Below are 56,996 nucleotides of genomic sequence, written 5' to 3'. Positions count from 1 at the left end.
CCGATCGCTGTACCGCAGGGGCTCGCGAGTCTGTGCAGCTTCCGGGCGCCGTGCTCGGCGGCTACGGAGAAGGAATCTCCCATGCAGACCTCCAGGCGCGTCTTCGCGAGACATCACCGAGGTCCGGGGTGATCTGGCACAACATCCGGCACCAGCCTACACGCACCACGAGGCGAATCCCATCCTCGGCACCCGAGGGGCATCCGGCCCCGTCGGGCGCGGATCGAAGACCACGCGCCGGCCGGACTCCCATCTGCTGGAACGAAGTCCGTTGTTCGGGTGCTGGTCCCACTCGCTGGGCGTCGTGGACTTTCCCTTCCCCGCTCCTAGGGTGAACGCGCCGACGATCGACGGAGGACACGCGGAATGTCGAAAGTGCTGCAGTTCAACGGGTTCGAGATGAACACCCCGAGTCACATCAATCACGGCCTGTGGGTGCACCCGGGAAACCGGCGGCACGAGTACACCGATCTCGGGTACTGGCTGGACACCGCCCGGCTGCTGGAGCGCGGACTGTTCGACGCGCTGTTCCTCGCCGACGTGGTCGGCACCTACCACGTCTACGAGGGCGGCCGGGCACCCGCGATCGAACGCGGGATCCAGTCGCCCAACAACGATCCGTTCCTGGTGGTCCCGGCGATGGCCGCGGTGACCGAACACCTCGGTTTCGCGGTGACCTTCACCACCACCTACGAGCCGCCGTTCGGCAACGCACGGCGGTTTTCCACTTTGGACCACCTCACCAAGGGCCGCGTCGCGTGGAACATAGTCACCGGTTACCTGCCGGACGCCGCTCGCAACTACGGGCTGTCCGAACAGGTCCGCCACGACGACCGTTACGACCTCGCCGAAGAGTTCCTCGAGGTGTCCTACAAACTGTGGGAAGGATCATGGGAGGACGACGCGGTGGTCCGCGACCGCGCGCTCCGCCGCTACAGCGATCCGGCGAAGGTGCACGAGATCTCCCACCGGGGCAAGTACTTCTCGGTCGACGGCCCGCACCTGTCGGAACCCTCCCCGCAGCGCACGCCGGTGTTGTACCAGGCCGGTTCCTCCGACCGCGGGCGGGCCTTCGCGGCCCGGCACGCCGAGGCGATCTTCCTCGGCGCCCGCACCGAGGAAGAGGCACGCACCATCATCCGCTCGGTCCGCGACCTGGCCGAGGAGAACGGCCGCGGGGCCGATGCGGTCCGGTTCTTCGCCGGGCTCAACGTGATCGTCGGCGAGACCGACGCCGACGCTCGCCGCAAGCTGGAACAGATCCTGCGCTACCGCGACACCATCGGCTACCTCGTCCACTTCGGCGGCAGCAGCGGGATCGACCTCGCCGCACTCGGCGCCGAGGAGTACATCGAGTTCAAGGCGCGCGGGCACATCGAATCGGCCGAACGGTCCTTCTCCGACCGGCGCGTCCGCGAGATCGTGGACCACTTCGACGATCCGTTCCACGACCCGTTCTTCGTCGTCGGCTCGGCCGGCCGGGTCGCCGACCGGATCGAGGAGCTCGCCGACACCACCGGCGTGGACGGGTTCAACCTGGTGCAGTACCTGTCCCCCGGCACGTTCGAGGATTTCATCGGCCTGGTCGTGCCGGAACTGCAGCGCCGCGGCCGCTACCGCACCCGGTACGGCGCCGGCGAAACGCTGCGCGAACGGCTGCACGGCGCAGGTGCCCGGCTGCCCGAGGCCCACCCGGCCGCAGTGCACCGGCACGCCGTCGCCGGGGTGCCGCGATGAGACGGCTGCTCCTGGTGGCACTGTCGGCGGTCCTGCTCACCTCGTGCGCGGCAAGGGAAACCACCACCGCGCGTGGTGCGGGCCCGGTGCGCGGCGGATCGATCACCTACGCGGCCGACCGCGAGCCGACCTGCCTCGACCCGCACAACAACGGCGACATGCCCCAGACCTACGTCGCCAGGCAGTACCTCGACTCGCTCGTGTCCGAGGAAAAGGGCGGCAAGATCGTGCCGTGGCTCGCATCCGGCTGGACCATCTCCCCGGACGGGCGCACCTACGATTTCCGGCTGAAGCCGGGCGTCCGGTTCACCGACGGCACACCACTCGACGCCGCCGCGGTGGTGGCGAACTTCGACCAGATCCTCGACCCGAAGACGCAGTCCTCCACCGACCTGCTGTACCTCAAGTCCTATTACGACAAGGCGACCGCGCTCTCGTCCGAGGTCGTGCGGATCAGTCTCAAACGGCCGTACTCGCCGTTGCTGAGCGCACTGTCGCAGGCGTTCTTCGGCATCGAGTCGCCACGGGCGATGGCCCGCGGACTGCAGCAGAACTGCGAATCCCCGGTCGGCACCGGCCCGTTCAAGGTGGTGAAGTGGCACCACGAGCGCGACGTCGAGCTGGTGCGCAACGACGCTTACCATTCGGCGCCCGCGAACGCCAAGCACCAGGGGCCGGCCTACCTGGAGCACGTGACGTGGAAGTTCCTGAAGGACAACACCACCCGCTACGGTGCGCTGGCCTCGGGTGAGGCCGACGTGATCTTCAACGTTCCCCCGGAGGACGAACAGACCGCGAAAGCGGACCCGTCGATCACGCTCCAGTCCTTTGTGCACTCGGGGTCCCCGTTCAGCCTCGACCTGAACGCGGCCAGCCCGATCTTCGCCGACCAGCGCGTCCGCCAGGCGTTCATCCACGCCTCCGACGCGAAGGAGGCGGTGCAGAGCGCCTACGCCGGGGTGTTCCCCTACGAGGGCAACAACATCAGCAGCGGAACACCGTTCTACGACCCCCGCTACCACGAGCCCTTCCCCTACGATCCGGCCGCCGCCGCGCGGCTGCTGGACGAGGCGGGCTGGACCGGTCGCGACGCGGAGGGCTACCGGACCAAGAACGGCCGCCCGCTCACCGTCCGGCTGCCCTACAAGGGCGACGGCGCCGAGACTCCCCCGGCGGACGTGACCCTGCTGGAGGACATCCAGGCGATGGAACGCAAAGCGGGCATCAAGGTCGAACTGCAGGCGCTCGACTCGGCGAGCGCAGACGCGGTCTGGGGCGACGCGAAGGCGTACGAACTCCTCGGCAACTATTGGAACAGCCCCACCCCGGCGGTGATGTACATCAAGTTCTCCAAGGCGACGCTCGACGTCGCCAACGGCCAGAACACCGCGTTCGCCTGGGATCCCGAGCTCGACGACACGCTCTTGCGCGCCGCGGCCACCACCGATCCGGCACAGCAGAAGCAGCTGTACTCGAGCGCCCAGCACCTGCTCACCGCCAAGGCGTGGAGCCTGCCGCTCTACCCGATCCAGACCCGGCTCGCGGTGTCCGACCGGCTGCACGACGTCTGGATCGAGGTCTCCGAGGGCGAACCCGTCCTGTCCGACGCCTACCTCACCTCCTGATCCGTCCCTGATCCCGCTGATACCCCACCGATCCCCGCGGAGCGTCCCGATGCACACCTCCGGCCCGGCACTGGCGCAGCGCGCCGCCCGGCGTGTCCTCGAAGCGGTCCTGTTGCTGCTTGCCGTGGGCACCATCGTGTTCTTCCTCGAACAGCTGGTGCCCGGTGACCCGGCGATCGCCATCCTCGGCGGAGCCTCCGCGCACCCGACCCCGTCCGCGGTCGAGGCGGTCACCCACCAGTACGGGTTCGACCGGCCGCTGCTCGCGCAGTACTGGTCGTTCCTGACCGGGCTGCTGCACCTGGACTTCGGCGAGTCCTACACGCTCAAACAGCCGGTGCTCGAAGCGATCGCGGGCCAGGTCGGGCCGACCCTGGCACTCACCTTCACCGCACTCGCCATCGCCTGGGTGCTGTCGATCCTGGCCACGCTCGCCACCGCGGGCAGGCGCGGGGCGTGGGGCCGGCTCGGCGCCGGGGTGGAGGCGGCCGCCGCCGCGCTGCCGCAGTTCTGGCTCGGCCTCGTGCTGCTGATCGTGTTCGCGGTGCGGCTGCACTGGTTCCCGGTCATCGGCAGCGGGGCCGCCGGGCTGGTGCTGCCTGCGCTGACCCTGGGCATCCCGCTCGGCGGGTTCCTCGCGCAGGTCACCAGGGACGAGTTCGAAACGAAGCTGCGCCAGCCCTTCGTGGTCTCGGCAAGGGCACGCGGCATGTCCGACGCCGGGGTGCGGGCCCGGCACGTGCTGCGGCACGCCGCGCTGCCCGGGATCTCGCTGTCGGGATGGGGACTGGGCTCGCTGGTCAGCGGTGCGGTGATCGCCGAGGTGGTGTTCGCCCGGCAGGGCATCGGCCAGCTGCTCGTCACCGCGGTCACCGCGCGGGACCTCCCGCTGGTCGTCGGCATCACCTTCGTGGTCGCGCTCGTCTACGTGGTCGCCAACCTGCTCACCGACCTCGCCTACGTCGCGGTGGATCCGCGGCTTCGCAGCACGATCGGAGCGACCGCATGAGTGTTCTCGAGCCCGAACTCGCCGCGCCGGTACCGGGCCCCGTCCGCACGGTCCGGCGCGAGCGCGGTGTCCTGCAGCGGCCCGGTTTCTGGCTCGCGCTGGCGTTCACCGCACTGGTGGTCGTCGCCGCGGTCGCGCCGGGGCTGCTCACCGGGCAGGACCCGCTGGAAATCCACCTGGCGCAAAGCTTCGCCGCGCCGAGCGCGGCACACCCGTTCGGCACCGACCAGTCCGGACGCGACGTGCTGTCCCGGGTGGTGCACGGTGCGGGTCAGTCCCTGCTGATCGGTATCGGCGCGACCGCGCTCGGGCTGGGCGGCGCACTCGTGCTCGGCCTGCTCGGCGGGCTGGGCGGCCGGGCGGTGGACGCCGTCACCACCAGGATCGTCGAGGTGCTCTACGCCTTCCCCGGGCTGCTGCTCGCGCTGATCCTGATCGCAGTGTTCGGCAACAGCGCCGGAACCCAGCTGCTGGCGGTCGGCGTCGCGTCGGTACCCGGTTACGCGCGGATGGTCCGCGGGCAGGTGCTGTCGGTCCGCGGTTCGCTCTACGTCCAGGCGGAACGGGTGCTGGGGCACTCCCCCGCCCGGATCCTGTTCCGCACGGTACTGCCCAACGCGTTCCGCCCGCTCGCCGTCCTGGTCACACTCGGCATCGGCCAGGCCATCGTGTGGGCCACCGCGCTGGGTTTCCTCGGGCTCGGCGTGCAGCCGCCCGCACCGGAATGGGGCGCGATGCTCAACGCCGGCCGCAACTACCTGCAGCAGGCGTGGTGGCTCGATTTCTTCCCCGGCGCCGTGATCGTGCTGTTCACCCTTTCCCTGACCGCACTGGGCCGGGCCATCCGGACCGCCGTCCAGCCAGGAGGACACCGATGACCGACACCACCGTCGAACCGGCCACCGAAGCGGCGGCCGCGGCCGCTCATCCGCTCGCCGAGGTCGACGGGCTGACCGTCGGCTTCCACCGCGACCCGGTCGTGCGGGACGTGTCGTTCACCCTGGAAGCCGGCCGCTGCGTCGCGCTGGTCGGCGAATCCGGCTCCGGCAAGAGCGTGACCGCCCGCGCGTTGCTCGGGCTCAACGGACCGGCTGCCCACACGAGCGCACGCACCCTCGTGCTCGGCGGCGAGGATCTGTCCACTGTGTCCGAACGCGGATGGCGGAGGCTGCGCGGACGGCGGGCGGGGTACGTGCTCCAGGACGCACTCGTCTCACTCGACCCGCTCCGCCGGGTCGGCGCGGAAATCGCCGAGCCGCTGCGCCTGCACCGGTTCGGCCCGCGCAGGCAGCGGGAACGGCGGGTGCTGGAGCTGCTGCGCCAAGTCGGCGTTCCCGAACCGGAACTGCGCGCGCGGCAACTGCCTTCCGAGCTGTCCGGCGGGCTCCGGCAGCGCGCGTTGATCGCCGCCGCCATCGCACTCGATCCGGAGCTGCTGATCGCCGACGAGCCGACGACCGCACTCGACACCACCGTGCAGGCGCAGATCCTCGACCTGCTCGCGGCGGCCAAGGACCGGGGCAAGGCGCTGCTGCTGATCAGCCACGATCTCGCCGTGGTGGACCGGCTCGCCGACCACGTGCTCGTCCTGCGCGCCGGTGAGGTGGTCGAATCCGCGCCCACCGAGCAAGTGCTGCGCGCGCCCCGGCACGAGTACACGCGGCGGCTCATCGCGGCCATCCCCACGGCGCACGCGAAGGGCACCCGGCTCTCGGACATCCCACCGCCGGTCCCGGACCGGCCGGCCGTCGCCGCGCCGCCGCGGGAAATCCTGCGGGTGGACGGGATCAGCAAAACCTACCGCGGTCCGGACGGCAAGGACCGCACCGTCGTGCGCGACGTCGGGTTCGAGATCCGCTCCGGCGAAACACTCGGCATCGTCGGGGAATCCGGCTCCGGCAAGTCGACCACGGCGGCACTCTGCCTGGCGCTGACCGAGCCCGACCACGGCAGCGTCCGCTTCGCCGGCGAAGCGTGGAGTGCGCTCACCGAGCGCGAACGGCGTGCCCGGCGGCACCGGATCTCGGTCGTCTACCAGGATCCGCTCAGTTCGTTCGACCCGCGCCGGTCGGTCGGCGCGATCATCGCCGGGGCCGTGCGCGATCTGTCCGCTCGCGACGCCAAGGCCCGGGTGCGGCAGCTGCTGGACGAAGTCGGGCTCCCCGCGGCCATCGCGGAACGGCACCCGTTGTCGCTGTCCGGCGGGCAGCGCCAGCGCGTCGCGATCGCCCGCGCCATCGCGACGCGGCCCGAGCTGCTCGTGCTCGACGAACCCGTCTCCGCGCTCGACGTCAGCGTGCAGGCCCAGGTGCTCGACCTGCTCGCCGACCTGCAGGCCGCACACGGCACGGCCTATCTGTTCATCTCCCACGACCTCGGCGTCGTGCACCACGTCAGCGACCGGGTGCTGGTGATGCAGGACGGGCGGATCGTCGAACACGGCACCGCCGAGGAGATCTTCACCGCACCCCGCGAGCCCTACACCCGTGCGCTGCTCGACGCGCTCCCCCGGCCCCGGCTCACCAGCTGACCCGACTTTTCGGAGGTACTGCCATGACCTACGACCCCGCTGCTGCCCGGCTCGACGGTTTCCGTCCGCTGCTGTCCGGGATCGCCGAGGGCGCGGCCCGGCGCGAGGCCGAACGGATCCAGCCGTACAAACAGGTCGGCCTGCTGCGTGACGCCGGGTTCACCGCGCTCACCGTCCCGGTCGAGCACGGCGGAGCCGGGGTGTCGGTCACCGAGCTGTTCGCGCTGCTGATCGCGCTCGCCGAAGCCGACTCCAACCTGCCGCAGTTGCTGCGCGCCCACTTCGCCTTTGTCGAAGGCCTGCTGCTCGAACCGCGTCGCCCGGACCGCGAGAAGTGGTTCGTCCGCGTCGCGGACGGCGCCATCGTCGGCAACGCCAGTCACGAACGCGGTCCGGCCACCGTCGGATCCCTTGCGACGAAGCTGACCCCGGCAGCGCAAGGATGGCTGCTCAACGGCGAAAAGTACTACAGCACCGGTTCGCTGTTCGCGGACTGGATCACCACGACAGCCGAGGATCCGGCCGGGGAGACGGTGTCGGTGTCGGTGCCCGCCGAGGCCGAAGGCGTCGAACGCCGCGACGACTGGCTCGGCTTCGGCCAGCGGCTGACCGGGAGCGGCACGACGACCTTCACCGACGTCGCCATCACCCCCGACCTGCTGCACCGGTACCAGCCGAACCGGACCCGGACACTGCTCCCCGCGTTCCTGCAGACCGTGCTGCTCGCCTCGCTCGCCGGCGTCGGCCGGGCCGCCACCCGCGACGCGGCCCGCTTCGTCCGCGAACGCACCCGGGTCTACGAGCACGGCGCCGGCACCACCGCAGCCACCGACCCGCTCGTGCAATCCGTCGTGGGACGGCTCGCCGCGGACGCAGCGGCCGCGGAAACCCTCACCCTCGACGCGGCACGGCACATCGAGCGCGCGCACGAAGCCATCGCCGCCGGCGAAGAGGCCGATGAGCTGATCGACGCCGCGGAACTGCGTACCGTCCAGGCACAGCTGACCGTCGTCGAACTGGTCCAGCGCATCACCACCAAGCTGTTCGACGTCGGCGGTGCCTCGGCCACCAGCACGCAGCACGGGTTCGACCGGCACTGGCGCAACGCCCGCACGCTGTCCTCGCACAACCCGGCGATCTACCAGGAACGTGCGATCGGCGACCACGTCGTCAACGGCACCGGCCTCACCTACTTCTGGGCGACCGGCGAAGCCTCCCGGTCGAACTGAGCCGCGGGCGGGACGCCGAGCCCGGCACGGGCCGGGGGCAGCTGCAGATGCTCGCGCAGCGTGGTGCCGGTGTACTCGGTGCGGTACAGACCTCGCTCCTGCAGCGCCGGGATCAGCGAGTCCACCACGTCGTCCAGCCCATCGGGAACCAGGTACGGCGAGAGGTTGAACCCGTCGATGGCACCCTCGCGCACGAAGCGGGCGAACTTCTCGGCCAGACCGGCCGGGGTCCCGACGTGGCTGCGGGCACGCTGTCCCAGTTCGATCACGGTCTGGCGCAGCGACCAGCCGTGTGCCGCGGCCGCGTCGCGCCACTGCGCGACCGTCGCCCGCGAATCGGGCCGCCGTGCCGCGCCGAAAGCACCACTGTTGTCCTGCTCCTGGGGCTCGACGTCGGGCAGCGGCCCGTCCGGGTCGTAGCCGGACAGGTCGACGTTCCACAGCAGCGTCGCCTGCGCCAGCGCGGTGCCGGGGGTGATCTGCTGCTCCCGCACCCAGCGGGCCTTCTCCTCGGCCTCGGACTCGGTGTCGCCGACGATGATCGAGGAACCGGGCAGGATGCGCAGCGCGTCGGCCGGGCGGCCGGCCACCGCGAGCCGGCGGCGGATGTCTTCGGCGAACGCGAGCGCGTCGTCGAACTCGTAGCCGTGCGCGGAAAAGATGACGTCGGCGTTGCGAGCGGCGAAATCCCGTCCCTCGGACGAATCGCCCGCCTGGAAGATCACCGGATGTCCCTGCCTGCTGCGTGGAAGACTGCCGGTGACCTCGATGTCGACCAGGTCACCGCGGTAGGTGACCGGTGCGATCGAGCCCTCGCGCGCCCAGGCCGCCGCGTCGGTGGACCGGGCAGCCGCGTCGTCGGCCCACGAATCCCAGATCGCGCGGGCGGCGCCCAGCACCTGCTCGGCGCGCCGGTACCGGTCGGCGTGGTCGAGGTAGCCGCCACGACGGAAGTTCTCCCCGGTCCAGGCGTTGTCGGTGGTGACGACGTTCCATCCGGCACGGCCACGGGAAAGCAGATCGAGCCCGCCGAAGCGCCGTGCCAGGTCCGCCGGCTCGTTGTAGGTGACGTTCGAGGTCGACACGAGCCCGATCCGGGTGGTCACCGCGGCGAGCGCGGACAGCTGGGTGATCGCGTCCGGGCGCCCGGCCACGTCCAGGTCGTGCACCTTCCCGTTGATCTCCCGCAGCCGCAGCCCTTCACCGAGGAAGAACGCGTCGAACAGGCCGCGTTCGGCAGTCTGCGCGACCGCGCGGTAGGACTCCGGTGCGATCTGCGAGCCGCTGCCGGGTTCGGTCCAGATGGTCCAGTGGTTGACGCCCTGGAAGAACACGCCGAAGTGCAGCTGCGCATCCGGACGCGGGACGTCGTTGCGATCGGTACGGGTCATCGGATCAGCCTTCGGTGGTGGCGAACTGGTTGACGGACGGGGCGAGGCCGAGGGTCGTGCGCAGCCATTGCCCGGACGGCGCCGCCGCCGCGAGCCGGGCGACGCGCAGGTGCGGGAGCACGGATTTCGCCAGCACCGGCAGTTCCTCGTCGAGTACCAGCGGGTGGATGCGCACGCCGTCGACGGTTCCGGCGAGTTCGGTCAGCAGGCGCACGAATCCTTCGGCGCCGCCGGTGTAGCGCAAGCGGCCGCGATCGGGCCAGTCAGCGTGCTGTGCCAGTGCCGCGACCCGCTCCGCACCAGTCTGCCCGGCGGTGTCGAGCGCGACCTCCACCTCCGCGAAGCGGCGCGGAGCGGCGTTCGGCGCGGCCGAGGCGACCGCCGCGACATCACGTCCCGAGACCAGCGCAACGTCGGCCTGTACCGGGTCGACCAGCTCCGGGGCGGCGAAGACGACCGCGTTGCCCTGCGGCGGGCGCGGTACGATCGCCGGCCCCTTCACCGAATAGGTCGCGCCCTCGAAATCGATGTAGTGCAGCCGATCGCGATCCAGGTACCGGCTGGTCGGCACATCCCGGATCACTGCGTCCTCCTCCCACGAATCCCACAGGGCACGCACCACGTGCACGCTGTCGGCGGCTTCACGGCGCAACCCGGCGGCATCGGAGACTTCCGGACGTCCCCAGGCGCGGGCGGCGGCGACGTCCGGGGTGCTGCCCACGACCCAGCCCGCTCGGCCGTGGCTGATGTGGTCCAGTGCGGCGAGTGCGGAAGAGACGTGGAACGGCTCGGTGTAGGTGGTCGGCACCACCGGCACGAGGCCGAGCACGCTGGTGACCTCGGCCAGGAACGCGGCCCGCTCCGGCGAACCGATCCGGCCCGCCGGGGCGGTCCCCGGCAGCAGATCGTCCTCCAGCGTCACCAAGGTGAACCCGGAACGTTCGGCCTCCTCGCCGAGCCTGCGCAACCGGTCCGGGTCGAAGTGCCGGTCCGGCGTGTGCGCGCTCCGCCGCCAGGCCGCCGGATGCGCCCCGGCACCGTCGATCTCCAGTGCCACCGCGAAAGGTGCCATCAGCCCGCCTCTCTCTGCCGCGTATACGGGCGTACAGCCGTGGCCGGAGCACCGGTATTCCGCGGCCCCGAGCCGAACCGCGGAAATCCCGCGATCAGGGAATTCGGCGGGTTTTGTACCGCACCGGTCCGGAAACCCGCCGAATGCCCGGACCGCGGGAATAGAGTGCGGTGCGAGGACCTTGACCCGGCTACCGGACCGGAATCGCGATCGGGAGTGACGATGGAAACGTGGGACGCCATCCGCGCGCGCCGCAATGTGCGCAGCTACACCAGCGACCCGGTGCCCGAGGAGCACCTGACCCGGATCGCCGAGGCGGCCCGCCGGGCACCGTCGGCGTCCAACCGGCAGCACTGGGACTTCGTGCTCGTCACCGACCCCGCGCAGCTGGCCGAACTGGCGACGGTGTGGCGCGGCGCGGGGCACATCGCCGGTGCCCCGGCCGCGATCGCGCTCGTCGTACCGGAGTCCGACGACGACCGCACCCGCGTGGTCGACCAGTACGACCTCGGACAGGCCACCTACGCGTGCACCCTCGCCGCCGCGGATCTGGGCCTTGGCACCGGGCATTCCTCGGTGGGCGATCAGGACAAGGCCCGCGCGATCCTCGGCGTGCCCGAGACCCACCAGGTGGCTTATCTGCTCGGCGTGGGTTATCCGGCCGACCGCCCGCTGCGCCCGCTCGTCACCCCGGATCGGCGGCCGTTCGACGAGGTCGTGCACCGCGGGCGCTGGTGAGCCGGCGGCCGGTCACGTCGTGATCAGGTCCCGCAGGTCCACCGGCGGGCGCAGGCCCAGGTTTTCGCGCAGCGTCGTGCCGGGGTACTCGGCGGGATAACTGCCGCGGTCCTGCAACGCGGGCACGAGCAGGTCCACGACGTCGTCGAACCCGGTCGGCACCGCATGGGGTGCCAGGTTCAGCCCGTCGATCGCACCGGCACGCACGTAGTGGGTGAGTTCGTCGGCCACCGAAGCCGGTGTGCCGACGAACTCCCGGGTCCGGCTCAGGTGCGCGACCAGCCCGCGGATCGAGTACCCGCGCTCGGCGGCGAGCTCGCGCCAGCCCTCCGCGGTGCGCCTCGGCCGGTCCCTGCTGTTGACCACGCCGTGCGTCTTGGTTTGTTCCGGATCCACCGGATCGAACCCGGGCAGCGGGCCGTCCACGTCGAAGGCGGACAGATCGCAGCCCCAGACCGCTTCGAGCACCGCGCGGATCCGCCGGTCGGTCCAGGTCTGCCGGTCGAACCAGGCCGCCTTCTCCCTGGCCTCGTCGAGCGTGCCGGCCAGGGTGATCTTCGCCGCGGGGATGATCCTGATGTCGTCCCGTGGCCGGCCGGCCGCGGCCAGCCGGGCGGCGATGTCGTCGGCGAAGGAGAGCGCCGCGTCGAAGTCCAGGTAACGGGAAAAGATCGCCTCGGCGTGCCGGGCCGCGAAATCGCGGCCCTCGTCGGACTCGCCGGCCTGGAACAGCACCGGACGGTGCTGCCTGCTGCGCGAGAGCGACGGCGCGGCGGTGACGTCGTAGAACTCGCCGTGGAAGTCCACCGGCTCCTGGTCCCACAGCCGGTGCACGATGCTCAGGTGCTCCCGTGCGTGCCGGTACCGCTGAGCGTGGCCGAGATAGCCGCCCTTGCGGAAATTCTCCCCGGTCCAGGCGTTGTCGGTGGTCACCAGGTTCCATCCGGTGCGGCCACCGCTCAAAGCGTCCACAGTGGAGAGCCGACGGGCCAGCTCGGCCGGATCGGAATAGGTCGTGTTGAGCGTCGCGACGAATCCGATCCGTTCGGTGAGCGCGGCCAGGTGCGCGAACAGCACGAGCTGGTCGGGCCTTCCGGTCACCGCGGTGTCGGTGATCGCGCCGAGGTGCTCGCGCAGCCGCTGGCTGTCGCCGAGGAAGATCGCGGTGAACAGCCCCCGCTCCGCGGTGCGGGCCAGCTGGGCGAAACCGGCGAACTCGTAGTAGTCCTCCGGGCGGTCCACCTCGTCCCACACATAGATCGGGCCGAACGGGAAGAACCCGTTGAGGTGCAACCGGGCTTCCGGGCGGCGGTAGTCGGTCCCGCTCATGCCTGTGCTCCCTTGCCTGCGATCGTGGCGTAGCGGCTCACCGGCCGCGGCAGCCCCAGCTGCTCGCGCAAGGTCTCGCCGGGGCGCGGCGGAAGCACCGTCCGGTCGGCGATGAGTTCCGGCAACACGCGCCGTCCGAGTTCCTCCAGTACCGCGTCGGTATCGCCGGCCCGCAACAGGACCCCGTCGGCACGGCCGGAGAGCCCGCGGAGCAACGGCCCGAAATCGGTGGCGGGCGTGACCGCCACTTCGGCGAACGTCCGGTGCGCATCATGTTCGCCGACGGCTCCTCCCGGCCACCCGTCGACCAGGACGACGTCCGCCTGCGCCAGGTGGTCCCGTGCCCGTGCGAAGACCGGCAGCTGCCCCTGCTTCGGCCGCGGCAGCAAGGCCGGCCCGCGGATCCGGAAGAACTCGTTGTGCACGTCGACGTAGTGCAGCTTCTCCTGGTCCAGGAACCGGCCCGTCGCCGAATCCGCGATCAACGCACCGTCTTCCCAGGAGTCCCACAGCCGGCGGGCGGCATCCACGACCGCACCCGCCTCGCGCGGCGCCGTGGCCGCATCCGGCGGGGATGCCGAATACGCCGCCGCGCGTGCCGTGGACGCGTCGACCGTGACCAGCCAGCCTGCCCGGCCCGAACTGCCCCAGTCCAGGCTGGAGAACCGGTTGGACAGGTGGAAGGGTTCCGCATGCGTGGCGGCGGCCGTCACGACGAGCCCGATCGCCCGCGTGGTCGCGCTCGCGAAGGAGGCCACCTCGACCGGGTCCGGATACCCGCGGCCCGCCGGTTCACCGGGCCCGTCGTCGAAGAGCAGGAAACCGAGGCCGTGCCGTTCCGCCGCTTGGACCTGGCTCCCGATCCGCCTCGGATCCGCGGTTTTCGCCGCGTCGAGGACCAGGCCCACCAGTATGCCCTGTCGTCGCGTCACCGGGAAAGTCTATCTCGCCGATAGGGATACCAGGGTCTTTCCCAGATGCGGGGACGCCCGGCGCGGTACGGTGCCGGGATGTCCACCGCCGAACCCCCGCTGCCGCCCGATCCGCACGCGTTGCCCGCGCTGGAAGCACTCACCTCCACGCCGTCCCGCCGCTACCTGTCCGACCGGCCGATCCCCGAGGACGTGCTGTGGGCGATCCTCGACGCCGCGGTGCTCGGTCCCTCCGGCGGGAACCGCCAATCGTGGGGCTGGGTGGTGGTCACCGATCCGGCGATCAAAGCACGCGTGGCCGTCTGGTACCGGGAAGGGTGGGAGCGGGCCTACGGATCCCGCCGCGAGGAGCTGCTCGGCGCGGACCCGTCCGCCACCGGGCTCAGCCCCGCCTCCTACCGCGCGGCCGAGCACCTCGCCGGTCACATCCACGAAGCACCGGTCTGGGTGCTCCCGGTGCTGCGCGACGCGGCGGATTCGACGAACCCGCGCCTCGGCGCGTCCGTCTACGGTGCCGTGCAGCAGCTCCAGCTCGCCGCCCGTGCCTACGGTATCGGCAGCACGCTCACCACGTTCCACACCACGCACGAGGCCGAACTGCGCACCCTGCTCGGATTGCCCGACGACGTGCTGAGCATGGCCCTCATCCCGCTCGGCTACCCGGCGCGCGGCCGCTGGACCCGCCCGAAACGGCAACCGGCCGAACAGGTCGTGCACTGGAACCGGTGGGGTGAGACCCGGCCGGACCGCTGAGGCTTTCCGCGGCACCGTCTTCCGGCCCGGCTGCCCGGTGCGGTGCTGCGCTTCCGGTGCCGGGGCTCAGCGGGGCAGCCAGGCGTCGTCCGTCTCGGTCAGCCGGCGTACGCCGGCCGGCAGGCGGCCGGTCAGGATGTGCTGGAGCGTGGTTTCGTCCAGCACCCGCCGCAGGCTGCAGCGCAGCGCGACCCACAGCTGCGGCAGGTGCTCGGCGGCACCGGTGTAGGACGTTTCGTGCGGCCGGACACCGCGGACCGCGGTGAGCGGACCGTCGACGGCACGGATGATCGCGCCGAGGGACACCTCCCGCGCCGGACGCGTCAACGCGTAGCCACCGGCGCTGCCCCGCTGGGTGTGCACCAGACCGGCGCGGCGCAGGTCGGACAGGATGGCTTCGACGAATTTGCGCGGCAGGTCCTGCCCGTTCACGATTTCCGTGGCGGTGACGAGTTCCGGCTCGCGCCGCGCGATCTCCAGCGCAGCCCGGATCGCGTAATCGGACTTGGCGGAAATCTGCACCCGGAGTCCTTTCCTGGTCCCGCGAAAACCTCGACCGTCCGGCCCGCTCCCCCTGCGGGCAGCATACGTGGCGCGGGTGCCGAGGCGATCACGCAGGGTGCCGCGCGCCGCCGCCCGGCGGCACGACAGTGCCCTGGTGGAACATCAACCGCCACGCACCGTCGGCGGCCCGCCGCCAGAGCGCACTTCGCAGTGTGGTCCGGTCCGCGCGCCGGGCACGGTAGGTCAGCACGATGACCCCCGGCGCCGGGCGCAGCACGGCGAGGTCTTCGACTTCGGGAGGGACATACTGTTCGGCGGCCATCATGGCGAGCACCGATGCGCGGTCCCACTCCCGTCCGGAGGCGCCGAATTCGCGGAACTGCGGGTCGAGCAGCTCGAGGCAGGCGGTCCGGGAACGCCGCACATCCGGTGTCTGCAACGCGAACTCGCGTTCGATCACCGCGGCGACATCCGGATCCTCTTCGTTCACCGGCATGTCACGACAGTGCCGGACGCCCGCAGTGCAGACAACCGAATTCGACCCGGCATCCAGGCCCTCGACCGTCCACTCCGGCCGGTGCCCGGGCACGTCGCCACCTCGGCGGGATCACCCCGATGCGGCCACCGATCCCGCGGACGAGCGGGCGGGCTGCCAGCCGAGTTCCGGAGCGATCAGATGGCGCACGTCGTGCAGGATCTGCTCGTAGTCGGCCCGGTGGAACTCATACGGCAGCTCCAGCCGGAGTTCCGAAACCGCCGAGACGACCGGGTCTGCGCTCAGCTGCTCGAGGATCTGCTCCGCGGTACCCACCACGTCGCGGGCGAACAGGGTCCGCCGCTCCCCGTGGGGCCTGCGGGTCCGCTCGTCGCGCGCAGCCGCATATGCGCGGTACCGCGCCCTGGTCGATTCGTCCGCACTGTCGAACGGCACGATCACCCGGCCCAGCGCGATCCGCGCGGGCGCGGCGGCGGTCCGCCGGTACTCGGCGAGCAGGGCCGACTGTGCCGTGGCGAAGTCGTCGGTGCCCTCACCGCTGACGATGTTGCCGGTGAGCAGGTTCAGCCCGTGCTCGGCGGTCCAGCGGATCGAGCGCAGGCTGCCCCCGCCGTACCAGATCCGGTTCACCAGCCCGGGGTTGTGCGGTTGCAGGCGGGGCCGCTGGGTGTTGCCCGGCGACTGGATCACCGTGTCCGGTCCGCCGAGGTAGTCCCCGCGCAGATGCTCGATCAGCCGGGCGACCCGGCCGTAGGACAGGTCGAAGGTGCGCCAATCCCCGTCGTGCACCAGATCGCCGAGCAGTTCCGCGTGCGGCATCCCGGTGCTCACCCCGATCTGCAGCCGGCCGCGGGAGAGCACGTCGGCCAGCGACAGGTCCTCGGCGAGGCGGAACGGGTTTTCGTAGCCGATCGGGATCACCGCGGTGCCCAGCTCGATCCGTTCGGTGCGCTGGCCGGCCGCGGCGAGAAAGACCGCTGCCGAGCCCACGCCGTGCTCGAGGTGGCGCTGCCGGATCCAGGCACCGTCGAACCCGAGCCGCTCACCGTATGCGAACAGCTGAAGCGTTTCCTCCAGCCCGGAATACGGTTCGTCGTCGGCGAAATTGCCGGGGGTGAGAAAGGCGAGCGAGCTGATCCGCGGGGCGCTCATCCGGCCACCCCCTGCTGCTCCGCCGAGGCACCGGGCGGTGAGTGGCGACCGCCCGGAATGGCGGCGAGCAGTTCGCGCGTGTACTCGTGTCCGGGACTGCGGAACAGGTCCTGCGCGGTACCGGTCTCGACGATCCGGCCGTGGCGCATCACCGCGACCTCGTGCGCGATCTGCCGGACCACCGCCAGGTCGTGCGAGATGAACAGATAGGCCACCCCGGTACCGGACTGCAGTTCGGACAGCAGTTCGAGAACCTGCGCCTGCACCGAAACGTCCAGTGCGGACACCGGTTCGTCGCAGACCACCAGATCCGGGGAGAGCGCGAGCGCGCGGGCGATCGCGATCCGTTGCCGCTGCCCGCCGGACAGCTCCGCCGGCCTGCGTTCCAGCACCGACGACGGCAACGCGACCCGGTCCAGCAACTCGCGGGCCCGGTCCAGCCGGGAAGCCCGGTCCCCCACCCCGAACACCCGCAGCGGCTCGGTGATCACCTCACCGATCGAGAACCGCGGATCCAGTGAGGCATAAGGATTCTGGTAGACCAGCTGGGCCCGCCTGCGCAGCTGCCGCACGGTCGCGCCGCGCGCGGTGGTGACGTCCTCGCCGTCGAACGAGATCCGCCCGGCGGTCGGATCGGCCAGCCGCAGCACCAGCCGGGCGGTGGTGGACTTGCCCGAGCCGGACTCGCCGACCAGAGCCAGTGTCCGTCCACGGTGCAGGGTGAAGCTCAGATCGTCGACGGCACGCAGCGTGCGGGCCGGACCGGCGACCCGGGGCAACCGGAATTCCTTGACCACGTTGCGGACTTCGACCAGCGGCGGTTCGGCCGCCGGTGCCGCCTCGACCGCGGTCCGCGGATGCGCGACGGCCAGGCTCGGCGCACTCGCCAGCAGCCGCTGGGTGTACTCGTGCCGGGGATCGCCGAGGATGTCCCGTGCCGGTCCGGTCTCCACGATCCGGCCCTGCGACATGACCGCGATGCGGTCCGCCCGATCCGCGGCGACCCCGAGGTCGTGGGTGACCAGCAGCACCGCGGTGCCCGATTCCTCGGTGAGCCGCTGCAGGTGGTCGAGGATGACCCGCTGCACGGTCACGTCGAGTGCACTGGTCGGCTCGTCGGCGATGATCAGCTTCGGGTTCGCCGCGATCGCGACCGCGATCAGCGCCCGCTGGCGCATCCCGCCGGACAGTTCGTGCGGGTACTGCCGGGCCCTGGTGGCCGCGTCCGGCAGCCCGGCCCGGTCGAGGATCTCGATCGCGGCGGGCAGTGCGGACCGCCGGTTCGCCAGCTGGTGCACGCGCAGTACCTCGGCGACCTGATCGCCGATCCGCGTGACCGGGTTCAGCGACACCGTCGGGTCCTGCGGGACGAGCCCGATCTGCGCGCCGCGAACGGTGCGCAGTTCCTTCTCCCGCAACGACGTGAGCTCGCGGCGGCCGAACCGGACAGTGCCGGCGTCGAGGCTGCCGTTCGCGGCGAGCAGCCGGATGATCGCGTGCGCGGTGGTGCTCTTGCCGGAGCCGGATTCGCCCACGACCGCGACCACCTCGCCCGGATGCACGTCGAGGTCCACTCCCCGGACCGCGGGCAGCGATCCGCCACGCGTGCGGTAGGAGACCGTCAGCCCGCGGACCGCCAGCAGCGGTTCCGCACCGGTCTGCTCGTCCGGCGCGCTCATCGCTGCCTCGCCCATTCGCCGTCCAGCGCGCGGGCGATCCGGTTGGTGGCCAGGACGGTGAGCGCGATCGTCAAGCCCGGCAACGCGGTGAGCCACCACGCGTTGGCCAGGTAGTTGCGTCCGTCGGAGATCAACGTGCCCCATTCCGGCGCCGGCGGCGGCGCCCCGTACCCGAGGAAACTCAGTGAGGACACGGCCAGGATCGCCGTGCCGATCTCGAGGGTGGCCAGCACCACGACCGGTCCGATCGCGTTGGGCAGGACGTGCCGGATCAGCACCGAGTACCAGCGCGCCCCGCAGGACCGGGCCGCCTCGACGTACACCGCCTGCCGCGCGCGAAGCACCTCCGAACGCATCACCCGCGCGAAACTGGCGACGCTCGCCACGCCGACCGCGACCGCGACCTTCACCGTGCCGTAGCCCAGCGCGGTGACCAGTGCCAGCGACAGGAACAGCGCCGGGATCGAGAGCAGCACGTCGACGAACCGCATCAGCACGTCCTCGACCCAGCGTCCGACGAATCCGGCGATCAACCCGATCAGCCCACCGGCCACGAACGCGACCGCCAGCGCGATCAACGTCGCCTTCAGCGACAGCTGCGCGCCGTGCACCACCCGGGAAAACACGTCCCGGCCCAGTTCGTCGGTGCCGAACCAGTGCGCGCCACCCGGTGCCTGGAAGAAGTCCGCAGGCGAACCGTGCAGCGGATCCTGCGCCGTGAACAGTCCCGGCCAGAACGCGGCCAGCACCACCAGCACCACCACGACGCCGGACAGCACGAGGCCCGGACGGCGCAGGAAGAACCGCACCGCCCGGCGCGGGGCACCGCGGCCACCCGGTTCGAATCCGGCCTCGGCCGGTGTCCCGGCACCGAGTGCGGTGGCGCCGAGATCGTCGACGACTACCTGGCTCATGCGAAACTCGCCCGCCTTCCCGAGGCCACCACGATCCGCGGGTCCAGCAGCGGGTACACCAGATCGACGATCAGGTTGACCACCACGAAGATCAGCGAGCCGAACACCACCACGCCCTGCACCAGCGGGATGTCCTGGACGGTGACCGCGCCCGCGGTCACCCGGCCCAGCCCGTCGCGCGAGAACACCGTCTCGATCACCACCGAATTCGCCATCAGCTGCCCGGCCAGCAATCCGACCACCGTCAGCGCGGGCAGCGAGGCGTTGCGCAGCGCGTGCCGCAGGTGGATCCGCACCCGGCCGGCCCCCTTCGCCTTCGCCGTCTCCACGTACGCCTCGTCCAATGTGGTCAGCAGGCTCTTCGCCAGCACCTGCGCCACGATCGCGCCGGTCGGGATCGCCAGCGCGACGGCGGGCAGCACCAGCCCGCCCAGCCCGTCGTTGCCGAAGGCCGGGAACCACCCCGCGCGGAAGGAGAACAGCTCCACGAGCATCAGCCCGATCCAGAAGGTCGGCACCGACACCCCCAGCGGGGGCAGGGACAGCAGCCCCTGGCGCAGCCACCGCCGGTTCGTGTAGGTCGCCACCACCGCAAGCCCGCCGCCGAAGAGCACCGCGAGCAGCAGCGCGGCACCGGCCAGCTCGAGCGTCTGCGGCAGCGCGGCGGCCAGCGTCGAGGTCACCGAGCGACCGGTCGAGATCGAATCGCCGAAGTCCCCGCGCAGCGCTTTGCCCAGATAGTCCAGGTACTGCAGGAACACCGGCTTGTCGAAGCCGTACTCGTGCCGGAGCCGGGCGATCTGCGCCGGATCGATCGGCGTCGAATCCGATCCGCCGCCCGCCATCGCCGACACCGGGTCACCGGGCAGGAAGTCCAGCACCAGGAACGACACCGTATAAGCCGCCCACAGCACTCCCACCGCCTGCGCGAGGCGCCGGATCACATAACGGCGCATGGTCTGCTCACCTCCTGCACTCCGCCTGTTGCCTGCCTGCCGCTAGCCGAGCCACGTGTCGTGCAGCTGGATCCGGCTGGAGGCCTCGAAATTCAGGTCGTGCACCTTCGCCGCCGCGCCGAGCTCGGTCTGCAGCTCCACGACGGGGACCACGAAGGCGTGCTGTGCGAGCGACTGCTGCGCCTGCTTCACCAGTTCCTCCCGCTTCGTGGCGTCGGCCGTCGCCGCCTGCTGGTCCAGCAACCGGTCGAGTTCGCTCGGCGGGACGCGGTAGTAGTTCGACAGGTGCGTGGAGAAACTGCTGCGCAGGATGTCCGGGTCGGCGCGGGTCACGTTGCCCCACAGCGCGTCGTAGTCACCGGCCTGCTGGACCTGGGCGATCTGCGCGATCGGCAACTGCTTGAGCACCAGGTCGACGCCCACCGCCTTGAGCTGCTGCTGGATCAGCTCGAGCGCGGGCTGGTTGGTGGCGGCGTTGGCGAACCAGTCCACGGACAGGCTCAGCCGCTTGCCGTCCCGCTGCCGGATGCCGTCCGCGCCACGGACCCAGCCTGCCTCGTCCAGCAGGGCGTTCGCCTTCGCCGCGTCGTGGCCGAAGCTCTGCGCCAGGTTCGTGTAGTACGGCGTCGTGTGCGACAGGGAACTGGTCGCGGGCCGGGTGCCGCTCGGGAAGACGGTGTCGACGATCTGCTGCCGGTCGACCGCCACCTGGATCGCCTGCCGGACCTTCTCGTCCTTCAGCGCCGGCCGGGAGCTGTTGAGCCCCAGCTGGAACACCACCCCCGGGTTCGCGCGGGCGAGCAGGTTCACCCCGGCCGACTTCAACGCCGCCTCGTCTGCCTTCCCGACGCTGCCGATCGCGTCGACCTGGCCGGACTGCAGGCTGCCCAGGCGCACCCCGGCCTCCGGGACCACCTTGAACACCAGCTTGTCCAGGTAGGCCTCGCCCTTCTTCTTCCAGAGCGAGGAACCCCAGCCGTAGCCGGTGCGCTTGGTCAGCGTGGTCGACTGGTTGGGCACGTACTGCGACTGCACGAACGGACCGGACGCGACCACCCCCTGGCTGCACTTCTCCTGCGGGGTCTTGTGCACGCTCGCCGAGGACTCGATGCCCAGCGAGTACGTGGAACTCGCCTGCAGGAACTGCGCATTGGGCTGGGCGAACTTCACCTGGACCGTGGTCGGGTCGAGCGCCGTGGTGGACTGCACCCCGCTCAGGTAGCCCGCGGCCAGCGTGCCCAGCGCGCCCAGGTGCGGCACCGCGTCGAAGTTGTCCTTGACCACCTGCGCGGTCAGCGGCGAGCCGTCACTGAAGGTGACCCCGGAGCGCAGGTGGAAGGTGAACGTGGTGGCATCCGGGCTGACGTCCCAGCTTTGTGCCAGCCACGGCACGATCTTGCCGGTCGCCGGATCCTGGTCGGTCAGCGAGTCCACGACCTGGCGCAGTGCGTAGATGGTGTCGTTGCTGCCGACCTGCTGCGGGTCCGCGCACCCGGCGTCCGAGCTCACCGCGAACGTCAGCGTGCCGCCCGGCTGCGGCGGGCCGTCCGAGCCGGAACCCCCTGCACTGCCCGAAGAACAGGCGCCGGCGGCGCTCACGCCGAGTGCGACGACCGCGGCCACCACCGCCCGTCGGACGAAGTGGCGGTGCACAGGCGATCTCATGGGCAGGTACTCCTCGTCGGATCGTCGGTGCTCATCGGGGACGCGTGCGCGAAAACGCCGTGAGCACCGCGAGGTTCGGCAGCGGGCCGGTCGAGCGGTCCGTGCGCGCGGTACGGGGATCCGCCGGGTCTTCGGGCCGGCGGCTCGACGCGCTCCGAAACCCTAAGCAGCCGCGCGAGCGCCGGTCAATGTCGGTAGAAAAGATAGAGTTTCTTCCCAGCAGGCGGGAAAGTTCTTCCGGCTGCCCGCATTCTGAGCACAGGTGCGCCCCGGCACCGGAACGAGATAGCTGTGGAAGGACCCAGTGAGGACGGTGGTGCATGAGCCCTGCCCAGTCCGGCGCCGCGCAACCCACCATCGCGGCTTCCGGCGAGCGCGCACAGCGCAGCCCGCCTGCGTGGCATGCATCCGGACTCCGCCGCGGTGCGGATGTCGCGGCTCCGCCGCCCGGCGGCCGCCCGGAATTCACCGTGTCGCCGCGGTCCCGGACCGACCGGAGCGGGTGCGGGCCAGGTGGGCTCGACCGGCACAAAATCAGCTTCTGCTCCACATCGCGAGAGCCCGGGTCCGCCCGGGAACCGAGCCGCCCGAGAAAGGGAAGGCACCCATGCCGACGACGCCGCTGTCCGTGCTCGATCTCATCCCGATCAGCGCCGGGGCCACCGCCGCACAGGCGGTCCGCAACACCGTCGACCTCGCCCGGCGTACCGAGGAGGCCGGCTACCACCGGTACTGGTTCGCCGAGCACCACCTGAACCCCGGTGTCGCAGGCAGTTCGCCGGCTCTCGCGATCGCGCTGGCCGCCGCGGCGACCGAGCGGATCCGGCTCGGCTCGGCGGGCGTCCAGCTCGCGCACCGCACCCCGCTGTCCACAGTGGAGGAGTTCGGCCTGATCGACGCACTGCATCCGGGACGGCTCGACCTCGGCCTCGGCCGCAGCGGCCCGCAGCTGCTCAAGGAACGCGCCGCGCGTCCGGCCGAGCCCTCGCCGCAGCGCACCACCGAGGAAGGGTTGTTCATCCCCGGTGGCCGTCAGCTCAACCCGGACAAACTCCTCGCTTCCGGGCGGCTGGCCGCGCAATTCGCGCTGTTGCGGCAACCGGGTGCGCAAACCCCCGACTACGGCGAGCAGGTCGCCGAGATCCTGGCGCTGCTGTCCGGCAGCTACCGCTCCGCCGACGGCGTCGAAGCCCACCCGGTCCCCGGCGAAGGCGCCGACGTGCAGCTGTGGATCCTGGGCAGCAGCGGCGGGCAGAGCGCGCGCGTCGCCGGCGCCAATGGGCTGCGGTTCGCGGCGAACTACCACGTCAGCCCGTCCAGCGTGCTGGAAGCAGTCGCCGCCTACCGCGAGGCGTTCCGGCCGTCGGCCACGCTCGAGCGGCCGTACGTCGCCGTCTCGGCGGACGTCGTCGTCGGCGAGGACGACGCGCACGCGCGGCACCTCGCGGCGGGTTATCCGGCGTGGGTGCGCAGCATCCGGCGGTTCGAGGGCGCCATCCCGTTCCCCGACCCGGAAACCGCCGCCGGACTGCATTGGACCGACGAGGACCGCGAGCTGGTCGCCGATCGCGTCGACACCCAGTTCGTCGGCGCACCGGGCACCGTCGCCGAGCGGCTCCGGCAGCTGCAGGCCGCCACCGGGGCCGACGAACTCGTCATCACCACCATCACCCACGACCACCGTGACCGCGTCCGGTCCTATCAGCTGCTCGCCCGCGAATGGCAGCGCAGCGAACCGGACGGTCCCCGCTGACCCGGTGGTGGTGTTCCCGCTCCTTGGGAAACGGAATTCCGCCACGGCTGCGGCGGTTGGTGCCGCCATGAGCATCGGAATCTCGCTGACCGCAAGCGGTCAGGCGGACAACTACGTCGACGCCATCGTCGAGCAGGCGCGTACCGCGGCGGCAGCCGGAATCCGCACCGGGTGGCTGGGGCAGCGGCTCGACTACGACGCGGCCGCGCTCGCCACGCTCGTCGGACGCGAAGTGCCCGAGCTGCACGTCGGCACCTCCGCCATCCCGATCTTCGCCCGCCATCCCCTGCTCGTCTCGTCGCAGGCGCAGACCGCGCAGGCCGCCACGCACGGGCACTTCCACCTCGGGCTCGCGCTCGGTTCGCGGTTCCTCGTCGAGGACATGTTCGGGCTGCCCTTCGAACGGCCCGTCGCGCTGCTCCGAGAATTCCTGACCGCACTCGACGGACTCCTCGACGGTGGTGAAACCGCCTTCCGCGGGGAACGCCTCACCGCAGCGCCGACGTTGCCGGTCACGGTCGCCGGCGCGCAGCCGCGGGTCCCGGTCCTGGTGGCCGCGATGGGGCCGAAGGCCCTTCAGGTGACCGGCGAACTCGCCGATGGCACACTCCCCTACCTGGCGAGTCCCCGGGTGCTCGGCGAGCACCTCGTCCCCACCATCACCAAGGCCGCGGAGCAGGCGAATCGGCCTGCGCCCAGGATCATCGCGTTCGTCGGCGGCACCGTCACCGACGACGTCGACGCGGTCCGCGAAAAGGCACTGCGCGACATGGCCTTCTACGACCAGATTCCCTCGTACCAGCGCGTCGTGTCCCTTGCCGGGGCAACCCGGGCCGGCGAACTTGCCGTGATCGGCGACGAAAAGCACGTCGCCAATGCCGTGCGCAGCTACTTCGATGCGGGCGCAACCGAGGTGGTGTTCACGCAGACCGAACTCAGCAGCCCCGAAGACCAGCGCCGGACGTTCGACGTCCTCGGCGGGCTGGCGTAACCGGACGGGTCCTGCTGCCCGGCCGTGGTGCGCGGCGGCAGACTTCCCGCGGGTGGCCCGCGCTGGCGGGAAGTGTGAGCCGCCCGTCGAAGGGCCGTGCGATCACGGTACCCGGGCTGCCGGGGCCCAGTGCCCGACCAGTTCCGCGTAGCCCGGCGAGCGGTGCACCAGCACGTCGTGGGTGCCTTCGGCCAGTCCGGATTCCTCCACCAGGAGGATCCGTCGCGCGCGCATCGCGGAGCTGATCCGGTGCGCCACCACGATCAGCGTGCCCGGCCGGGCGGCGAAGGCCTCCTCCACCCGTGCCTCGGAAACCGGGTCCAGATGGCAGGTGGCCTCGTCGAGGAGCACGATCCGGGCCTCGCTCAGGTACACCCGGGCGAGAGTGATCAGCTGCCGTTCTCCCTGGGACAGCGCCGCGGGGGTCTCGGCGTCGTACCCGCCTGCCCGGCGCACGGTGTCCGACAGGCCCATCGCGGCCACCGCCTCGTCGAGTTCGGCGTCGGTCACCGACGGGCGCAGATAGGCGAGGTTCTCCCGAAGTGCACCGGCGAACACGTAGGACTCCTGGGGCACCAGCGCGACCATCGAGCGCAGTGCGGGCTCGTCCAGTTCGCCGACCGGGACACCACCGAGTGTGACCGTGCCGGACCGGGGCGGCACCACGCCGCCGATCAGCAGTGCCAGCGTGGACTTCCCGATGCCGCTGGGGCCGACGACCGCGAGGTGCTCCCCGTCCGCGATCCGCAGATCCAGGCCGGAGAACACCGGTTTCGCGTGCTCGCCGTAGGCGAAGGTCAGGCCGCGCAGCGCGATTTCCGCGCCGCCCGGGCGTTTCCGCCCGGACGGCAACGACACCGCGGCGGCCGCGTGGTCGATCAGCCGGTGCAGGGTCACGGTCAGTTCGAGCCCGCGGTTCCCGATGGTCTGCACCAATGCCCGCAAGGCCGGGTCGAGGCCGTTGAGCAGATAGGTCAGCGCGCCGACGAGGGTGCCGGGGGTGAGGATCTGCCGGGACACCAGCCACGGCGACGCGAGCAGGATGACCACGAACGGCAGCCGCCCGCCCAGCGCGATCACGCCGATCCGGCCGGTGCCCGCGCGTGCGCTCGACACCGTCGCCTCGGCTTCGTCGTCGACCCGGCGGCGCAGACCGGCTCCCGCGGTGCGCCAGGCGCCGCAGGTGACGACGTCCCGTACCCCGCTCAGACAGGCCGCGGCCTCTTCGGCGAGGGCCTCCTGGGTCTGCAGCAGACGGCGATACCGCCGACGCAGCAAGCGGGACAGCAGGATCAGCAGTGCCGCCGCGGCGAGCACCGCGGGAGCGGCCACGAGCGCGAGCAGCGGATCGAGGGAGAACAGCCCGGCTACCGCAGCGATCACCCCGAACACGACGCCGCGCACGGTCATCAGCAGCCCGGCCGTGGTCTGGCGGACCGTTTCCGCCTGCCGGGTGATCCGCGAGACGGTGGCCGCGTCGGCGACCTCGTCGCCGTAGACTGCGCGCCGCAGGCTCGCGCCCACCACCATCCGCACGAGCGCGTCACGCAGCGACTCGACGAGCACCGCGGTGTGCGGCATCGCCTGGCGCACCGCCAGTGTGCCGGCCAGCATGGCCACGCCGTACGCCAGCAGCAGCAGCACTCCGGTGCCCGGGGCACCGGCGAGGAAACCCCGGTCCAGCGCGGCCGCGACCAATCGGCCGGACACCAGCGCGGGCACCATCTCCAGCAGCGACCAGGCGGCCAGCCCGGCCACCGCACGCCGGTGCGCGGCGAACACCGGCCGGGCGAACTGCCGGATGGAGCGGATCACGGTATCGGACAAGATTCCTCCTGCAAGCCGAACACCGCGCGGTAGGCGGGTTCGGCCATCAGCGCGACGTGCGGGCCGACCGCGCGGATGCGGCCCTCGTCCAGCCAGGCCACCAGATCGGCGTTGCGCGCGGTGCGGAGCCGGTGCGCCACCACGATCCGGGTGACGCCGTGCAGTGCCTCGTCCATCGCGTGCTCGATGTCGTTCCCGGTCGCGGTGTCCACACTGGACAGCGCATCGTCGAGCACCAGTACCCGTGCCCCGCGGCAGAACGCCCTGGCCAGCCCGAGCCGCTGGAGTTCGCCGCCGGAGAGCCGGAGCCCGCCGAGCGGGGTGTCGTAGCCCTCGGGGAGCCTGCTGACGAACGGATCCGCGCGGCTCGCCACGGCGGCCGCCCGCACCGCCTCCGCGGGGACCGGCCGATCGCCGTAACCGATCATCCCGCGCACCGTGCCGCCGAAAAGATGCGGACGTTCGAATGCGAAGGCGAACGCGGCACTCACTTCCGCGCGGTCGAGCGCGTCCAGCCGGGCCCCGTCCAGCCGGACCGTGCCCTGCTCGGGCGCCAGCACTCCGCCCGCGACGAGAGCGAGCGTGGTCTTGCCCGCACCGGAAGCGCCGACGACCGCCAGCCGTGCCCCGGCGGGCACGTCCAGGTGCACACCGTCGAGCACACGCCGTCCGTCCGCGCTTGCGGTCACATCGTGCAGCGACAGCGCCCCGCCGCCGGGCGGCACCGTGCCACGGCCGGGGTCGGGCAACGGCTCGTCGAAGATCTCCTGCACCCGCTCGGCCGAACCCCGGATCCGGCCGATCTGTGCGACGATGCCGACCTGGGAAAGCAGTCCCATCGCCTGCATCAGGTAGAGCTGCGCGGCCAGCAGCTCCCCGGCGCTGAGCCGCCCGGCCGCGACGCCGAGGCCGCCGGTGATCAGCACGCCGATCTGCAGCACCGGCGCGAGCACCGCCAGATGCCAGCCGGAACGCCGCTGCGCTTCCCAGAACCCCAGTCCGGCCTCGCGCAGCCCGGCCAGTGGCACGAGCACCCGGGTCACCTCGCGGTCCAGGGTGCCTGCCGCCCGGATCGTGCGGGCACCGCTCAGCGCGTCCAGGAACCGGTGCGACAGTTCGCCGTGCACCCGCTGGTACTGCCGGGTCAACGCGGTCGTGCGGCGGATCAGCAGCCGGGCCAGCAGCCAGACGACCGGCACCCCGAGCGCGAACACCAGCACCATCCGCCAGTCGATGACCGCGAGCGCGACCAGTCCGGCGAACGAGGTCAGCGCGGAGAACACCAGGTCCAGCCCGCTCGGCGCGGCCCCCGAGGTCTCCGCGGTGCTCTCCAGTGCGCGGCCCATCGCGTCCCCCACCGGGAACCGCCGCCTGCCGAGCAGCCCGAGGCCGAGCATCCGGGTGAAGGTCTCGGCGCGCAACCAGGCGACCGCCCGCGCCCGCACGGTGGCCTCGACCAGCTCGTTGCCCATCTCGACCAGGGTGACGAGCAGGACGAGCCCGCAGATCGCCACGATCGGTGCCCCGCCGGTGTCCCGGTGCAGGACGGCGTCCACCGTTGCGGCCAGCACCGCGGGCACCGCGAGCGCGGTGCCCGCGTCGGCCAGCCGCAGCACCGCCAGCGCTGCGACCGGGCCCCGGTGCCGCCGCACCGTGCGGGCCAGCAGCCGGTCACTGGTGCGCATGCCACTCCCCCCGCGGTTCCGGGTGCGGCACTGCATCACCGCACCCGGAACCGGATATCAGTTGTTCTCGTTCTGGTAGAACCAGTAGGCCTCGTTCGCACCGTTCCGGAAGAAACCGGTCTCCTCGGCGAAAGCACCGAGTTCGACCACGGCGGGCGCCTGGTAGATTTCCTTCTCCATCTCGTTCACCCCCTTTCCCCCAGCGTCGGACGACAGCCGGGCATCACTGCCAGACGTCGAAGAACCAGGTGATCTCGTCACCGTTGCGCTTGCCGAAGATGCCGGTCTCCTCCTCGAAAGCACCGAGCTCGAGGACCACCGGGGTCTCGTAAACGTCCTTCATCGCGATTCACCTCCTTCCGGTACTCGGTCCGGATCGGGTCCGATGGTGATGAGCCGCCGGTAGAGCGTTCCGTCCAGCGCCTCGTCGACCATCTCGCCCTCGGCTTCCACCCAGGCGTGCGCGGCGAACGGCGGCGCCGCCAGCACGCCCACGCACCAGGTCGGCCAGGTGCCGCGCAGCCGGCACCGCAGCACCACCGCCAGTGACCGGATCACGCAGGCCCGGGAACCACAGCACCGCGGGCTCACGGTGAGGACTTCTTCCCGCGCGGCAGCGGTTTCGGCCATCGTGGCCGGGCGCGCGCCGGCACGCAGCCGGGTCAGCACGGCCCGGATCCGGCCGGGTGGCTTGCCGGCGAGCACCCGGGCCGCGGCCACACAGGACGAGGTGACGAGCCGGCCGGGAACCGAAACCCGGACACGGTCGTCCGGCAGCACCGGGATGGTCATTCCGTCACCAGCCCCGCCGCACGCAGCCGTTCGATCAGCGCCCGGACGTCGCGCTGGGCGGTGGATTCGTCCACGGCGAACCGGCCGGTGAGCGACGCGACCGCGGCCTCGACCGAACCGTCCGCGCCCAGGCTCGTCACCACCGCCTTCGCGGTGGCGCTGAGCTGGTAGTACCGACCGCTGCGTTCGTCCAGCAGCACCGTTCCGTATTCGGTGTCGGTCGCCGACACCTCCTCACGCAGCCGCATCGCGCCCCTCCTGTCCGCTCCGGCCGTGGTTTCGCAGGAACACCGCGCAATTGACGGTGTCGTCCAGCATCGCGTCCCGGGCCCGCATGTGTTCCGGCGATTCGCTGCGCGCCAGCACGTCGAAATCGACGATGCCGAGTGCGGCGAGCGGAGAATCCTCGCACAGGCCGAGAATCTCCGGCCAGTGCGCGGCCAGCCCGCGCGCGGCCTGCGTACTGCCACCCATTTTCGATCCGCGTTTGAGGAATTCGGCCGGCAGCGCATCGCGCATCGCCGCCTTGATCAGCGGTTTGAATTCCATCGGCGAATCCCGTTCCTCGTGCCGTACCGCAAAACACGCCTCGACCACCCGGTCGTCGAAGAACGGGGAGGCGAAGGGCATGTCCAGCGCGGCCGCGTACTGCTCGGTCCCGCGGATGATCCGGGTGCCGTCGCGGACCATCGCCAGTTCCGCGTGCGCCGCACGGGTTTCCCCCAGCGGCTGGGCCTGTTCGGCGATCTCCTGGATCCGTTCGAGCACCGCGGCGGTCGCGTCCTCGGTGAGCCACCGGGGCAGCCCGATCTCCTGGTCCCAGCTCAGCCGCATCTCGGACCGGGCCTGCCTGGCCCGGCGCGCGGAGCCGGCGGTGCGCGACAGCCACCCGCGGTAGGATTCGTTGTCCAGCAGTTCCCGCAGGGTGGTGCCGAGCGAACGGTTCTGCAGCATGCTGCTGAGCCGGATCCGGCGCCAGGCGTGCAGCGGACGGCGGCGGAACACGGTGTGGTCCCAGACCGGGAGCCCGTGCAGCAGATGGTCACCGCCGAGGCCGGTCAGGTACAGCCGGGCACCGCGTTCCTGTGCCGAGCGGATGCTGTAGCGGATCCGCGGCGCGGTGAGGTAGGCCTGCGTCGGCTCGTCCAGCCGCGCGGTGACCGCGGGCATGCCCTCGAAGAAGTTCGGCATATCGTCGAGCAAACCGACCTGCTGCTCGATTCCCGGCATGGCCGGCAGCGCACGGCGGGCCCAGTACAGGTCCTCCTTGCCACCGGGATCCTCGTTGTACATGGTGGTCGCGACGATCGTCGCGGGGCCCTGCGCGGCCAGGTAACAGATCGGTGTGGAGTCCAGCCCGCCGGACAGGTCACAGTGGACGGTCGCACCGGCCGCGGTCCGGACTGCGACGGCCTCGGCGAGCGCCGCACGCAGCTGCACCGCGCCCTCGGCCCTCGACCGCACCGGGTCCGGGCGGCGCCACCACCGCACCGTCCGGCTCCGCCGCCCATCGGCATCGAGCACCACCGCGGAATCCGGGGGCACCGGGGTCACCCCGCGCCACAGCGGTTCCTCGGACAGCGGATGCGGCAGCGCCCGCAGCAGCCGGATCGCGAGCGCCCGTTCGTCGAAGCCGAATCCGCCGAGGCCGGCCAGCACGTCCGCGCGGTCCGAGGCGATCGGCACGCCGTCGATCACCGCATGGTGCACCCGCCGGAGCCCGGAAGCACTGCCCTGCACCCGTACCCCGCGCGCTTCCGCGGCAACCAGGTGGAAACTGCCCGCCAGCGCGTGCGCCAGCGAGTCCACATCGGAGCGTGCCAGCCGGCGCGGGGTGGCCGAAGAGAGCCCGATCGCCACCTTCGGCACCGTCCCGCCGGCGACCAGCTGGTCCGCCGGCATTTTCGCGAGCACCATCGGCCGCCCCGACGGATACCTGATCACCCGATGTGCTTCCCGGTCGAATCGATCCGCGATCGGTCGCGCCCGTTCGCAATCCGGGAACACCACGAAATACCATCCCGATTCCACGGTCCCCTCCTCCTGCGGTTGTTTTCCACCTTCGCAGGAGGCGGTGGTCATCCGGTGGCATTCACGTGGTCACCGTGTTCCCGCGCAGCAACCGGTCGATTTCGAACCGGTGCGGAATGGGCTGGCCGAGCAAATTGACCTCGGCGAGGGAATCGAGGAGACGACCGGCCTCGGCACCGGAAATCCGCATCAGCGCGGCCGCGGCGCGCGCGTCGACGGTGCGTTCCGGCTGTCTGCCGAGCAACCGGAACAGCCGCGCCGCCTCGGGCGGGACCGCCGGATAGGACCACGACAGCACGGTCGGCAGATCGATCGCGCTCTCGCCGCCGAGCGCCGCGAGGGCGGTCCGTTCGTCCCGCAGCTCCGCGGCGAACGCGGCCAGCGGCAGTTGCGGGTACCGGTCGGCTCGTTCGGCCAGCACGCGCAGGGCCAGTGGCAGCCGGGCGCAGCGGTCCGCCAGCTCGGCCACCACACCGGGTGCGCCTGCGGCGCGCTCGCCCAGCAGGCGGCGCAGCAGTTCGGCCGACTCCGCGCCGGAGAGCCGGCCCAGCCGGATCCGCCGCGCACCGTCCCTGGCGACCAGCCCACGCAGCTGGTTGCGGCTGGTGATCACCACGTGGTTCCCGGCGCCGGGCAGCAGCGGGCGGACCTGTTCGGCGTCCCGCGCGTTGTCCAGCACCACCAGCACCCGCCGGCCCGCCAGCGTGGACCGCAACAACGCGGTACGGGCCTCCGGTTCCCGGGGCAGCCGACCGTGGCAGACCGGTGAGAGCAGGACTTCCAGTGCCTCCACCGGATCCAGCGGTTCGTGCGGGCTGTATCCCCGGAGGTCCACGTACAGCACTCCGCCGGGGAACGACTCACGCACGCGATGCGCCCAGCGCACGACCAGCGCCGTCTTGCCGACGCCGGCCGCGCCGTCCACGACGACGCCGGGGGCCTCCCCGGCCGCGAGTGCGGCGTCGAGTGCGGCCAGGTGCGCCTGCCGCCCGGTGAAGCACGAGACCTCCGGCGGAAGTTGCCGTGGTGGCACCGCGACCGCGGGCGTGAACGGCTGGTGGTCGTCCTCGAGCAGGTGCTGGTGCAGTTCACGCAGGGCGGCGCACGGGTCGACGCCGAGGCGATCGGCAAGCACCACCCGGCATTCCTCGAACCCGGCCAGTGCCTCGGCCCGGCGGCCGGCGCCGTGCAGCGCGCGGATCCACTGTGCCCAGCACCGCTCCCGCAGCGGGTTTTCGTCCACCAGCATGCGCAGCTCGGCGACCAGCGCGGCCGGATCGCCGTGCTCCAGGTCCAGGTCGATCCGGCGGTGCAGGGCGCGCAGATAACGCTCGCGCAAGGCCGGCACCACTTCCCGGTGCAGCAGATCCCCCGGCACGTCACTCAGCGCCGGTCCGCGCCAGAGCGCCAGCGCCTCGCGCAGCAGGCCGGCTTCCGCGGCCGGTTCGCCCTCCGTCTCCGCCGCCGCAGTCAGCTCGTCGAACCGGTGCAGGTCGACCGCGCCCGCCGCGATGCCGAGCCGGTATCCGTGGTGCCCGGACTCGATGACCGAGTCCGCGCCCAATGCCCGGCGCAACCGCCGGACGTACCCGCGGATGGTGGTGGCGGCCGCGGCGGGCGGCGCCTCGTCCCACAGCCGGTCGGCGATTTCCTCGATCGGCACCAGTCTTCGCGGCGACAGCGCCAGTACCGCGAGCAACGCCAGCTGTTTCCCGCCGGGAAGAGGAATCGGAACGCCGTCGCGCTCCATTTCGCACGCGCCCAATATCTTGATCCGGAATCGGCACACAGAGTCCCCCATGGTCCCTGTTGTTCGACTCATCCGGCCGGACCGCGCGTCCACCCCCGCGGACAGCGGGGCCGGCCGGACCCCCAGTGCACCCGAACCTAGGGCACCTCCGCCGGGTCCGGTGCCGGTCGTTCCACCCACAACGGCCGGCTACAGGTCCTCGACCTGCACGAGCCCGTCCTGGATCGCCCGCGCGACCAGCGCCGCCTTGGTTCTCGCGCGGCGCCCGACGTTGGCGTACTTGATCCGCACGCGATCCAGGTAGGTGTTGACCGTCCGCGACGTGATGCCCAGCTTCTCCGCGACGAGGTCCTTCGATTCGCACTGGAACCACTCGATCAGCACGCTCTCCTCGCGTTCGGACAGCCGGGGCCGGTCCGAACGCCGGTTCGCACCGAACGCCCCTGCCAGCGCGGGCGGGGTGTAGGGCAGGTTCGCGGCCGCGGCCGCTGTCGCCGACACGAGGTGGTCCTTGCCCTCGGCCTTGGTGAGGAAGGTGAAGGCACCGATGTCGAGGCAGGCCAGCGCGGTGTTCTCGTCCTCGCGCATGGTGTACACGATCACCTGCCGCCCGGCGTCCACCAACCGGCGCAGCGCCCCGTAGGCAGGCGCCTCCTGCCCCGGCAGCTGGAGGTCGAACACGACCACGTGCGCGGCGTCCCCCGGCGGCATCCAGGCCGCCGCCGGGCTGCCGCCCGCGGCGATCACCCGGATCGGCGGATCGGCGGTGGCGTACCAGTACTCCACCCCGGCCAGGATGGCCGGATGGTCGTCCACGACGGCGACGGTGATCAGTTCGCCGGCTGCCACACTGCCTCCACCCACGCTCCCGCTGTGGTGCCCACTCTATTGACCTGCACCTGCATCGGTTCAGCGACCTCCGGCACCGCAGCCACGTCCCCGAGTGCGCTGACCCGGACCTGCTCCGGGGTGCGCACCACGGTCACCCGCACCGCGGAGGCGGCCGAGGCGAGCACCGCGGCGGCCGCGTCGAGCAGCTCCCGGCGCACCTGTTTCGGCAGTGCACAGGGTTCCCCCCGGACGGCAAGCCGAACCGACACCCCGTTGCGCTCGGCCAGGTCGATGACCGCGGCCAGCTCGTGGACCAGCGGATCCGGCACGTCGTCGCCTTCGGCGAACAGCCGGCGCATGCGTGCGGCCTCCGTCCCGCACCGGCGGGCCACGTCCTCGTCCGCGGGATCGAGCGAACCGTCGGCGAGGCCGCGCAGCAGCGGCACGGTGGTGCCGAGCAGTGCGTTGTAGCGCTCCCGGTGGTCGTGGTGGACCTGCTCGGCGACGGCTTCCGCGGTGCTCGCCCGCTCCCGTGCCTCGGCCGCTTCGCCCGCCCGTACCGCGATCCGCCGGATGAGCCCGGCGGCGAGGCCGACCGCGAACTGGTAGCCGAGCGCCGAGATCGCGGTGATCCCCATGGCCGCCAAGCGGATCGCGTCCACACCCCCGGCGAGGAACAACGTCGAAGCAGTGAGCACGAGGTGCCCGCCGAGGACGCCGCCCACGGTGCGCGGCGAACGGTCGAACAGCAACGCCAGCACGTACCACCCGATCAGGCCGAAGCTCCAGTGTTCCGGGCTCAGGTAGTCCGAAGGCGCCACCGGCAGCGACGCCAGCACCGACGCGGCGAAGACGGCCACCACGCCGGCCCAGCACACCCGGCCCGGCACTGCACGGCCGCGGGCCAGGAATCCGCCGCATCCCGCCGCGACCAGGAGCAGCAGGCCGAACGCGACCGGTTCCGGCCACGGCGGCCGGTACCGGTCCCAGTTCCGGATCAGCTGTGCCGAGCAGAGGAAGAGCTGGACGGTGACTGCGATCAGCAGCACCGCGACCCTGGCGACGGCAGGCAGCCGTTCCGCGGACGCTCGTTCAGCCATCCGGCCACACCCAGCGCACGACGCTGCCCGCGCCCGGCCGCGATTCGACGACAGCCCGGCCACCGGAGGCAGCCATCCGGCCCACGATGGACCCGGAGACCCCGCGGCGGTGCGGCCCGGCGATCCCGGGCGCGAATCCCCTGCCGCGATCGCGGACCTCGACCACGATCCGGTCGTTCGTGTCCAGCCGGGCGGACAGGTGCGCCTCGTCGACCCCGGCATGCCGCTGCACGTTGGTCAGCGCTTCGCGGACCCCGTGCAGGATCGCCTGCGCGGGTATCGCGGGCAGCACCAGCGGGCCGCGGATGTCCACGGTGACGGTGACCGCGGCCTGTTCGGCGGCCGGCCCGAGCAGACCGGCCAGATCGGCCTCCCCTTGCGGTTGCTCCGGTACCGCCGCGAGCCCGGCCAGGTCCTGCGCCGCCCGCTCCGGCAGCCAGGACGGGCTGCGCCCGCCGGTCGCGGCCATCATCAGCGTCGTGGACGCCGTGTCGTGCAAGGTCGCGAGGTACTCGCGCTCCGCGGCGTGACGGGCCGCAGCGACCGAGACCGCCTGCCGGGCGGCGGCCGCGCGGGCGGTCGCGCGGTCCACCGACCGCGCTGCCCTCCGCAGGAGCAGGTAGCCGGTCCAGGCGAGCGCGGTTTCGACCACCAGCCGCAGGGCGGGGCCCCAGCCCGCCCCGGCGGATGCGGTGCCGGTGAGGTAAGCCCCGATCGTCGTCGCGGACAGCGCCGCGGCCATCGCCGGCCGGGCGCCCCACTCGAACGGCGTGGTGCCCACGGTGACCGACACGAGGGCGAACAGCCAGCTCTCCACCGGCTGTGCGCCGGTCCACCACTGGCTCAGCCCGAGGCCCAGCACCACCAGCGCGTGCGCGAACGCGACCGGCCCCGGTCCCGGCGGCGCTTTCCGCAGCCAATACAGCTGGAGAACGCACCAGCCGACGGCGATCGCGGCCGGCACCGCGGTAGACCAGTGCAGGGTCACGAGGACGCCGAGGACCGCGCACGGCAGGATCACCACCGCCCGGACACGCACCGCGTACCCGGCGAGCACCCGGTCGAGTTCCCGCTCATTGGCCCCGCGGGCGACGGTCACCCGCCGCACGCCGGCCCGCGGGCAGCCCGGCGCTCCGGTGCATCCGCTGGCCCGCTCCCCACCCGGGCGACCTTAGCGGGCACCCTGCCGGTGGTCTGTCCGAAGCACCGCGATCACCCGCTCGGAGCAACGTCGCCGAACACCGCGGGCAGGTACCGTTCCGGCTCGCCGAACAGCACCGCACTGCCGTGCGCGCGTTTGAAATACAGGTGTGCGTCGTGCTCCCAGGTGATCGCGATCCCGCCGTGGAGCTGGATCATCTCCGCTGCGGCCTGCCGGAACGCCGCCGAGCACACCACCTTGGCGGTCGCCGCGGCGGCGGCGAGGTCGTCGTCCTCCAGCGCCGCGACGACCGCGGCACACAGCACCGAACGGGCCGCTTCGACCTGCACGTGCACGTCCGCCATCCGGTGCTGCAGGGCCTGGAACCCGCCGATCGGGCGGCCGAACTGACGCCGCTGCTTCGTGTACCCGACGGTCAGTTCCAGTGCCATCGCCGCCGCACCGACCTGTTCCGCGGCCAAGGCGACGACCGCCAGATCCCGCAACCGCGCCTGCGGGAACTGCCCGTTGTCCAGTCGCCGGGCGGGTGCGGCGGAGAACCGGGCCGAGGCGAGCCGCCGGGTCGGGTCGAGGCCGGCGCTCTGCTGCCGCTGCACGTCTTCCGGGGAGACCTCGAACAGACCGGGGCCGCTCGCGGTCTGTGCCACCACCAGCAGGACCTGCGCGAGGGCGCCGTCCAGGACGTAGTCCGCCCGGCCGTCGAGCCGGCCGCCGGTCTCGGTGCAGGCCGGTTCCCAGTGACCGTCCGGACCGGACACGGCGAGTGCGGCGAGCGTGCTGCCGGCGGCGATTCCCGGCAGCAGCCGGTGGGCGGCCTCCGTACCGGCGAGCAGCAGCGCCTGTCCACAGAGGACAGCCGAGCCGAGCATCGGCGCCGGGGTCAGGGTCCGGCCCAGTTCCTCCAGCACGACGCACGCCTCGGCGAGGCTCGCGCCCACGCCGCCGTGTTCCTCGGGGATGGCGAGTGCGGCCACGCCGATCTGCTCGCACAGTGTGGACCAGAGTGTCTCGTCGTAGCCGAGCGGCGAGTCCATCGCGGATCGCACCGCGGACCGGCGATCCAGCAACGTGCGCACGGAATCCCGCAACGCCCGCGCTTCGTCGGTCCACATCGGATCGAAATTCATGCCGCACCCGCCACCGCGCGCCGGACCCGTGCCCGGTGGAACGACGCGCTGCCCCACGCGCCGAGCAGCGCACGCACCTTCGTCAGCCGAAGGCCGAGGTCGTGTTCCTCGGTGTAGCCGATCGCGCCGTGCACCTGCAGCGCAGTCCGCGCCGCCAGATACGCCGCTTGACCCGCGAACACCTTCGCCGCCGAGACCTCCCGCGGGAGCAGCGGATCTCCTCCGGCGGCCGCCACCGCCGCGCCGTGCACCAGCGGGCGGGCGAGTTCGAGCTGCGTCGCGACATCTGCGAGCAGGTGCTTGATTGCTTGGTATTCGCCGATGAGCCGGCCGTATTGGCTGCGTTGCTTGGCATACCCGACGGCCGTGTCCAGCAGCCACTGCCCGGCGCCGAGCAGCTGGGCACAGACCGCGAGCGCGCCGGTCTCGAACGCCCGGCCGCCCTCGTCCACCGGAGAGGATTCCCCGGGAGCCAGCCGGAACAGCCGACGTGCCGGATCGATCGACCGCACCCGGTGCGCGATCCGGACTTCGCCGACGGTCCCGGCCCGCAGGTCGAGGACGAAGTCCGCGACGTCCGCGTCCAGCGCCAGCGGTACCTCCGGCCCGGCCAGCACGGTCGCGAACGACTCCCCCGCAGCCACCGCGGGCAGCCACCGCCGTGCGGCGCCGCCGGTCAGCGCGACCGGTGCGACCGCGGCCGATTCGACCACCGGCCCCGGCACCGCGTGGTAGCCGATCACCTCGAACGCCACCACCAGGTCCACCGGGTCACCGCCGAGGCCGCCGTGGCGTTCGTCCACGAGCAGCGCGGGAACGCCGAGATCGGCCAGGCCGCGCAGGAGTTTCCGGCCGGGTCCGGACCTTCCTCGCGCCCACGCCCGTGCCGCGCCCGCCGGATCCGCGCCGGACAGCAGATCCTGCACCGACCCGGCGAACTGGCGTTGTTCCGGGGAAATCGTGAACTTCACCGGCGTGCCTCCCTCGGCAGTCCCAGCAGCCGTTCGGCGATCGTGTTGCGCTGGATCTGGTCGGTGCCGCCGTAGATCGGGCCGGCCAGGGAGAACAGGTAACCGTCCACCCAGGACTCGTCCGTTTCCCCGGCCGGGCCGAGCAGATCGAGCGCGGTCTCGTGCAGCGCGACGTCCACTTGGGACCAGAACAGCTTGTTCACGCTCGACTCCGGTCCCAGCTCCGCGCCTTCGGCGAGCCGGCTGGCGGTGCCGAACGTGTAGAGCTGGTAAGCCCGCGCGCCGATCCACGCGTCCGCGACCCGATCCGCCACCGAGGCCGGACGGCCCTGCTCTCGCCACAGCTCGGCCAGCCTGCCGGCCGCCGCGACGAACCGGCCGGGGCTGCGCAGTGACAGTCCCCGCTCGTTGTTCGCGGTGGTCATCGCCACCCGCCAGCCCTGCCCCGGTTCCCCCAGTACGTCGTCGTCGGGCACGAACACCTTGTCCAGGAAGATCTCCGCGAAACCCGGCTCGCCGTCGAGCTGCGGAATGGGCCGCACGGTCACGCCTTCGGCACGAAGGTCGAGCATGAAGTAGGTCAGGCCGCGGTGCCGTCCCGCATCGGGGTCGGTACGGAACAGGCCGAACGCACGGTCCGCGAACGCGGCGCGTGAACTCCAGGTCTTCTGCCCGGACAGCAGCCAGCCGCCGTCGGTACGTACCGCACTGCTGCGCAATGCCGCGATGTCGCTGCCTGCTTCGGGTTCGGACCACGCCTGCGCCCACACCTGTGCACCGGTCGCCATCGAGGGCAGGATCCGGTCCCGCTGCTCCGGCGTACCGTGCGCGAACAACGTGGGTGCCAGCATGAAAATGCCGTTCTGCCCGACCCGGCCCGGTGCACCCGCTGCGTAGTACTCCTCCTCGAACAGCAGCCACTGCAACGGTGTGCAAGCCCGTCCGTGGTACTCCCGGGGCCAGGACACCACCGACCACCGCGCCTCGGCGAGCTGCGCCTCCCACTCGCGGTGCCGGGCGAATCCTTCCGCGGTGTCCATCGACGGCAACGGCGACCGCGGAACGTGCTCGGCCAGCCAGTCCCTGGCCTCGTCGCGGAAGGCCGCGGACTCCGCGTCGATGTCGAGATCCATCAGGCCCCCTCGTTCGCGTCCCGCATCGACCGCGCGGACTGCCCGCCGAGTGCGTCCTCCGAGGTCTCCGCGTTGTGCGCATGCGCGAAGTGGTGCAGCCCGAACACCGAGTCCATTCCGGACCGCAGGCCCATCAGGTCTTCGGCCTGGTTCACCGCCTTCTTCGCCAACGCGAGACCGAACTGCGGCATGCCGGCGATCTTCCCGGCCAGCTCCTGCACCCGGTCCGCCAGCTCGGCCCGTGGCACGATCCGGCTGACCATGCCCCATTCCTTTGCTTGCTGCGCGGAGAACCGTTCCCCGGTGAACAGCACCTCCTTCGCCGCACGCGGCCCGAGCTCCCACGGATGCGCGAAGTACTCCACCCCCGGGATCCCCATCCGCACCACCGGATCGGCGAAGAACGCGTCGTCGCTCGCGACGATCAGATCGCACACCCAGGCGAGCATCAGCCCACCCGCGATGCACGCGCCCTGCACCGAGGCGATCACCGGTTTCGGGATCTCCCGCCACCGGCGGCACATCCCCAAGTACACTTCGGACTCACGGGCGAACCGCCGGTCGCCGCCTGCCCGGTCGGTGTGCTCCCACCACATCACCGCGCGGCGTTCGAAGCCGGTGTCCGCGTCCCGTCCCGGCGAGCCGATGTCGTGTCCGGCGGAGAAATGCTTCCCCTCGCCGGCGAGCACGATCACCTTCACCTCCGCGTCATCGACCGCACGGCCGAAAGCGTCGTCCAGCGCGTAGGTCATCGCCGAGTTCTGCGCGTTGCGGTACTCCGGCCGGTTCATCGTCACCAGCGCGACCGGCCCGCGGCGCTCGTAGCGGACCACCGGTTCACTCATGCCTTCTCCTTACTCAGCAGCCTTTTCAGCACCTTGCCGGAAGCGTTGCGCGGCAGTTCTGCCACGAATTCCACCGACCGCGGGACCTTGTAGTTGGCCAGCCTGCCCCGGCAGAAACCGAGCACCGCCTCCGCGCTCAGCCCGCCCGAGCGCACCACGAACGCCTTGCCGACCTCGCCGAGACGTTCGTCGGCCACGCCGATCACCGCCACGTCGCGCACTCCGGCCAGTTCGGCCAGCGCGTGCTCGATCTCGGCCGGGTAGACGTTGAACCCGCCGCAGATGTACATGTCCTTGACCCGGCCGGTGATCGCCAGGTTCCCCGCCTCGTCGAGCACCCCGACGTCGCCGGTGCGCAGCCAGCCCTCGCCGTCCACGGCCTGCGCGGTCGCCTCCGGATCGTCGAGGTATCCGAGCATCACGTTCGGCCCGCGCACCACCACCTCGCCCGCCGGCGCGCGCAGCGCGACCTCGAACCCGGCCGTCGCCCGTCCCGAGGTCGCGGCGACCAGTCCGGCGTCGTCGCCGGGGCGGCACATCGTCACCACCACCGCTTCGGTCAGGCCATAGGCGGTCAGCACGGTCTCGAACCCGAGCTCCGCGCGCATCCGCCGGACCAGCGACGCCGGAACCGACGCGGCCCCGGTCACCGCCAGGCGCAGCGACGACAGATCCCGGCCGGCCCGCTCCGGGAGCAGGGACTGGAAGATCGTCGGCGCGCCGGGCAGCACGGAGATCCGTTCGCGCTCGATCACCTCCAGCGTGTCCGCCGCGGTGAACACCGCCTGCGGCACGATGGCCGCGCCGGTCAGCAGGCAGACCACGATCCCGGCCTTGTAGCCGAAGCTGTGGAAGAACGGGTTGACCACCAGATAGCGGTCCGCAGCACGCACCCGGCCGCAGCCGGCCCACGCCTCGGCCACCTCGACCACCTGGCGATGCGCGGACAGCACGCCTTTCGAACGGCCGGTCGTGCCCGAGGTGAACAGGATGTCGCTCACGTCGTCCGGCCGCACTGCGTCCGCTCGCGCCTCCACTTCCGCGACGGGAACACCGTCGCCGCGGGCCAGGAACTCGTCCCACCCGAGCGTGCCCGGCACCGGGGTGTGCGGCTGTTCGAGCGGGACGCGCACGACCGTGGTCAACTCCGGCAGCTCGGTCCCGGTCGCGCGGATCGCCGCGTAGCGGTCGGTGCCCAGGAAATCGGCGGCGACCACCAGTGCGCTGGCCCGGCTGCGCACCAGCAGGTCGACGGTCTCCGCGCCGGTGAACCGCGTGTTCACCGGGACCAGCACCGCACCGGTGTAGAGCGCGCCCAGCGCGGAGAGCACCCAGGCGGCAGTGTTCGGCAGGACCACCGCAACCCGGTCGCCGGGGCGCACCCCGCTCGCCGCGAACGCACGGGCGACCAGCTGAACACGTTCCAGAAGCTGTCCGAAGCCCAGCCGGAGCGGGCCATCGGCCAGCGCTTCGGAATCGCCGAACTTCACTGCCGCAGCACGTAGGACGGCGGGAATCGTGGCCGGCTTCATCGCACCCTCCGCTGGACCGTGGAACTAGAACGTGTTCTTATTATGCTAGCGCACCCGAGCCGGTTGAGAGGAGAGCCAGTGGCGCACGACGGTCCCGATCTGCGGCGATTCCGCCGCGGCGTCGCCGCCTGGCTGGCGGACAATCTGACCGGCGAGTTCGCCCGGCTGCGCGGTCTGGGCGGGCCGGGGCGCGAGCACGAGGAGTTCGAGCTGCGGGTGGACTGGGAACGGCATCTGGCCGCCGCCGGGTGGACCTGCACCGGCTGGCCGGTGGAGTTCGGCGGGCGCGGGCTGTCGCTGGCCGAGCAGGTCGCCTTCCACGAGGAGTACGCCGCGTCCGGGGCACCGGCGCGGGTGAACCACATCGGTGAGCAGCTGCTCGGGCCGACACTGATCGCATTCGGCACGCCGGAACAGCAGGCCCGCTTCCTGCCGAAGATCGCCGCGGTCGAGGAGCTGTGGTGCCAGGGCTACTCCGAACCCGACGCGGGCTCGGACCTGGCCGCGGTGTCCACGTCGGCCGCGCGCGAGGGCGGCCAGTGGGTGCTCAACGGGCAGAAGGTCTGGACGTCGCTGGCGCACGTGGCGGACTGGTGCTTCGTGCTGGCGCGCACCGAACCCGGCTCGCAGCGCCACCACGGGCTGTCCTACCTGCTGGTGCCGCTGCGCCAGCAGGGCGTCACGGTGCGCCCGATCCGGCAGCTGACCGGCACCGGCGAGTTCAACGAGGTCTTCTTCGACAACGCCCGCACCGGCGCGGACCGGATCGTCGGCGAGCCCGGCGACGGCTGGCGGATCGCCATGGCCACACTCGGCTTCGAGCGCGGCGTGTCCACGCTCGGCCAGCAGATCGGCTTCCGCCGGGAACTCGACGCCGTCATCGCCGAGGCACAGCGCACCGGGACCTGGGACGATCCGCTGCTGCGCGCCGACCTCGCGCGCGCCCGGATCGGGCTGCGGGTGCTGCGCGCGCACGCCCTGCGCACGCTGGGCGGCCCGGCCGGCCCGGAGGTCGCCGTCGGCAAGCTCCTGTGGGCACAGTGGCACCGCGGGCTCGGGGAACTCGCAATGCGGGCCCGTGGTGCCCGCTCGCTCGTCCACGACGGTGATCTGGACGAGTGGCAGCGGCTGTTCCTGTTCACCCGCGCTGACACCATCTACGGCGGCTCGGACGAAATCGAACGCACCATCATCGCCGAGCGCGTGCTCGGCCTGCCGAAGGAGGCACGCGGATGATCTCGCAGCGTCCGATTCCCGGCTACCCGCCAGGGCACGACCTGCTGGCAGGCAAGGTCGTCGTGGTCACCGCGGCCGCGGGCACCGGAATCGGCTCCGCGGTGGCGAAACGCTGTCTCGAAGAGGGTGCGGAGGTGGTCGTCAGCGACTGGCACGAACGGCGCCTTGCGGAAAAGGCGGCCGAACTCGCCGAGACGGGCAAGGTGCACGCCCTGCCCTGCGACGTCACGCGCGAGGAACAGGTCCAGGCGCTCATCGACGGCGCGGTGGAGCAGTTCGGCCGGATCGACGTGCTGATCAACAACGCCGGTCTCGGCGGTACCGCCTCCGTGCTCGACATGACCGACGACGAATGGTCCCGCGTCCTCGACATCACGCTCACCGGTACCTTCCGCTGCACCCGTGCCGCGCTCCGGCAGTTCGTTGCGCAGGGCGGTGGCGGGGCGATCGTCAACAACGCCTCGGTGGTCGGCTGGCGTGCGCAGGCCGGTCAGGCGCACTACGCGGCGGCGAAGGCAGGGGTGATGGCGCTGACCCGGTGTTCGGCGCTCGACGCCGCCGACCACCACGTGCGGGTCAACGCGGTCGCGCCCAGCCTCGCGATGCACCCGTTCCTCGCGAAGGTCACCAGCGAGCAGCTGCTGCACGAACTCGAACAGCGGGAGGCGTTCGGCCGCGCCGCGCAGCCGTGGGAGGTGGCCAACGTGATGGTCTTCCTCGCCAGCGATTACGCGAGCTACCTGACCGGTGAGGTCGTGTCCGTCTCCAGCCAGCACCCCTAGGAGTCCTTGTGCCCGAAGCCTTTCTCCTCGACGCCGTGCGCACGCCGGTGGGCAGGCGGGGCGGTGCGCTGTCCGGCCGGCATTCCGCGGACCTCGGCGCGCACGTCCTGCGGGCGCTGCTCACCCGCACCGGCGTCGACCCCGGCCTGGTGGACGACGTGATCCTCGGCTGCACCGACACCCTCGGCCCGCAAGCAGGCAACATCGCGCGCACCGCGTGGCTCGCCGCCGGCCTGCCCGACCACGTCCCCGGAGTGACCGTCGACCGGCAGTGCGGGTCCAGCCAGCAGGCCGTGCACTTCGCCGCGCAGGCGGTGCTGTCCGGCACGCAGGACCTGGTCGTGGCGGGCGGGGTGCAGAACATGAGCCGGATCCCGATCAGCGCCGCCATGCTCGCCGGGCGCGAGTACGGCTTCGACGATCCGTTCTCCGGCTCGAAAGGCTGGCAGGACCGCTACGGCAGCACCGAGATCTCGCAGTTCCACAGCGCGGACATGATCGCCGCGCACTGGGACATCACACGCCCGGCGATGGAGGAGTACGCGCTGCGCAGTCACCAGCGTGCCGTCGCCGCCATCGACTCCGGCCGGTTCGACGCCGAAACCGTCCCGGTCGACGAGCTGAGCCGGGACGAGGGTCCCCGCCGCGACACCAGCTTGGAACGGATGCGCGGACTGAAACCGCTGGCCGACGGCTCCCGCCTCACCGCGGCAGTGGCCAGCCAGATCTCCGACGGGGCCAGCGCCGCACTGCTCGCGTCCGAGAGCTTCGTCCGGGAGCACCGGCTGACCCCGCGTGCCCGCATCCACCACCTGTCGGTGCGCGCCGCGGACCCGGTGTGGATGCTGACCGGCCCGATCCCGGCCACCGCGCACGCATTGCGCAGGACCGGACTGGCCATCGACGACATCGACCTGTTCGAGGTCAACGAGGCGTTCGCCAGCGTCGTACTGGCCTGGCTGGACGAAACCGGCGCCGCCCCCGACCGCGTCAACGTGAACGGCGGCGGCATCGCACTGGGCCACCCGATCGGCGCGACCGGCACGAAACTGCTCGCCACCCTGCTGCACGAACTCGAACGCCGAGGCGGCCGCTACGGCCTCCAGACGATGTGCGAAGGCGGCGGCACCGCCAACGTCACCATCATCGAACGTCTCTGACCGGTTGCGCTTCGGTGCACCCGTGGCCCGGCAGGGCGACCAGCTCCCCGGGTGCCCCGGTCATCGGGTCATGCCCGCTCCGCTCGGCTCGGAATACCGCCGGCCGCCCGAATCGTCCACCCGGGACGGACGCCCGGTTTTACCTCCCCGGCCGGCAATGAGTCCGTTCGCCGAGGCCGGTGCGCGGCATCGCGGGCACCTCGTGGCCCGACGCGGGCAGCGGTCCGAGCGTTCTGCGCCGGTATCAGCCACCGTGCTGTGCGCCGTGGACGAGAATCCGGGCGTCTCCGTTCATGCCGGGTCTGCTCGCTGCCGGAATCCGCTGAACAGCTCGATCAGGGTCTGTGCCGGGTTGCCGTCCGCGAGTGCCGTGGCCAGTTCGGCGCTCTCCGCAGCGGCCTTGGCGCTGCGCGAGAACATGGCCTGCTCGTATTCGGTGAGCGCGGCTTCGGCGTCGCCGGGGCGCGCGGCGATCGCCTTGCCGAGTTCCGCGCCGTCGTACATGGCCCAGTTGGCGCCTTCGCCGTCCGGGGCCGCGAGGTGTGCGGCGTCGCCGAGCAGCGTCACGCCCGGCACTCTCTCCCAGCGGTGCCCGATCGGCAGCGCGTAGTGCGGCCGCAGGACCGGCGTGGTGTCGCTTTCCACGATCAGTGCGGTCAGTTCCGGGGCCCAGCCGGGGAACTCTGCCGCGATCCGCGTGGTGGCCGCGGCCCTCTCGGTGAAATCGATGTCCGCGAACCACTCCAGCGATTCGGTGAAGGTCACGTACGCGTGCAAGGTGCCGCCGCGTTCGCGGTGGGCCTGGATCCCTCTGCCCCGGCTGCTCGCGGGCGCCGCCATCGTGCCGCCGCCGACCGCCTGCGCAGCGTCCGGATGCCGGGTGTCGGCGTCGTACAGGTAGGTCTCGACGAAGGCCGTGCCGACGTATCCGGGCAGCGCATCGGACAGCGCCGGCCGGACCTTCGACCACGCGCCGTCCGCACCGACCAGCAAGCTCGTCGTGACGCTGCTGCCCTCGGCGAAGGTCACCTCGTGCCGTCCCCCGCCGAGCGCACGGACGCCGGCGACCCGGTGTCCCCAGTGGACGGTGCCGGCCGGGAGCGAGTCGAGCAGCAGCCGCCGCAGTTCCCCGCGCTGTGCCTCGGGACGGCCGCCGGTACCGTCGTCGGGCAGGTCGAGCAGCACGGTGCCGTCCTCGCCGAGGACCCGCATTGCCTGGCGGCCGTCCAGCACGATGCGGCCGAACTCGCCGGTCAGGCCGGCCGCATCGAGGGCGAGTTGCCCGTTGTAGTCGTGGATGTCGAGCATTCCGCCCTGCGCACGGGCCTCCGGCGACGCTTCCGCCTCGTGGACCGTGACCGGCACGCCGTGCACGTGCAGGACGCGGGCGAGCGTGAGCCCGCCGAGCCCAGCGCCGATGATCGTGACCGGAGTGGTCATGGCAGCTCCTTTTTCCGGGCAGGTTCGACCACGCACCGGCGGACGCCGGCACGGTCGGTAAGGGGGTGTGGCCCGGTTTACTGCCGGGTCGGTTGCGGCAGCTCCGCGGTGATCTTCCGCAGCAGGGCGTGCAGAGTGGCCCGCTCGGATTCCTCCAGCGGGGCCAGGATGGTCGTCTCGACGTCCGTCATCGCGGTGTCGAACCCGTCGATCAGCTCGGCCGCGGCCGGTGTCGGATGAACCCGCTTGCTGCGCTCGTTGCCACCCTCGGTGCGCCGTTCGACGAGACCACGCCGTTCGAGTCCCTGCAGCAGGCTCGACACGCTCGCCGCGCTCGTCCGCGTCACCTGCGCGATATCGCGCTGGATCGCACCGGGATTCCGGGCCAGGTAGCCGAGCACGAAGGCCTGTTCGATGCTCAGCGCACGCTCGCGCATCCGGTCCTCGCCGGATTTGCGCTGTGCCCAGACCACCCAGCGCATCAGTTCGAGGGTGCCGGTGAGTTCCGCGGAAGCCATGAAAGAAGGCTAACAGTTAGATCCTTAACTATCAAGGGTCTAACTGTTAGCCTTCGAAGTATGTCAGTGCCCCAGCCCGTGAAGCGGACCACCCGCTCCCCCGGCCACCGGGTTCCGCCACACCCGCTCAGCCGAGCGCGCGCAGCTTCGGCAGTACGTCCTCGGCGAACTGGGTCAGGTAGCGCTCCTGGTCGTGGCCGGGGCCGTGGAAGACCAGGTGGTTCAGGCCCGCGTCGAGGTAGGGCTTGATCTGCGCCACCGCCTCGTCCGGGTCGGAGGCCACGATCCAGCGCTTCGCCACCTGCTCCAGCGGCAGTTCGTCGGCGAGGCGCTCCATCTCCTCGGCCGAGGAGACGGTGTGCTTCTGCTCCGCGGTCAGCGACAACGGCGCCCAGAAACGGGTGTTCTCCAGTGCCCGGCCGGCGTCGCGGTCGTAGGACATCTTGATCTCGATCGTCCGGTCCACCCCGGCCGCGTCGCGCTCCGCGGCGGCCGCACCCTCGGCCATGGCCGGCATCAGCTTGTCGGTGTAGAGCTCCATGCCCTTGCCCGAGGTGCAGATCATCCCGTCGCCTGCCCGGCCCGCGTACTTCGCCACCACCGGGCCGCCCGCCGCGACGTACACCGGCACCGGACGCTCCGGCCGGTCGTAGATCCGCGCGTTGACCAGCTGGTAGTAGTCACCCTCGAAGTCGACGGCGTCCTTCGTCCACAGCTCGCGCATGAGCCGGATCGACTCGCGCAGCCGGCCGAAGCGTTCCTTGAACTCCGGCCACTCCCGGCCGGACACCGCGATCTCGTTCAGCGCCTCGCCGGTGCCCACGCCGAGGACCACGCGGTCACCCGACAGCAGCGCCATGGTCGCGAACGCCTGCGCGATCACCGCCGGGTTGTACCGGAAGGTGGGCGTGAGCACACTGGTGCCGATCAGCACCCGGCTGGTCCGCTCGGCGACCGCGGGCATCCAGGCCAGCGCCCACGGCGCGTGCCCGCCCTCGTGCCGCCACGGCAGGAAGTGGTCCGACACCCACACCGAGTCCAGCCCCAGCTGCTCCGCCCGCACCGCGAACTCCACCAGCTCGCGCGGTCCGAACTGCTCCGCCGATGCCTTGTACCCGACCTTCAGCTCCACGATCGTCCTTCTCCGTCCGCACCCAGTCGACGCAGGATTTCCGTTGCCTCGTCAACGGTACTCCGCACGATCTCCGGCACGCCGGGTAGCTCGCGGATCAGGCCGACGACCTGCCCGGACGCGAGCACCCCCGCGTCGGTGCGGCCCTCGACCAGCCCGGCGCGCAGCAGCATCGGGGTGTTCGCGGCCATCACGACCTGGCTCCAGCTCAACCCGTTGCGATGCTTCATCGCCCAGCCCTCGCGCAGCAGCGAGGACAGCGACAGCCCGGTGATCCGGCGGAACCGGGCCGCGTTGCGGGCCGCTGCGAGCAGGCCGCGGGCACGTCCCGCCGATTCGAGCCGGTCGACGAGACCGGTGCGCAGGACCCGGTGCGGCAGGCCGTCCACCCGGTGGGTCACCACGGTGCCGGTCAGCTCGTGGGTCAGGTAGAGCTGCTTCACCTCGTCCGGGACGGTGCTCTCCTTGCTGAGCAGGAACCGGGTGCCCATCGCGACTCCGGCCGCGCCGTAGGCGAGTGCGGCGGCGAGGCCGCGTCCGTCGTAGAAGCCGCCGGCGGCGACCACCGGGATGTCCACCGCGTCGAGCACCGACGGCAGCAGCAGCGTGGTGGCGACACCGCCGGTGTGGCCGCCGCCTTCGCCGCCTTGCACGATCACCGCGTCCGCACCCCATGCCGCGACCTTCTCCGCGTGCCGGGCCGCGCCGACCGACGGGATCACGACCACCCCGTGGTCACGCAGTTTGGCGATCATCTCCTTGCGCGGGGCGAGCGCGAACGACGCGACCCGCACCCCTTCCTTGATCAGCAGGTCCACCCGGTCCGGTGCGTCCGCGGCGTCGGCGCGCAGGTTCACCCCGAACGGACGGCCGGTGCGCTCCTTGACCTCCGCGATCGCCGCCGCCAGTTCGGCGAAGGTCATCGTGGCCGAGGCGAGAATGCCCAGTCCGCCGGCCTCCGCGGTCGCCGAGACCAGCCGCGGACCGGCGACCCAGCCCATCCCCGTCTGCACCACCGGATGGTCGATGCCGACCAGCCGGGTCAACGCGGTGGACAGGGTCACGCCGGCACTTCCTTCTCGCGCAGCCCTTTCGGGTCGAGCACGGTACGGATCAGCCGCAGCTCCTGCTCGGACGGCTCCCGCGTGGTGCCCGCCCCGGCAAGGTCGATCTCGAACGACGTCGCGTCCGCCACCTCCGCCGGGGTGACGCCGGGGTGCAGCGACACTGCGTGCATCCGGTGCTCCGGTGCGGCGAAGTCGAACACACCCAGGTTCGTCACCACGCGGTGCACGTCGTGGAACCGCAACCCGGCCTTCGCCGCGTTGTCGTAGCCGACGCCGGAGACGACGTCCACCGCCTCGACGAACACCCGCTTGCTGTGCCGGGGCACCCAGTAGCTGGTGCGGTGGTTGGCGGTGTTGCCCGGTGCGCCGCGCACGCCCAGCAGCTGCTTGACCGGCTGCGCGTGGGCACCGATCGCAGAAATGTTCTGGTTGCCGTACCGGTCGATCTGGTTCGCGCCCATCACCACGTGCCGCCGTCCGTGCGGCACGACGGTGTCCAGCATCTTGCGGAACGGCTGCCACCCTTCCACCGTGCCCTCGGCGTCGAGCAGGTACGCCTCGCCGTCGGACAACAGCAGATCCGGTTCGAAACTCAGCCGCGCCAGCCGCGCGCCGAGCGACGGGATCAGCCCCATCGGACTGGCCACGATCTCCCCGTCGCCGCGGAACAACTCGGCCACCGCCACCACCGCGACCTCGGCCCTGCTCGCGTTCATCCGGCCCTGCCTTCCGGGGGTGGCCCCGCTCGTCCCGAACACCTCGACAGAAACATCAGGCCGCCTCCGCCTCGAATTTGTCCACTTCGGACAGATAAGCGCGTTCACCGCCGGAGAGGAACCGGTCCACGAATCCCGGCCATGCGTCCGGGTCCTTGGCGCAGGCCGCGTAGTGCCGCTGGAACCGTTCGTCGCGCCCGTAATCCGGCACCGCGGTGGTGAAGTGCGCACCACGGGCGGCCTCCGCCACACCGTCCACGCTGCCGCGGTTGAGCAGCAGCGACTGCACCGGCCCGGCCGCGGTCAGCTCGGCGGTGCCGACCACTTTTTCCACCGACACGAATCGCTTTTTCGCGGCCAGGCAGAAGAGATCGTCGAAATACGGGTCCGGGCCGAGGTACTGGGCGTTGCCGCGGATGTCGGCGCGGTTGAGGTGCACCAGCGCCACGTCGAGCTCCTGCGCCGGTACCGCGACCAGTTCTTCGCCGTCGGGGTAAGGAGAACGGACCGTGCGCAGCCCGGGATTCTCCCGCATCACCGACGAGCCGAGCCCGGCCCGCGTCGGCAGGAACGGCAGCCGTTGCGCGGCCGCGGACAGTGCCGAGCCGAACATGCCCTCGTCGTATTCGGTCACGGTGATCGCCCCGGTTTCCCTGGCCCGCCCGAACCACGGGTCGAACGGCACCGAATCCAGCGTCACGAAACCGAACACCACCCGCGAGACTTTTCCCGCCGCGCACAGCAATCCGACGTCCGGACCGCCGTACGACACGACCGTGAGGTCTTTCACCGGCGTGCGCAGCAACGCCCGCACGAGCGCCATCGGCTTGCGCCGCGAACCCCAGCCGCCGATCCCGACGGTCATCCCGTCGCGGACCTCGGCGGCCATCTCGTCCACGGTCATCAGCTTATCGGCCATGCAGGAACTCCTCCCGGGCTTCGTCGGACGCGCCGAGCAGGTTCAGCTCGAAGGTGAAGCCCTGCTCGAACCGGTAACTGCGGTGCACCTGCTGCGGGTCGATGCCGTTCAGCGCCTCTTTCGCCGCCCGGATCACCCGCGGGTCCTTCGCCGCGATGTCCCGCGCCACCGCGAGCGCCGCATCGTCGAGCTCTTCGCGTGGCACGACCTGGTAGACCGAACCGTGCGTGTGCAGTTCCGCCGCGGTGATCGTCCGCGCGGTGAAATACAGCGTGCGCATCAGGTGCTGCGGCACCAGCCTGGCCAGATGCGTCGCCGCGCCCAGTGCGCCCCGTTCGACTTCCGGGACGCCGAAGGTCGCGTCGTCGGAGGCCAGCACCACATCCGCGTTGCCGGCCAGGCCGATCCCGCCGCCGAGGCAGAACCCGTGCACTGCCGCGACCACCGGTACCGCGCAGTCGTAGACCGCGCCGAATGCCGCGTAGCAGCCCCGGTTCGCCCCGACGATCGCCTGGAAATCCGCGCTGCGCTGGATTTCCTTGATGTCCACGCCGGCGTTGAAGCCACGGCCTTCCGCGCGGAGTACCACCACGTGCACGCCCGGGTCCTGCCCGGCGCGGGTGATCGCGGTGGCCAGCTCGAACCAGCCCTGCACCGGCAGTGCGTTCACCGGCGGGAAATCCACGGTGACGAGCTCCACGTGCCCGTCGCGCCTCACCTCGACGCCCATCAGCTCGCCCCGTACACGGGTTCGGGTTCCGGCGCCTCGGCGAGGAGTTTCTCCAGCACCGGCCCCAGCTCGGCGGCCTCCCAGCGATCGCCCTTGTCCACCGCGGGCCCGTGCCGCCAGGCTTGTGCGAGCGACACCTTCCCGCCCTCGACCTCGAACACCCGCCCGGTCACGCCGGCGGATTCGCCGCTGCCCAGCCACACCACGAGCGGCGAGACGTTTTCCGGTGCCATCGCGTCGAATCCGTCGTCCGGACGGGCCATGGTGCCGGCGAACACCTCCTCGGTCATCCGCGTCCGCGCGGACGGCGCGATCGCGTTCACCGTCACCCCGTACCGGCCCAGTTCGGCCGCCGCGACCACGGTCAGCCCGGCGATCCCCGCCTTCGCCGCGGAGTAGTTGGCCTGGCCGACGCTGCCGAGCAGCCCGGCACCGGAACTCGTGTTGACCACACGCGCGTCGCGCGTCCGCCCGGCCTTCGCCTCGGCCCGCCAGTACTGCGCGGCATGGCGCAACGGCGCGAAATGGCCTTTGAGGTGCACCCGGACCACCGCGTCCCACTCGTCCTCGCCGAGGTTCACCAGCATCCGGTCGCGGACGAACCCCGCGTTGCTGACCAGCACGTCCAGTCCGCCGAAGCTGTCGAGCGCCGTCTGCACCAGGTTCGCCGCGCCGGCGAAATCGGCCACGTCGTCGGTGTTCGCGACCGCTTTCCCGCCCAGCGCCCCGATTTCCGCCGCCACCCGGTCGGCAGGACCTTCGCCGGTCGCCGAACCGTCCAGCGCGACCCCGACGTCGTTGACCACCACCCGCGCGCCCTCGGCGGCGAAGGCCAGCGCGTGCGCCCGCCCGATCCCGCGCCCCGCGCCGGTCACGATGACCACACGGTCTTGGCACAACCCGCTCACGAACCCTCCCGATGTACATCCGCCGCCGACAGAAACGCGGGCACCTCGCCACCGCCGTGCACCCGCAAGGTCGCACCCGAGACGTAGGAAGCCAGCCCCGAGGCGAGGAAAGCCGCGCACTGCCCGACTTCCTCCGGTTCGGCCAGCCTGCCCAGCGGCACGGTCTTCCCCACCGCCTCGACCCCGGCGGTACTGCCGTAGTGCAGCTCCGCCTGCTCGGTACGCACCATCCCGACATCCAGCGCGTTCACCCGGACCTTGGGCGCCCACTCCACCGCCAGACTGGCGGTGAGGTTGTCGAGCCCGGCCTTCGCCGCTCCGTACGCCGCCGTCCCCGGCGACGCCCTGGTGCCGCTGACGCTCGAAATCATCACGATCGACCCGCCGCCGTCCTGGCCTTGCATCAGTGCATTCGCCTGCTGGGCCACCAGCAGCGGGGCCAGCAGATTCAGCCCGACGACCTTCTCGTGGAATCGCGGCGAACCCTCCGCGGCGGGCGAGAACGGGCTCCCGCCCGCGTTGTTGACCACCACGTCCAGCCGTCCGAACTCACCGGCCGTCCACTGCGCCAGCTCCGCGACCCGGTCCGCGTCCCGCACGTCGCACGACCGGAAGACGACACCGTCCGGCAGTGTTTCCGGTTCGCGGCGCGCGCAGGCGACCACCCGCGCGCCGTGTGCGGCGAACACCCGGCTGATCCCCCGGCCCACGCCGCGGACGCCTCCGGTCACCAGCACCACCGCGCCGGCGAGTCCCAGGTCCGTCCTCATGCTGCAAAACTAGAACACGTTCTTGATTTCGACAAGCCGTCCGCATGCCGTGATCGACTTCCGGAATGGAAACCTGTTCCTGCGAAGGGGCTCAGTGCGCCGGGGTGACCGGGGCGAGCCACATCGCGGTGATCGCGTCGATCAGGCCGTCCGCCGCGTCGCGCCAGCTGGCGCGGGGGGTCGGGGTGCCCTCGGCGAGGGCCCGCTCACGCGCGGCGGTCAGGTGGATCAGCAGCTGCGTGGACATGTCCCCGCGTTCGGCGCGGACCTCCGGCGGCAGCGCGGGCAGGCACCGGTTCAGTCCCTCGACGACGCGGATCAGCACATCCGAGGTCATCGACTCCTCGACCATGATCTCCCGCAGCGCGGGATCGGTCGTGACCTGCGCGATGAACCGCCCGTACCAGGTGGGGCTGCCCAGCTCGGCCAGGTGCTCGGTGCAGGGCCGCACGATGCAGGCGACCCAGTCCCGTACCTCGCGCGATCCCACGATCGCGGCCAGCAGTTCGCCGCGCAGCCGTTCCATCGGCTCGAAGTGCTTGCGCACGATGGCCCGTACGAGGTCGGTCTTGGTGCCGAAGTGGTAGCCGACCGCGGTGTTGTTGCCCTGGCCTGCGGCGTCGCTGATGTGCCGGTTCGACACCGCATGCACCCCGTGCTCGGCGTACAGCCGCTCCGCCGTGACGAGGATGGCTTCACGGGTCGCGCTCGCCCGGTCCGCCCGCACGGTCTTGCCGGCCATGACCGCCACCTCACTCTCCCGCCGCACCGGCAGGCGCGGCATCCTCCTCGACGCGCCCGACGGAACCTTCCCCGTCTGCGGAAATGTACAACGTTCCATCCGGCCCCACGGCGATCCCGGCAAACCGGCGCGGCACACCCGGCAGCCCGTGGGTGAACAACGCGGGCGGCTCCCGCTCGCCGCCGACCGCGAGGTCCGCGACGACGACCCGGGTCTCCCCGGTGCCCGGATCGGCCGCGAGCAGCCGTCCGCGCCCGGTTTCGAGCACGATCAGCTCACCGTCGCGCACGGCGAGCCCCTGTGGTGCGGCCAACCCCGTCACCACCGGCACTCCGCGTCGCTCTCCGTCGTCGATTCGCAGTACCGCACCGGCCGCCTGGTCGCTCACGTAGCATCGCGACCCGTCGAACGCGACGTCCACCGGCTCCGTGAAGCCCTCCGCGAGCACGGTCACCGCGTCCATGCCGTCGATCGCCACCACTCGCCCGGCTCCCGCCTCCGCGACGACCAGCGCGCCGTCCTCCCGCACCGCGACCCCGACCGGCCGGTGCAGTCCCTTCGCGCGCACCCGCGTCTGCCCGTCCGCCGGACGGTAGGTCCGCACTTCACCGTATTGGGACGTCACGTGCAGGACTTCGCCATCGGCAACGATGCCGTGGCTGAAGATCTGGAAGTCCGTTGTGGACACCCGGCCATCGGACGGGGACGTGATGCGGTAGTGATCGGCCGCGTGCACCTTGCCCGCATCGTCGAGCGCAACGCCGAACGGGCCGGCGAATCCCGGCTGCACGAGCTCCCTGGTGCGGCCGTCCGCACTCAGTTCGGCGATCCCGCCGGCCGCGTAGCTGGACACGAACATCCGGTTCTCCGCGTCGAAGGCCGCGTTGTCCAGCCCGCTGATCCCGCACGGCTGCGCGGTCCGCTCACCCGTGCCGAACAGGTCGATCCGGGTCACCACTCCGCCGGCCCCGTGCGACAGCACCAGCAGCAGCCCGCCGCGATCGAACCGGACCGCGACCGGTGCGGGCACCCGGTCCGCGACGAGCTCCGGCGTGCCCCCGCCCGGCGGAACGCGGAACACCCGGCCGGTCAGCATGTGCGGGTAGTAGAGGAAGCCGTCCGGGCCCAGCTGCATCGCATTGCCCATGGCGAGCCCGTCGGCGAGCACGACCGGTTCGCCACCGTCCGGGAACACCTCCAGCAACCGTCCGCCGGGCCGCATCTCGTTGACGAACAGCCGCTCACCCGCGAACGCGATGCCGTTCGGCACCGCGACCCGGTCGGTGACCAGCGTCCAGCCGAGGTCCGGCGCACGCCGCCACACCCGGCCGGGCACCAGATCGGTGACGTACATCGAACCGTCCGGGCCGAAGGCGAGGTCGTCCGGCGCCGCCACCGGCCCGTCCTCGCCGACCACCACCTCGACCTCACCGGTGGCCACCTCGACCGCGCTGATCCGGCCTGCCAGGTACTCCGCGACGTGCAGCCGTCCGTCCGGGCCGAACGCGACCCCGTTGGAACCGGCCATCCGCTGCGGCGGGACGAGGCGCCGTACCCGGGCGCCGCTCATTCCGGCAGCACCTCGGCCATCCCGTCCGCCCGCCACTGCCGCAGCAGCTCGTGGAACGCCACCGCACCCCCGCCGAAGGAGTGGCTGCGCGGACGTGGGCGCCCTTCGTTGTTGTAGTAGCCGGGCGTGCACTCCTCCTGGAAGCTGCGGCGGTCCGGCGAGGTCTCCCTGATCGTCTCGGCCCACCGTCGTTCGGCCTGCACGCTCGGCTCCACCCGGTGCACCTGCCGGGCCCTCGCCGCAGCCACGACCTGCGCCACATGGACCGCCTGTTCGTCCAGCACGTGCACGAAGTTCACCGAGCTGGCGTTCTGTGCCGGTCCGAGGTGGAACAGGTTGGGGAATCCGTGGCTGTAGAACCCGTGCAGCGTGCGCGGGCCCGCCTGCCAGTGGTCCAGCAGCAGCTCCCCGTCCCGGCCGCGCACCGGGAGCCTGCCGGTGAACACGTCCGAGGCGCCGACCGAGAACCCGGTGGCGAAGATGATGCAGTCCACCTGGTACTCCTGCCCGCCGACCACCACGGCCTTTTCGGTGATCCGCTCGACCCCGCCGTGGTCGGCGGTGTCCACGAGGGTCACGTTGGGGCGGTTGAACGTCTGCAGGTAGTTGTCGCTGAAGGTGGGCCGCTTGCACATGTAGCGGTACCAGGGTTTCAGCAGTTCGGCGGTCGCCGGGTCGGACACCAGCTCGTCCACGCGGGCGCGCAGTTCGTTCATCTTCCGGAAGTCCGCGAGCTCGTCGACCTCGTCGCGTTCCTCGGCGGAAAGCCCGGCGTACGCGGTGCTCGGCACGAGATTGCGGAGCAGCTGCGCGCTGCCGGTCCAGCCGTCGGCGACCAGGTCCTGCTCGACCTGTCCGCCGCTGACGATCTCGAGGAAGTTGTCCCGCCGTTTCCGCTGCCACCCGGTTTCGAGCGAGGCTGCCCATTCGGGATCGGTGCGACGGTTTCCGCGCACGTCGACCGACGAAGGCGTGCGCTGGAACACGTACAGGTGCCCGGCGTCGCGGCCGAGGTGCGGTACGACCTGGACCGCCGTGGCACCGGTGCCGATCAGCGCGACCCGTTTGCCGGCCAGCCCGGTCAGTCCGCCGTCCGCAGTGCCGCCGGTGTAGCCGTAGTCCCAGCGGCTGGTGTGGAAGGTGTGCCCGGCGAAGGTCTCCGCACCGGGAATGCCCGGGAGCTTGGGCCGGTCGAGGGTGCCGTTGGAGACCACGACGTAGCGCGCGCGGATCTCGTCCCCGCGGTCGGTGCGCACGGTCCAGGCGTCGTCCGCCCAGTCCAGTGCGGTGACCGCGGTGCCGAAGCAGGCGCCGCGGTAGAGGTCGAAGTGCCGGCCGATCGACTGCGTGTACCGGCGGATCTCCGCACCCGGGGAGTACTTCCACTCCGGTACGTAGCCGAGTTCCTCCAGCAGCGGAAGGTACACATAGGACTCGATGTCGCAGTGGATGCCCGGATAGCGGTTCCAGTACCAGGTACCGCCGAAGTCGCCGCCCTTCTCGATCACCCGGATGTCGGTCACCCCGGCCTGCCGCAGCCGCGCGCCCGCCAGCAGCCCGCCGAACCCGCCCCCGATCACCACGGCCTCGGCCGCGTCCCGCACCGGCGCCCGGCCGGAATCCCCGGTGCGGTACGGATCCTCGGCGTAGTACCCGAACTCGCCCTCCGCGCGCCGGTACTGCGCGGCCCCGTCCGGCCGCAGCCTGCGATCCCGCTCGGCCCGGTAACGCGCGCGCAACGCGTCCGGATCGAACCCCAGGTCTTCCCGGCCCACCGCGAACCGCGACATCGGCACCTCCCGCTCGCCCCGGCTCCGCCACCGGTGCTTTCCCGGTCCCAGGCAACCAAGCCGCATCGATTAAGTCAAGCGTCTGCCTTAATCTGGCGACGCAGAATACACCCGATGCCGATCACGAAGAACAGCCCAAACCGCAGCGACCCGCCTTTGCCCCACCACAGGCGCCGCGCGGCGGTTGCGGGCGCGGTTGCGGGCGCGGTTGCGGGCGCGGGCGCGGTTGCGGGCGCGGTTGCGGGCGCGGTTGCGGGCGCGGGCGCGGGCGCGGG

The 56,996-nt window shown here is 71.6% G+C and carries 51 protein-coding genes; 13 read left to right on the top strand and 38 right to left on the bottom strand.

Going from position 1 to position 56,996, the window contains the following annotated elements:
- Positions 1-366: 366 nt before the first annotated feature.
- From ABD793_RS27150 to ABD793_RS27125, 6 genes are read left to right on the top strand one after another with little or no spacing between them, the layout of a single operon-like run.
- Positions 367-1,737, top strand: coding sequence for an NtaA/DmoA family FMN-dependent monooxygenase (locus ABD793_RS27150; protein WP_344864958.1), 1,371 nt, complete (start codon positions 367-369; stop codon positions 1,735-1,737).
- Positions 1,734-3,362 carry an ABC transporter substrate-binding protein gene (locus tag ABD793_RS27145; protein WP_344864956.1) on the top strand — a complete coding sequence of 543 codons (1,629 nt, stop codon included), beginning with the start codon at positions 1,734-1,736 and terminating at the stop codon, positions 3,360-3,362. Before ABD793_RS27150 ends, ABD793_RS27145 begins: the two co-directional genes overlap by 4 nt.
- Positions 3,363-3,411: 49 nt before the next feature.
- Positions 3,412-4,371: an ABC transporter permease gene (locus ABD793_RS27140; protein WP_344864954.1), complete on the top strand. Its 960-nt coding sequence runs from the start codon at positions 3,412-3,414 to the stop codon at positions 4,369-4,371.
- On the top strand, positions 4,368-5,249 hold the full coding sequence (locus tag ABD793_RS27135; RefSeq protein WP_344864952.1) for an ABC transporter permease: 882 nt from the start codon (positions 4,368-4,370) through the stop codon (positions 5,247-5,249). The genes ABD793_RS27140 and ABD793_RS27135 overlap by 4 nt, the downstream gene beginning before the upstream one ends.
- Positions 5,246-6,901 carry a dipeptide ABC transporter ATP-binding protein gene (locus ABD793_RS27130; RefSeq protein WP_344864950.1) on the top strand — a complete coding sequence of 552 codons (1,656 nt, stop codon included), beginning with the start codon at positions 5,246-5,248 and terminating at the stop codon, positions 6,899-6,901. Before ABD793_RS27135 ends, ABD793_RS27130 begins: the two co-directional genes overlap by 4 nt.
- 23 nt (positions 6,902-6,924) lie before the next feature.
- Positions 6,925-8,130 carry an acyl-CoA dehydrogenase family protein gene (locus ABD793_RS27125; protein ID WP_344864948.1) on the top strand — a complete coding sequence of 402 codons (1,206 nt, stop codon included), beginning with the start codon at positions 6,925-6,927 and terminating at the stop codon, positions 8,128-8,130.
- Here the strand turns inward: ABD793_RS27125 and ABD793_RS27120 are convergent.
- Complete coding sequence (locus ABD793_RS27120) at positions 8,091-9,521, bottom strand: NtaA/DmoA family FMN-dependent monooxygenase (RefSeq protein ID WP_344864946.1); 1,431 nt, start codon at positions 9,519-9,521, stop codon at positions 8,091-8,093. The genes ABD793_RS27125 and ABD793_RS27120 overlap by 40 nt on opposite strands.
- Before the next feature lie 4 nt (positions 9,522-9,525).
- Positions 9,526-10,593 carry an LLM class flavin-dependent oxidoreductase gene (locus ABD793_RS27115; RefSeq protein ID WP_344864944.1) on the bottom strand — a complete coding sequence of 356 codons (1,068 nt, stop codon included), beginning with the start codon at positions 10,591-10,593 and terminating at the stop codon, positions 9,526-9,528.
- A gap of 222 nt (positions 10,594-10,815) precedes the next feature.
- On the opposite strand from ABD793_RS27115, the gene ABD793_RS27110 reads away from it, so the two are divergent.
- Entirely contained in the window at positions 10,816-11,331 is a 516-nt protein-coding gene (locus tag ABD793_RS27110; protein WP_344864941.1) for a nitroreductase family protein, read from the top strand.
- 12 nt (positions 11,332-11,343) lie between these two features.
- Here ABD793_RS27110 and ABD793_RS27105 read toward each other — a convergent pair whose 3' ends face one another.
- Together ABD793_RS27105 and ABD793_RS27100 are read right to left on the bottom strand one after the other, a co-directional pair.
- Positions 11,344-12,660: an LLM class flavin-dependent oxidoreductase gene (locus tag ABD793_RS27105; RefSeq protein WP_344864939.1), complete on the bottom strand. Its 1,317-nt coding sequence runs from the start codon at positions 12,658-12,660 to the stop codon at positions 11,344-11,346.
- The gene (locus ABD793_RS27100) at positions 12,657-13,592 is read right to left on the bottom strand and encodes an LLM class flavin-dependent oxidoreductase (RefSeq protein WP_344864937.1); all 936 of its coding nucleotides are present in this window, start codon (positions 13,590-13,592) and stop codon (positions 12,657-12,659) included. Before ABD793_RS27100 ends, ABD793_RS27105 begins: the two co-directional genes overlap by 4 nt.
- Positions 13,593-13,670: 78 nt before the next feature.
- Here ABD793_RS27100 and ABD793_RS27095 point away from each other — a divergent pair, with 78 nt between their 5' ends.
- The gene (locus ABD793_RS27095; protein ID WP_344864935.1) at positions 13,671-14,345 is read left to right on the top strand and encodes a nitroreductase family protein; all 675 of its coding nucleotides are present in this window, start codon (positions 13,671-13,673) and stop codon (positions 14,343-14,345) included.
- Positions 14,346-14,411: 66 nt separating this feature from the next.
- Here the strand turns inward: ABD793_RS27095 and ABD793_RS27090 are convergent, their stop codons facing one another.
- From ABD793_RS27090 to ABD793_RS27060, 7 genes are all read right to left on the bottom strand, one after another.
- Complete coding sequence (locus ABD793_RS27090; protein WP_344864933.1) at positions 14,412-14,867, bottom strand: RrF2 family transcriptional regulator; 456 nt, start codon at positions 14,865-14,867, stop codon at positions 14,412-14,414.
- Between the two features lie 88 nt (positions 14,868-14,955).
- Positions 14,956-15,345, bottom strand: a complete 390-nt coding sequence (locus tag ABD793_RS27085; protein ID WP_344864931.1) for a nuclear transport factor 2 family protein — start codon at positions 15,343-15,345, stop codon at positions 14,956-14,958.
- A gap of 111 nt (positions 15,346-15,456) precedes the next feature.
- The gene (locus ABD793_RS27080) at positions 15,457-16,497 is read right to left on the bottom strand and encodes an LLM class flavin-dependent oxidoreductase (RefSeq protein WP_344864929.1); all 1,041 of its coding nucleotides are present in this window, start codon (positions 16,495-16,497) and stop codon (positions 15,457-15,459) included.
- Positions 16,494-18,176, bottom strand: coding sequence for a dipeptide ABC transporter ATP-binding protein (locus ABD793_RS27075; protein WP_344864927.1), 1,683 nt, complete (start codon positions 18,174-18,176; stop codon positions 16,494-16,496). Before ABD793_RS27075 ends, ABD793_RS27080 begins: the two co-directional genes overlap by 4 nt.
- A complete protein-coding gene (locus tag ABD793_RS27070; RefSeq protein WP_344864925.1) occupies positions 18,173-19,090 on the bottom strand; it encodes an ABC transporter permease in 918 nt (305 codons plus the stop codon). The genes ABD793_RS27075 and ABD793_RS27070 overlap by 4 nt, the downstream gene beginning before the upstream one ends.
- Entirely contained in the window at positions 19,087-20,046 is a 960-nt protein-coding gene (locus ABD793_RS27065) for an ABC transporter permease (protein WP_344864923.1), read from the bottom strand. The genes ABD793_RS27070 and ABD793_RS27065 overlap by 4 nt, the downstream gene beginning before the upstream one ends.
- Positions 20,047-20,088: 42 nt before the next feature.
- A complete protein-coding gene (locus ABD793_RS27060; protein WP_344864921.1) occupies positions 20,089-21,711 on the bottom strand; it encodes an ABC transporter substrate-binding protein in 1,623 nt (540 codons plus the stop codon).
- 607 nt (positions 21,712-22,318) lie between these two features.
- Between ABD793_RS27060 and ABD793_RS27055 the strand changes: the two genes are divergently transcribed.
- Positions 22,319-23,464, top strand: coding sequence for an LLM class flavin-dependent oxidoreductase (locus tag ABD793_RS27055; protein ID WP_344864919.1), 1,146 nt, complete (start codon positions 22,319-22,321; stop codon positions 23,462-23,464).
- Positions 23,465-23,531: 67 nt separating this feature from the next.
- Positions 23,532-24,455, top strand: a complete 924-nt coding sequence (locus tag ABD793_RS27050; protein ID WP_344864917.1) for an LLM class F420-dependent oxidoreductase — start codon at positions 23,532-23,534, stop codon at positions 24,453-24,455.
- A 102-nt stretch (positions 24,456-24,557) separates the two neighbouring features.
- Here ABD793_RS27050 and ABD793_RS27045 read toward each other — a convergent pair whose 3' ends face one another.
- From ABD793_RS27045 to ABD793_RS26975, 15 genes are all read right to left on the bottom strand, one after another.
- Entirely contained in the window at positions 24,558-26,282 is a 1,725-nt protein-coding gene (locus tag ABD793_RS27045) for an ABC transporter ATP-binding protein (RefSeq protein WP_344864915.1), read from the bottom strand.
- Positions 26,267-27,967: an ABC transporter ATP-binding protein gene (locus ABD793_RS27040; RefSeq protein ID WP_344864913.1), complete on the bottom strand. Its 1,701-nt coding sequence runs from the start codon at positions 27,965-27,967 to the stop codon at positions 26,267-26,269. The genes ABD793_RS27045 and ABD793_RS27040 overlap by 16 nt, the downstream gene beginning before the upstream one ends.
- Positions 27,968-28,024: 57 nt before the next feature.
- Positions 28,025-28,147 (bottom strand): keywimysin-related RiPP, encoded by a 123-nt coding sequence (locus ABD793_RS27035; RefSeq protein ID WP_344864911.1) that lies wholly within the window; start codon positions 28,145-28,147, stop codon positions 28,025-28,027.
- Positions 28,148-28,306: 159 nt separating this feature from the next.
- Positions 28,307-28,759 (bottom strand): lasso peptide biosynthesis B2 protein, encoded by a 453-nt coding sequence (locus ABD793_RS27030; protein WP_344864909.1) that lies wholly within the window; start codon positions 28,757-28,759, stop codon positions 28,307-28,309.
- Positions 28,756-29,007 carry a lasso peptide biosynthesis PqqD family chaperone gene (locus ABD793_RS27025; RefSeq protein WP_344864907.1) on the bottom strand — a complete coding sequence of 84 codons (252 nt, stop codon included), beginning with the start codon at positions 29,005-29,007 and terminating at the stop codon, positions 28,756-28,758. The genes ABD793_RS27030 and ABD793_RS27025 overlap by 4 nt, the downstream gene beginning before the upstream one ends.
- On the bottom strand, positions 28,994-30,790 hold the full coding sequence (locus ABD793_RS27020) for an asparagine synthase-related protein (protein WP_344864905.1): 1,797 nt from the start codon (positions 30,788-30,790) through the stop codon (positions 28,994-28,996). The genes ABD793_RS27025 and ABD793_RS27020 overlap by 14 nt, the downstream gene beginning before the upstream one ends.
- 61 nt (positions 30,791-30,851) lie before the next feature.
- Positions 30,852-32,591, bottom strand: coding sequence for an AfsR/SARP family transcriptional regulator (locus ABD793_RS27015; RefSeq protein WP_344864903.1), 1,740 nt, complete (start codon positions 32,589-32,591; stop codon positions 30,852-30,854).
- A gap of 138 nt (positions 32,592-32,729) precedes the next feature.
- Positions 32,730-33,389 carry a response regulator gene (locus ABD793_RS27010; RefSeq protein WP_344864900.1) on the bottom strand — a complete coding sequence of 220 codons (660 nt, stop codon included), beginning with the start codon at positions 33,387-33,389 and terminating at the stop codon, positions 32,730-32,732.
- A complete protein-coding gene (locus ABD793_RS27005; protein ID WP_344864899.1) occupies positions 33,371-34,471 on the bottom strand; it encodes a hypothetical protein in 1,101 nt (366 codons plus the stop codon). The genes ABD793_RS27010 and ABD793_RS27005 overlap by 19 nt, the downstream gene beginning before the upstream one ends.
- Complete coding sequence (locus tag ABD793_RS27000) at positions 34,464-35,570, bottom strand: sensor histidine kinase (RefSeq protein WP_344864897.1); 1,107 nt, start codon at positions 35,568-35,570, stop codon at positions 34,464-34,466. Before ABD793_RS27000 ends, ABD793_RS27005 begins: the two co-directional genes overlap by 8 nt.
- 113 nt (positions 35,571-35,683) lie before the next feature.
- Positions 35,684-36,745, bottom strand: coding sequence for an acyl-CoA dehydrogenase family protein (locus ABD793_RS26995; RefSeq protein WP_425548784.1), 1,062 nt, complete (start codon positions 36,743-36,745; stop codon positions 35,684-35,686).
- A gap of 11 nt (positions 36,746-36,756) precedes the next feature.
- Positions 36,757-37,731 (bottom strand): acyl-CoA dehydrogenase family protein, encoded by a 975-nt coding sequence (locus tag ABD793_RS26990; protein ID WP_344864893.1) that lies wholly within the window; start codon positions 37,729-37,731, stop codon positions 36,757-36,759.
- Positions 37,728-38,864, bottom strand: coding sequence for an acyl-CoA dehydrogenase family protein (locus tag ABD793_RS26985; protein ID WP_344864891.1), 1,137 nt, complete (start codon positions 38,862-38,864; stop codon positions 37,728-37,730). Before ABD793_RS26985 ends, ABD793_RS26990 begins: the two co-directional genes overlap by 4 nt.
- Entirely contained in the window at positions 38,864-39,709 is an 846-nt protein-coding gene (locus ABD793_RS26980; RefSeq protein ID WP_344864889.1) for an enoyl-CoA hydratase, read from the bottom strand. The genes ABD793_RS26985 and ABD793_RS26980 overlap by 1 nt, the downstream gene beginning before the upstream one ends.
- The gene (locus ABD793_RS26975) at positions 39,706-41,241 is read right to left on the bottom strand and encodes a FadD3 family acyl-CoA ligase (protein WP_344864887.1); all 1,536 of its coding nucleotides are present in this window, start codon (positions 41,239-41,241) and stop codon (positions 39,706-39,708) included. Before ABD793_RS26975 ends, ABD793_RS26980 begins: the two co-directional genes overlap by 4 nt.
- Positions 41,242-41,319: 78 nt before the next feature.
- Here ABD793_RS26975 and ABD793_RS26970 point away from each other — a divergent pair, with 78 nt between their 5' ends.
- The 3 genes from ABD793_RS26970 to ABD793_RS26960 are packed head-to-tail and all read left to right on the top strand — an operon-like array spanning position 41,320 to position 44,419.
- The gene (locus tag ABD793_RS26970) at positions 41,320-42,477 is read left to right on the top strand and encodes an acyl-CoA dehydrogenase family protein (protein ID WP_425548779.1); all 1,158 of its coding nucleotides are present in this window, start codon (positions 41,320-41,322) and stop codon (positions 42,475-42,477) included.
- The gene (locus tag ABD793_RS26965; RefSeq protein WP_344864883.1) at positions 42,474-43,259 is read left to right on the top strand and encodes an SDR family oxidoreductase; all 786 of its coding nucleotides are present in this window, start codon (positions 42,474-42,476) and stop codon (positions 43,257-43,259) included. Before ABD793_RS26970 ends, ABD793_RS26965 begins: the two co-directional genes overlap by 4 nt.
- Before the next feature lie 8 nt (positions 43,260-43,267).
- Entirely contained in the window at positions 43,268-44,419 is a 1,152-nt protein-coding gene (locus tag ABD793_RS26960) for an acetyl-CoA C-acetyltransferase (protein ID WP_344864881.1), read from the top strand.
- A gap of 291 nt (positions 44,420-44,710) precedes the next feature.
- Here ABD793_RS26960 and ABD793_RS26955 read toward each other — a convergent pair whose 3' ends face one another.
- The 12 genes from ABD793_RS26955 to ABD793_RS26900 form a co-directional block, all read right to left on the bottom strand.
- Complete coding sequence (locus tag ABD793_RS26955) at positions 44,711-45,859, bottom strand: FAD-dependent oxidoreductase (RefSeq protein WP_344864879.1); 1,149 nt, start codon at positions 45,857-45,859, stop codon at positions 44,711-44,713.
- A 77-nt stretch (positions 45,860-45,936) separates the two neighbouring features.
- A complete protein-coding gene (locus tag ABD793_RS26950) occupies positions 45,937-46,377 on the bottom strand; it encodes a MarR family winged helix-turn-helix transcriptional regulator (RefSeq protein ID WP_344864877.1) in 441 nt (146 codons plus the stop codon).
- 127 nt (positions 46,378-46,504) lie between these two features.
- Entirely contained in the window at positions 46,505-47,509 is a 1,005-nt protein-coding gene (gene fgd, locus ABD793_RS26945) for a glucose-6-phosphate dehydrogenase (coenzyme-F420) (RefSeq protein WP_344864875.1), read from the bottom strand.
- Positions 47,500-48,567: an NAD(P)H-dependent flavin oxidoreductase gene (locus ABD793_RS26940; protein ID WP_344865364.1), complete on the bottom strand. Its 1,068-nt coding sequence runs from the start codon at positions 48,565-48,567 to the stop codon at positions 47,500-47,502. Before ABD793_RS26940 ends, fgd begins: the two co-directional genes overlap by 10 nt.
- Positions 48,568-48,569: 2 nt before the next feature.
- Entirely contained in the window at positions 48,570-49,292 is a 723-nt protein-coding gene (locus ABD793_RS26935; RefSeq protein ID WP_344864873.1) for a CoA-transferase subunit beta, read from the bottom strand.
- 55 nt (positions 49,293-49,347) lie between these two features.
- On the bottom strand, positions 49,348-50,211 hold the full coding sequence (locus tag ABD793_RS26930; RefSeq protein WP_344864871.1) for a CoA transferase subunit A: 864 nt from the start codon (positions 50,209-50,211) through the stop codon (positions 49,348-49,350).
- A complete protein-coding gene (locus tag ABD793_RS26925) occupies positions 50,201-50,941 on the bottom strand; it encodes an enoyl-CoA hydratase family protein (protein WP_344864869.1) in 741 nt (246 codons plus the stop codon). The genes ABD793_RS26930 and ABD793_RS26925 overlap by 11 nt, the downstream gene beginning before the upstream one ends.
- Positions 50,941-51,849 (bottom strand): SDR family oxidoreductase, encoded by a 909-nt coding sequence (locus tag ABD793_RS26920; protein WP_344864867.1) that lies wholly within the window; start codon positions 51,847-51,849, stop codon positions 50,941-50,943. The genes ABD793_RS26925 and ABD793_RS26920 overlap by 1 nt, the downstream gene beginning before the upstream one ends.
- Positions 51,846-52,619 carry an SDR family oxidoreductase gene (locus ABD793_RS26915; RefSeq protein ID WP_344864865.1) on the bottom strand — a complete coding sequence of 258 codons (774 nt, stop codon included), beginning with the start codon at positions 52,617-52,619 and terminating at the stop codon, positions 51,846-51,848. The genes ABD793_RS26920 and ABD793_RS26915 overlap by 4 nt, the downstream gene beginning before the upstream one ends.
- A gap of 91 nt (positions 52,620-52,710) precedes the next feature.
- On the bottom strand, positions 52,711-53,361 hold the full coding sequence (locus ABD793_RS26910; RefSeq protein ID WP_344864863.1) for a TetR/AcrR family transcriptional regulator: 651 nt from the start codon (positions 53,359-53,361) through the stop codon (positions 52,711-52,713).
- A gap of 10 nt (positions 53,362-53,371) precedes the next feature.
- Positions 53,372-54,931 carry an outer membrane protein assembly factor BamB family protein gene (locus ABD793_RS26905; protein WP_344864861.1) on the bottom strand — a complete coding sequence of 520 codons (1,560 nt, stop codon included), beginning with the start codon at positions 54,929-54,931 and terminating at the stop codon, positions 53,372-53,374.
- Positions 54,928-56,721, bottom strand: coding sequence for a flavin-containing monooxygenase (locus tag ABD793_RS26900; protein ID WP_344864859.1), 1,794 nt, complete (start codon positions 56,719-56,721; stop codon positions 54,928-54,930). The genes ABD793_RS26905 and ABD793_RS26900 overlap by 4 nt, the downstream gene beginning before the upstream one ends.
- Between the last annotated feature and the right edge of the window lie 275 nt (positions 56,722-56,996).

Source organism: Amycolatopsis ultiminotia (assembly GCF_039536925.1).
Lineage (GTDB): Bacteria > Actinomycetota > Actinomycetes > Mycobacteriales > Pseudonocardiaceae > Amycolatopsis > Amycolatopsis ultiminotia.
Note: the sequence above shows the minus strand (reverse complement) of the source record. Positions and strands in the feature narration are given on the sequence as shown.

Bases quoted from the DNA above. Each gene is read 5' to 3' on its own strand.
- ABD793_RS27150 (WP_344864958.1), top strand. From the start codon at position 367: ATGTCGAAAGTGCTGCAGTTCAACGGGTTCGAGATGAACACCCCGAGT.
- ABD793_RS27145 (WP_344864956.1), top strand. From the start codon at position 1,734: ATGAGACGGCTGCTCCTGGTGGCACTGTCGGCGGTCCTGCTCACCTCG.
- ABD793_RS27140 (WP_344864954.1), top strand. From the start codon at position 3,412: ATGCACACCTCCGGCCCGGCACTGGCGCAGCGCGCCGCCCGGCGTGTC.
- ABD793_RS27135 (WP_344864952.1), top strand. From the start codon at position 4,368: ATGAGTGTTCTCGAGCCCGAACTCGCCGCGCCGGTACCGGGCCCCGTC.
- ABD793_RS27130 (WP_344864950.1), top strand. From the start codon at position 5,246: ATGACCGACACCACCGTCGAACCGGCCACCGAAGCGGCGGCCGCGGCC.
- ABD793_RS27125 (WP_344864948.1), top strand. From the start codon at position 6,925: ATGACCTACGACCCCGCTGCTGCCCGGCTCGACGGTTTCCGTCCGCTG.
- ABD793_RS27120 (WP_344864946.1), bottom strand. From the start codon at position 9,521: ATGACCCGTACCGATCGCAACGACGTCCCGCGTCCGGATGCGCAGCTG.
- ABD793_RS27115 (WP_344864944.1), bottom strand. From the start codon at position 10,593: ATGGCACCTTTCGCGGTGGCACTGGAGATCGACGGTGCCGGGGCGCAT.
- ABD793_RS27110 (WP_344864941.1), top strand. From the start codon at position 10,816: ATGGAAACGTGGGACGCCATCCGCGCGCGCCGCAATGTGCGCAGCTAC.
- ABD793_RS27105 (WP_344864939.1), bottom strand. From the start codon at position 12,660: ATGAGCGGGACCGACTACCGCCGCCCGGAAGCCCGGTTGCACCTCAAC.
- ABD793_RS27095 (WP_344864935.1), top strand. From the start codon at position 13,671: ATGTCCACCGCCGAACCCCCGCTGCCGCCCGATCCGCACGCGTTGCCC.
- ABD793_RS27085 (WP_344864931.1), bottom strand. From the start codon at position 15,345: ATGCCGGTGAACGAAGAGGATCCGGATGTCGCCGCGGTGATCGAACGC.
- ABD793_RS27080 (WP_344864929.1), bottom strand. From the start codon at position 16,497: ATGAGCGCCCCGCGGATCAGCTCGCTCGCCTTTCTCACCCCCGGCAAT.
- ABD793_RS27075 (WP_344864927.1), bottom strand. From the start codon at position 18,176: ATGAGCGCGCCGGACGAGCAGACCGGTGCGGAACCGCTGCTGGCGGTC.
- ABD793_RS27070 (WP_344864925.1), bottom strand. From the start codon at position 19,090: ATGAGCCAGGTAGTCGTCGACGATCTCGGCGCCACCGCACTCGGTGCC.
- ABD793_RS27065 (WP_344864923.1), bottom strand. From the start codon at position 20,046: ATGCGCCGTTATGTGATCCGGCGCCTCGCGCAGGCGGTGGGAGTGCTG.
- ABD793_RS27060 (WP_344864921.1), bottom strand. From the start codon at position 21,711: ATGAGATCGCCTGTGCACCGCCACTTCGTCCGACGGGCGGTGGTGGCC.
- ABD793_RS27055 (WP_344864919.1), top strand. From the start codon at position 22,319: ATGCCGACGACGCCGCTGTCCGTGCTCGATCTCATCCCGATCAGCGCC.
- ABD793_RS27050 (WP_344864917.1), top strand. From the start codon at position 23,532: ATGAGCATCGGAATCTCGCTGACCGCAAGCGGTCAGGCGGACAACTAC.
- ABD793_RS27040 (WP_344864913.1), bottom strand. From the start codon at position 27,967: ATGCGCACCAGTGACCGGCTGCTGGCCCGCACGGTGCGGCGGCACCGG.
- ABD793_RS27035 (WP_344864911.1), bottom strand. From the start codon at position 28,147: ATGGAGAAGGAAATCTACCAGGCGCCCGCCGTGGTCGAACTCGGTGCT.
- ABD793_RS27030 (WP_344864909.1), bottom strand. From the start codon at position 28,759: ATGACCATCCCGGTGCTGCCGGACGACCGTGTCCGGGTTTCGGTTCCC.
- ABD793_RS27025 (WP_344864907.1), bottom strand. From the start codon at position 29,007: ATGCGGCTGCGTGAGGAGGTGTCGGCGACCGACACCGAATACGGAACG.
- ABD793_RS27015 (WP_344864903.1), bottom strand. From the start codon at position 32,591: ATGGGGGACTCTGTGTGCCGATTCCGGATCAAGATATTGGGCGCGTGC.
- ABD793_RS27005 (WP_344864899.1), bottom strand. From the start codon at position 34,471: ATGGCTGAACGAGCGTCCGCGGAACGGCTGCCTGCCGTCGCCAGGGTC.
- ABD793_RS26995 (WP_425548784.1), bottom strand. From the start codon at position 36,745: ATGTGGACCGACGAAGCGCGGGCGTTGCGGGATTCCGTGCGCACGTTG.
- ABD793_RS26985 (WP_344864891.1), bottom strand. From the start codon at position 38,864: ATGGATCTCGACATCGACGCGGAGTCCGCGGCCTTCCGCGACGAGGCC.
- ABD793_RS26980 (WP_344864889.1), bottom strand. From the start codon at position 39,709: ATGAGTGAACCGGTGGTCCGCTACGAGCGCCGCGGGCCGGTCGCGCTG.
- ABD793_RS26975 (WP_344864887.1), bottom strand. From the start codon at position 41,241: ATGAAGCCGGCCACGATTCCCGCCGTCCTACGTGCTGCGGCAGTGAAG.
- ABD793_RS26965 (WP_344864883.1), top strand. From the start codon at position 42,474: ATGATCTCGCAGCGTCCGATTCCCGGCTACCCGCCAGGGCACGACCTG.
- ABD793_RS26955 (WP_344864879.1), bottom strand. From the start codon at position 45,859: ATGACCACTCCGGTCACGATCATCGGCGCTGGGCTCGGCGGGCTCACG.
- ABD793_RS26950 (WP_344864877.1), bottom strand. From the start codon at position 46,377: ATGGCTTCCGCGGAACTCACCGGCACCCTCGAACTGATGCGCTGGGTG.
- ABD793_RS26935 (WP_344864873.1), bottom strand. From the start codon at position 49,292: ATGAACGCGAGCAGGGCCGAGGTCGCGGTGGTGGCGGTGGCCGAGTTG.
- ABD793_RS26930 (WP_344864871.1), bottom strand. From the start codon at position 50,211: ATGGCCGATAAGCTGATGACCGTGGACGAGATGGCCGCCGAGGTCCGC.
- ABD793_RS26925 (WP_344864869.1), bottom strand. From the start codon at position 50,941: ATGGGCGTCGAGGTGAGGCGCGACGGGCACGTGGAGCTCGTCACCGTG.
- ABD793_RS26915 (WP_344864865.1), bottom strand. From the start codon at position 52,619: ATGAGGACGGACCTGGGACTCGCCGGCGCGGTGGTGCTGGTGACCGGA.
- ABD793_RS26910 (WP_344864863.1), bottom strand. From the start codon at position 53,361: ATGGCCGGCAAGACCGTGCGGGCGGACCGGGCGAGCGCGACCCGTGAA.
- ABD793_RS26905 (WP_344864861.1), bottom strand. From the start codon at position 54,931: ATGAGCGGCGCCCGGGTACGGCGCCTCGTCCCGCCGCAGCGGATGGCC.
- ABD793_RS26900 (WP_344864859.1), bottom strand. From the start codon at position 56,721: ATGTCGCGGTTCGCGGTGGGCCGGGAAGACCTGGGGTTCGATCCGGAC.